Raw genomic sequence first — 41083 nt, 5'->3', positions numbered from 1 at the left:
CATCAACACCGTGCTCAATAATCGCACCGACCTGCACATCACGCGCCTTCAGGAGCGCATCACCTGGGGCAATGCGACCGCGACCGAAACGCTGACCATGCTCCAGCAAAAGTTCCAGGGGCTCGGCGATTCAGCGCTGATGGCGATGAAGCAGCTCACCCAGATCGTGCACCGTCAGGCTGTGGTGATGAGCTTTGGCGATGCGTTCTTCATGCTGACGCTGTTCTACCTGTGTCTCAGCGTGCTGGTCACGCTGTTGAAGAAGCCGGCCTCGCCATTCGGCAGCGGCGGCGACGCGCATTAGCCGGCCAAGCGATCAGTGTCGTCGCCCGGCTCGACCGGGCGACCCAGTACGCCGAGACAGTTGTGATTGAGCCGATGGGCCGAGGCGTACTGGATCCCCCGCCTTCGCGGGGGATGACAGCGGAGAGTGGGGGCGCACCGAGCCGCGCACCAAAATGCAACACTCGTGCGTGATCTCGCGGAGGCCCCGTTGCAAATCGCAAATGACACATCTATAAAGCGCACCTCATTTCAATCGAACCGGGGAGAGATTTGCATGATGTCGTCGCATTCGCAGATCGTACCCCCGCGCTCGATGTTCTTCTGGTTCGGTATGTACGCGGCCTGTTAGAGGCCTCTTCCGCCAGCTTCGATTGGGCTCCAAGTCCCGATCGTTCCGCTTTCCAAGTCAAAATCAGTCTTACGTGACGCCGTTGCGGCCTTCGGGCCGACTTGCGTCCATCGATGGAGCCGGCCCGCAGCAACAGCGGCCGGATGAAGCCATGACCGTTCTGTCAAAAAAGCCCGCGGCGATCCGCGTGGTGCTGCCCTTCGTGTTCAGGCACTGGCTGAAGCAGCCGGCGCGGGCGCTTGCGATCGCCGTCGCGCTGTTAGGTGCGACCGTCGCCGACCTGTTCATGCCGGTGTTCTCAGGGCATCTGGTCGATGCGTTGACGCGCGGGCCGTCCGATCCCGATGCGCGCCACGCTGCGCTGGTGGCGCTGGGCGGCATCGTGGTGCTGGGCGCGGCGTCGATGGTGTTGCGCCTGGGCGGCCTCCAGGTGATCGTGCCGTTCACGCTGAAGATCATGTCTGACGTCGCGCAGGATGCCTTCCTGCGCGTGCAGCGCTTCTCGACCGACTGGCACGCCAATTCCTTCGCAGGCTCCACCGTGCGCAAGATCACGCGTGGCATGTGGGCGCTCGACCTCCTGAACGACACCATCCTGCTGGCGCTGCTGCCGTCGCTTGCGGTGCTGATCGGGTCGATGATCCTGCTCGGCGTGCATTGGGGCTCGCTCGGTGCGGTGATCGCGCTCGGCGCGGCTGTCTATGTCACGATGACGGTGCTGTTCTCGACGCGCTACATCGCGCCTGCAGCGCGTGTCTCCAATTCCTGGGACACCAAGGTCGGCGGCACGCTGGCGGACGCGCTAACCTGCAACGCGGTGGTGAAATCGTTCGGCGCTGAAATGCGCGAGGATGCGCGGCTCGCCCGCGTCATCAAGCGTTGGCGCACGCGCGTGCGGCGCACCTGGTTTCGCTACAACTACACCGCCATGGCGCAGCTCTCGCTGCTGCTGTGCCTGCGTGGGTCCGTGATCGGCGGCTCTGTGCTGCTGTGGATCTCCGGGCATGCCTCGCCCGGCGACGTCACCTATGTGCTGACGAGCTACTACGTCATCCACGCTTACCTGCGGGATGTCGGCATGCACATCAACAACCTCCAGCGCTCGGTCAACGACATGGACGAACTGGTGGCGATCCATGACGAGCCGATCGGCATTGCGGATGCCGAAGGCGCGCTGCCAATCGCGATCGAAGGCGGCGAGATCGTGTTCGACGACGTCACGTTCCACTATGGTGGCCATCGCGCGCCGCTCTACGACGGATTGTCGCTCACGATCCGCGCCGGTGAACGTATCGGCCTCGTCGGCCGCTCCGGCTCCGGCAAGACGACGTTCGTCAAGCTGGTGCAGCGGCTCTACGACGTCACCGGCGGCCGCGTGCTGATCGACGGGCAGGATATCGCGCTGGCAACGCAGCAATCGCTGCGCAGCCAGATCGCGATCGTGCAGCAGGAGCCGATCCTGTTTCACCGCACGCTCGCCGAGAACATCGCCTACGGCCGGCCCGGCGCCAGCCTTGAGGCGATCGAGCAGGCGGCGCGGCTGGCCAACGCGCACGATTTCATCCTGCGCCTGCCGAAGGGCTACGGCACGCTGGTCGGCGAACGCGGGGTGAAACTGTCCGGCGGCGAACGGCAGCGCGTGGCGCTGGCGCGCGCCTTCCTGGCGGATGCGCCGGTGCTGATCCTGGACGAGGCGACCTCGAGCCTCGATTCGGAATCGGAGGCGCTGATCCAGCAGGCAATGGAGCGGCTGATGAAGGGCCGCACCTCGATCGTGATCGCGCACCGGCTGTCGACGGTGAAGAGCCTCGATCGCATCCTGGTGTTCGACCGCGGCGAGATCGTCGAGCAGGGCACCCATGCCATGCTCGCGAACAAGCCCGGTGGAATCTATCGCAGCCTGTTCGAGCGCCAGGTGGTGGAGCTCGGGCATATCGCAGCAGCTGAATGACGCGCGACGGCAGGGCGAAGCCTTGCCGTCACGTCGAAGGTGAATGACATGAAGGACCTGACGCGCGGCTCCATCGTGAGCCACATCCTGAGCATGGCGCCACCGATCGTGGCAGGCATGATCACGATCATGATCTGCCAGCTCGTCGACCTGTACTTCGTGTCCGGGCTCGGCGATGCGGCCGTTGCCGGCGTCGCCGCGGCCGGCAACGCCGGCTTCCTCGTCAACGCGCTGATGCAGATGCTCGGCGTCGGCGCGGTCGCGCTGATCGCGCATGCCGTCGGCCGCAAGGATCGCGACGACGCCAACCTCATCTTCAACCAGTCGGTCGTGCTGTCGGTGCTGTCAGGGCTGCTGACGCTGCTCGGCGGCCTGGCGCTGGCGCGCCCCTATATGCGCGCGATCTCGGTCGACGCGGCCACGATCGAGGCCGGCGCCACCTATTTCCACTGGTTCATGCCGGCCCTGGCGCTGCAATTCGTGACGCAGGTGATGGGGGCGGCGCTGCGGGCCACCGGCATCGTGCGGCCGAGCATGCTGGTGCAGGTGCTTGCCGTGCTCCTCAACATCGCGCTGGCGCCGGTCCTGATCACCGGCTGGGGCACCGGACACGCGTTCGGTGTCGCCGGAGCGGGTCTCGCAAGCTCGATCGCCGTGTTCATCGGCGTGCTGATGCTGTTCGCTTATTTCCACAGGCTGGAGCGCTACGTCGCGTTCCATCCGGCGCAGTGGCGTCCACGCTTGCGGGAATGGAAACGGATCCTCAATGTCGGCCTGCCCGCGGGCGGCGAGTTCGTGATGATCTTCATCTTCATGGCCGCGATCTACTACGTGCTGCGAGACCTCGGTCCGGCGGCCCAGGCCGGCTTTGGCATCGGCACGCGCGTCATCGGCTTGATCCAGATGCCGGCCCTCGCCGTCGCGCTTGCGGCGGGGCCGATCGCCGGCCAGAACTTCGGTGCGGGCAACAGCGAGCGGGTGCGGGAGACGTTCGTCAAGGCGGCGTTGATTGCGACGGCCGTGATGATCGTGCTCACTGTGTTCGTGCAGCTCGCGCCCGGATTGCTTCTCGCCGGCTTCTCGAATGATCCGGAGACCATGAGGGTCGCGTTGCTGTTTCTCAAGATGATCTCGCTGAACATGGTGGCGCAGGGATTGATCTTCGTCTGCTCCAGCATGTTCCAGGGCCTCGGCAACACCAAGCCGGTGCTGTGGAGCTCGGCAACGCGCGTCCTGACTTATTCGCTGCCGGCGATCTGGCTCTCGACACGGCCGGGCTTTCGGATCGAATACGTCTGGTACATCTCGAATGCGGCGACGACGCTCCAGGCCGTCCAGAGCCTGTGGTTGCTGCGCCGTGAGTTCAGGAAGCGGCTGGTGACGCCAAAAGAGACTGCTGCGGAGCCCGCGCGTCCGGAGCCCACCGCGCCTTTGGCACGCGAGCCGGCGTAGCGACGGCTTGTTCCATCCCCGCGGCTCCGGCTAACTTGTCGGGCCGCGGGAGTGGATTGTCGAAGGGACGAATGGGCGGAGTGGCGGACGAGGGGCGGCCGGCGACCTGGCTCTCGGCGATCTGGGCGGCGCGCTACCGCACGCCGGCTCGTTTCGTCGCGCTGATCGCGCTGCTGCTGCCGTGGACGACGACCGGGACGACGTTCGCGCTGATCCCCTGGCTGATTGCCTTCGCGTTCCTCGATCTGCGCGACTTTCCTCGCTCGCTGCTGCGTCCGGTCTGCCTGCTGCCGATTGCGCTCGTGGTCCTCGCGCTTGTCGGCATGCTCTGGTCGGGTGCCCCATGGCCGGAAAGAATTCATGCGATCGGGCCGGTGTTGAAGCTCCTGGTGATCCCGCTCCTGATCTTCCAGTTCGAGCGCTGGCCCTACGGCGTATGGGTGTTCGCGGCCTTTCTCGCATCTTGCGCGCTGGTCATGCTGGTCTCCTTCACTGTGGCTGTTGACCCCGATCTGTCGCTGAAGCTCTATCTGTCGCGCGGACCTTATAAGATCGAGAGTGGCGTCGCCGTGCGCAACTATATCGATCAGAGCCAGGAGTTCGCCCTCTGCGCGATTGCGTTGATCTATCCGATCGTGACGCTGTTTCGCGAGGGACGCGCCCGCATCGCGATAGTGCTCGGGACAATCGCGACCGGCTTTCTCGTCAACATGATGTTTGTCGTAGTCTCGCGCACCGCGCTGGTGACGCTGCCGATCCTGCTCGTGGTCTTTGCTCTCCTGCATCTGCGTCGGCGCGCCGCCTTGCTGGCCGCGGGCGCGATGGCCTTGTTGGCTGTGTTCCTCTGGGCGGTCTCGCCGCATCTGCGCGCAACCGTTGCGAAATTCCAGGGCGACTACGAGATGAGCGTGGAGGGCAAGCAGGTCAGCGGCATGGGCTCACGTCTGGAGTACTGGCGGAAATCCCTGGGCTTCGTTGCGGATGCTCCGCTGCTTGGCCACGGCACCGGCTCGATCCGCGCTCTGTTCGCCGGCGCGGCTGCGGATGCGGAGGTGGATCCGCTGCGCAGCGAGATCGTCAGCAATCCGCACAATCAGACGCTGAGCGTTGCGGTGCAATGGGGCGGGGTGGGCGTCCTGGTGCTCTACGCGCTGTGGTTTGCGCATTTGCGGATGTTCCGCTGGCATGGGCTCGCCTGCTGGATCGGCCTGTTGGTCGTGGTGCAGAACATGCTGTCCTCGCTGCTCAACACCCATTTGTTCGACTTCACGCCGGGCTGGATCTACGTGCTCGGTGTCGGTGTCGCAGGCGGCATGGCGCTGGCGAAGAAGAGTTAGAACGCACTGAGGCTGTTCCAGACCAGGGTCGCGCCCGACAGGAACAGCAGGCCGAGCACGACGTCGCCAAAATGCTTGTCGCTAAGGGCGTGATAGACGCGCGCCCCCAGCCACGCGCCGATCAGCGTGCCCGGGAATGCGACCATCGCGAGCCAGACCACCTTGAATGCGACCAGGCCCGAGGCCGTCTGCAACATCAGCGCGGTCGCAAGCACGGTAAAATTGAACAGCTGGAAGATGCCTCGCCGCTCGTGCTTGTTCCAACCACGGATGTTGGCCCACAGGATCGGGAGCGGGCCGGACAGGCCGGCAAGGCCGCCCAGAATGCCGCCGGCAAAGCCGATCGCGCCATCGGCGATGCGGCCGCCGAAGGTCACGGCGAACTGCTTCTTGTTGAAGTACAGCGCGCTCGAGAAGATCAGCAAGAGGACGCCGACGCTCAGCCTGAACACCTTGGGATCGGCGGAGGCGACCAGCGTGGTCCCGATCGGTACGCCGATCAATCCGCCGATCAGGAACGGCCACACCAGCGAGAGATCAAAGCTCTTCCACATCGATGGCAGCGTCGAAGTCTGCGCGATCACCGAGCAGATCAGCACCAAGGGTACCGCGAGCGAGGGCGGCAGAACATAGAGCCAGATGCCGAGCGCCATCAGCGCCGTGCCGAACCCCGCCAGCCCCGAGACGAAGCCGCCGGCCAGCGCGCCGAACAGCAGCAGCGCAATCGTGAACGTTTCCAAGCCTTAAGTTCCTGCTGGCGCGATCTCGTGATCACCGCACCGTGCATAGCACGGCCGCGGACGTGGCGGTCAAATGCTGCTTGCACGCAACCGCGGCCTGCGATCGTCGGGCATTTTCGAACGACATTGCCCAGATCGTCCGCATAGGAATTTGGATTCGCGGCTCGATCAGCCGTAGCCCCGTTGATTCCGCAGTCCAGGGTGGACAAAGGAGAACAACCATAGGTGGGGCGCGCCGGTGATGCCACCGATGTGATTAATCGTGAACCCGCTCCTTGTTGGAAAAGCGCGCCCTGATTCGTATCTAACGCGGGCGGCTTTGGATTGGAGGAAAAACGATGCGTATGATTCTGGCTTCGAGCCTCTTGATCGCCTTGGCCGGCTCTGTGAACGCGGCCACGGTGCACCACGCGCACCGGCACCCGACTGTTCGTCCCGATCAGGGCGCCTCAGACCCAGCTTCGGCTTTTGGTTACGCGCCATCCGGGGCGGCGATCTACCCCCGCGCGGCACCATACGGTGAAGACTATGGCATGTATCCGCGAGATTCCCAGGGTTACGCGCCTGGCGAACGCGAGCAATTTCTCGATAGTGTGAGACAAGGTGGCTAACGCGCCTTAGACGATCTGCCTGGTATCAGCGGGTCTTTGCAGCGCGCCGGTCAGAATCCGGAGTGCTTGCGTGAGTTCCGCACGATTGCGCGCGGCGCCGAGCGACAGCCGCGCCGCATTCGGCGGGTCGCCATCGACCACGAAAGAGTCGCTCGCCACGACGGCGAGCCCTTCGCGCAGCAGCTGCGCGGTGACATCGCGGCGGCCCAATCCCTCCGGCAGCCGCAGCCACAAATGATGCGCGGCGGGCCTGGCCTGGAACTGAAACCCCTTCAGTGCGCGCTGCGCCAGCTGCTGGCGGCCGACGGCCTCGCTGCGGATGGCCGTGATGATGCGGTCGGCGATCCCACCCTCGAGCCAGTGCGTCACCAGCGCGACCATCAGCGGTGCGGGCATCTGCACGGTCGCTTGCAGATGGCCTCGCATCTGAAGCTGCGCGCCGCTGTCGGGCGCCAGCAGATAGGCAACGCGCAATGCTGGCGCGATGCATTTTGACAGCGTGGTGGCGAGATATGTCCTGTCAGGGATGAGGTTCGCAATCGGCGAGGCCGATCGCTCGAGCAGCCCGTAGGCGTCATCTTCGATCAGGTCTGTATCGGCATCGCGGATGATTTTTGCGATGGCGTTACGACGATCGGCGGAGAGCGTCGCGGTGGTCGGATTGTGCAACGTCGGAATGAGATAGACAGCCTTCGGCTGATAGCTGCGGCATGCCTTCGCCAGCGCATCGGGCAAGATGCCGCCGTCATCCATGGCGACGCCGACAAGCCTGACGCCGAGCTGCGCCGCCGCCGCTTTGATGCCAGGGAAAGTGAGAGCCTCCGTCAGTACGACGTCACCCGGCCGCGCAAGGTGCGCGAGCAGGTTGAACAGGATCGTCTGCGCGCCGGGAAAGATCACGAGCTTGTCGGCCTGCGCATGTGGAACGCGCGAGCGCATCCAGCGCGCGGCGACCTCGCGCTCATGCGCGCTGCCGCCCGGCGGCTGGTAGTTCAGGAACGCGGTCAGACCCGATTGCGCGCGAAGGGCCTCAAGGCCGGCGAGGATGCGCTCGTCGAGCTGCGCCTCCAGCGGATGCGGCGGCACGTTCATCGACAGATCGATCGCGACCGGATGCGGCACGTCGACCGCGCGGCGCGCGCTGGTCTCGGACACGAACGAGCCCTGGCCCACCCGGGCCTCCATGATGCCGCGGCGCCGCGCCTCGGTGTAGGCGCGCGTCACCGTGGTGAGATCAATGCCCAGCGCTTTGGCCAGCGCGCGCTGTGTCGGCAGTTGCTGTCCCCGAACCAGCCGGCCGGCGGCGATGTCGGCCTCCATGGCTTCGACGATACGCTGGTAGCGCGGCCCCGACAGCTCCGAGATTGTAGGGGTCCAGTCCATGCAATTGGGGTCCATATCCTTTGAATGTATGGAAGTTAGATATTATTGTATGGATCAGCAAAACGGAAGAGGTGTCGTCATGGCGACCGGTTCAGTTTCTCTGGCAAAGGCGATGTGGCGCGGTTTTCGCGGCAAGTGCCCGAACTGCGGCGAAGGGCACATGTTCGGCCGCTTCCTCAAGGTGGCCGGCGCTTGCGATCATTGCGGCGAGGAGCTGTCCCACCAGCGCGCCGACGATTTTCCGGCCTACCTGGTGATGGTCGTGGTCGGCCATCTCGTGGTGCCGGCGATCCTCGCGGTCGAGACCGCCTATGCGCCGCCGGTCTGGCTGCAACTGGCGGTGTGGCTGCCGGTGACGCTGTTTGCCTCGCTTGCGCTGCTGCAACCGACCAAGGGCGCCATCGTCGGCCTGCAGTGGCAGATCGGCATGCACGGGTTCGAGGCGAGCAAGCTGCGGCGCGAAGCGGGCCAGCTTGCGCCCGTGCTGGTGAAGGCGTCGCGCGCGGCCTGAGGCGGCTCGCGGCGTTTACATCGCGCCGGCCATCGCTACACTCCATCGCATCAAAACAACAACGATGGAAACGCTGATGGCCGCACGCGCAAAAACCTTCCTGCTCTGTCATGGCGCGTGGTCCGGCGGCTGGTCGTGGCGGAAGATGCATCCGCTGATGGCGCAGGCGGGTCACCGGTTGGTCGCGCCGACCTACACCGGGCTCGGCGAGCGTGCGCATCTTGCCAGTCCCGCTGTTGATCTCGACACGCACATTCAGGACATCCTGGGCGTCATCAAGTTCGAGGATCTCGACGACATCGTGCTGCTCGGCCACAGCTATGGCGGCATGGTCGCGACCGGCGTTGCCGACCGCGCGCGTGAGCGCATCACGCAACTGATCTATCTTGACGCCTTCGTGCCGCGTGACGGCCAGTCGCTGTTCGATCTCAACGAAGCTGGACGCGAGCCGATGCGCAAGGCAGCCGCCGCCGGCGATGGCTACCGCATCCCGCCGAACCCGCCGCCATCAGATACGCCGCAGGCTGATCTCGATTGGCTCAACGCGCGCCGCATCAACATGCCGATCAAATGTTTCGAAACGAAGCTGAAGCTTCAGCACGGCGAACCGGCGATGCCGCGGAGCTACATCTATTGCGCCCGCATTCCGCCGGGCGACGTGTTCGGCCAATTCGCAAGGCGCGCGAAGAGCGAGGATGGTTGGCGCTATTTCGAGCTCGACGCCAGCCACGCGCCGAACGTGACGGCGCCAGAGGCGTTGATGGGTGTGTTGCAGGAGATCGTGGCTTAACCCACAGCCGTCATTCCGGGGCTCGCGAAGCGAGAACCCGGAATCCATTCATCTACCGACATTGCGGCTCGATGAATTCCGGGTTCGTGCTGCGCACGCCCCGGAATGACGGCGGTGAAATGGTGAGGGGTCCGATGCGCTAGCATCGAACCCCTCGTTGCAAGATATCAGCCGGCCTGTAAGCCGGGTTCTGTAGGGCACCGCCTGCTTGCGCAGGCGATACGTGACGGCCATTCCTCTGGGACCATGTTTGCACACGGCCTCGAGCAACCTACCCGGACGGCGGGCCTGACATCGCCCCGCGGCGTTATCGCTCAAAGCGAACAGCCCGCTACGCCGTCCCTATTCGGTTTTGCTCCCGGTGGGGTTTACCATGCCGGCTCCGTTGCCGGACCCGCGGTGCGCTCTTACCGCACCTTTTCACCCTTACTTCCTCCGAGGAGGGAGCGGTTCGTTCTCTGTGGCACTTTCCCTGGGGTCGCCCCCGCCGGACGTTATCCGGCACCGTATGTCAAGGGAGCCCGGACTTTCCTCCCCGGCGGCCTTTCGGCACCTGCCGGAGCGGCCGTCCGGCCGACTGACTGACAACGCAATGGGCATTTGTGACGGTTTCGTCAAGCCAAGATCGTGGCGCACGCGGCGGCGGAAATAATTTATCCTGAAGATGTCGTTTGGTGCCGGCCCCGTTCGACTGATGTCGGCGATCCCGCCGAACCACAGGAGTGAAGCGATGCAATATCTGCTGCTGATCTACCGGAACGAAAACTACATGACTGACATGAGCGCCGCCGACCGCCAGAAGCTGATGGGAGAATACGGCGCCTACACGCAGTCGATCATCCAGAGCGGCCATTTCAAGGCCGGCGACGGCCTGCAGCCGACCACGACGGCGACCACGGTGCGCGTGCGCGACGGCAAGACCATGACCACCGATGGTCCGTTCGCGGAAACGCGCGAGCAGCTCGGCGGCTATTATCTGGTCGAGGCCAAGGATCTCGACGAGGCCGTTGCGCTCGCCGCGCGAGTTCCCGAGGCGAAGCGGGGTTCGATCGAGGTCCGGCCGGTCATGATCTACAATTGATCACACCAAGCGACATCGACAGGATCTTCCGCGACGAGGCGGGGCGGGCGCTGGCCACCCTGATCCGCCTCGTCGGTGATTTCGATTTGGCCGAGGACGCGCTGCAAGATGCGTTCGCGGTCGCGCTGGAGCGCTGGGCGGCCGGCGAAATCCCCGACAATCCGCGCGCCTGGCTCGTCAATGTCGGCCGCAACAAGGCGATCGACCGTATCAGGCGCCAGGCCGCCTTTCGCGGCAAGCAGCAGGCGCTCCTGCATGAGCTCGAGCTCAACGCGAATACGCCGGTCGAGCCGCCGGCGATGCTCGACGACGACATGCTGCGGCTGATCTTCACCTGTTGCCATCCGGCGTTCGCAGCCGAGGTTCAGGTCGCGCTGACGCTGCGCACCGTCTGCGGCCTCTCTGCCGCGCAGGTTGCGCGGGCGTTCCTCGTCGGTGAGGATGCGATGGCGCGGCGGCTCGTCCGCGCCAAGCAGAAGATCAGGCTCGCCGGCATCCCCTATGAGGTGCCGGAGCGCGAGGCGCTGGCACCGCGGCTCGACGGCGTGCTCGCCGTGATCTATCTCGTCTTTACCGAGGGTTACGTCGCAACCTCGGGCGCCGACCTGATGCGGCCCGATCTCGCGACCGAGGCAATCAGGCTCGCGCGCCTGCTCGACCGTCTGATGCCCGATCGCGCCGCGATCAAGGGCCTGCTGGCGTTGATGCTGTTGCACGATGCGCGCCGCGCTGGCCGCCAGACCGCGGCCGGCGACATCGTCCTTTTGGAAGAGCAGGACCGCTCGCTGTGGGATCGCGCGCAGATCGAGCAAGGCTTGCGTCTCGTCGACGACGCGCTGCGTCTGCCGGGCCGGCCGCAGCCCTATGCGGTGCAAGCCGCGATCGCCGCGCTGCATGCCCGCGCGCCGAGCTTCGGGGCGACCGACTGGCCGCAGATCGCCGGGCTCTATGAAGTGCTGTTGCGCATCAGCCCGTCACCGGTGATCGAGCTCAACCACGCCGCCGCCGTGTCGATGGTCGACGGCCCTGCCCGCGCGCTCGATCTCGTCGAGGCGATCACCGCGCGCGGCGGTCTTGACGGCTACGAGTTGCTGCCGGCCGTGCGCGCGGATTTGCTGCGGCGCCTCGAGCGGAAGCAGGAAGCGCGCGAGGCCTATGCGGCAGCGACGGCGGCAACGCAGCTCGAGCCGTTGCGGCGGCTGTATGCGCGGCGGGTAAGGGAGATGGGGTAGGTGCCACAAACTCCGTCATTGCGAGCGCAGCGAAGCAATCCAGAATCGTTCCGCGGAGACACTCTGGATTGCTTCGTCGCAAGAGCTCCTCGCAATGACGGCTTCGCCGTCACGTCGACGCCACCGTCGTCCCATCCGCCGGCAGGCTCGCCAGCAGCGCCTGCAGCGTCGACAGCGTCGAGTGATCGGCAATACCATCCAGGCGCGCGGGGCGGAAGTGGCGCTGGAAGGCGGTAACGACTTCCATGGTCGCGGCATCGTACTTGCCTGACAGCGGCACGCCATAACCATAGCGTGCGAGCGCCTGCTGCAGGTTCAGCACCGCGTCGCTGATGGTGCCGAGCATCAGGGTCTCGCCGCGCACGATTGGCGCCGGCGTCACCCAGTGACCGACGCCGGAATTGGCCAGGGAATGCCAGGGAAATTTCTCGCCGGGATCCTTCTTGCGTGCGGGCGCGACATCGGAATGGCCGAGCACGCGCTGCGGCGCTACCTTGCGGCGGAGCATGATGCCGCGGCACAGCGCGATCACGGCCGCGATCTGGCGCAGCGGATATTCCGGATAGCCCCAATCATGGCCGCGATTGATGATCTCGATTCCGATCGAGCAGGAGTTGATGTCGTCCTCGCCGGCCCAGGACGAGACGCCGGCGTGCCAGGCGCGGCGCGATTCCGGCACGCATTGCACGATGCGGCCGTCCTCCAGCACGACGTAATGAGCCGACACTTCGGTGCCGGCCGTGCACAGCCGCGCCAGCGCGCCCTCGACGTCGGGCATGCCGGTGTAGTGCAGCAAGATCATGTCGATCTGCCGTCCCTTATTGCGCTCGCCGTGATTGGGCGACGGGATGATGTCCGAGACGATCGACGAATCCGGCTCGAACGTCCGCATGTTCGCCGCGGCCTTTGGAACCGGGAGAACGCGCTGACGCTTCGAATCAGTACCCGACGGTGTTGACGGACCGGACGACATAAATAGCTCAGAATCGGAGGACGGCTGGGCCAAGCCCTTCTCTTTACTATTTCTTTACTGTCCGGTCCGCGCAATCGCGCTTGTCGGTTAACGCGTGCATTTTGCGCCTGGTGTGTGGATGACGCATCACCACCCAGGCACCTTTTCGAGATGTCGTGAGCCGATCAACGCTTTCTTAACGCTAAGCGCCGTTACTGAGAGGTGAAGAGCCGACCCGCGTCCGGAGGCGGCCAAAAGCGTTTTTGGCTCGAATCCCATGGCTGCCCGACATATTCCACTGGGAACACCGGGATTGATGCCTGGGACGACCGGGCGCGGCGCGCATGCTGGCAAGCATGCTGAAGAGGGGCTTTGTCGTGGAACCGCCGCGACGCGGAGTTATTCGAGGCGTGATGGGCTGCTTCGCCGCCGATTTCACCTGTCTGCCCGACCGGCGCGACGCATGAGCGACGCGCCGCACATTCCCGTGCTCGGCGTTGAGGCGGTGGCGCATCTCGCGCCGCGCGAGGGCGGCATCTATGTCGATGCCACTTTCGGGGCCGGCGGCTACAGCCGCGCCATCCTCGATGTGCCGGGAACCCAGGTCATCGCGATCGATCGCGATCGCACCGCGATTGCCGGCGGCGCCAAGCTGGTTGCGGGCGCTTCGGGCCGGCTGACACTGGTCGAAGACCGTTTCTCGAATCTTGCCGAAGTCTGCGCCGCGCAAGGCGTCGAGACGGTCGACGGCGTCGTGATGGATGTCGGGGTGTCCTCGATGCAGCTCGACCAGGCGGGTCGGGGCTTCTCGTTCCGTCTCGACGGTCCGCTCGATATGCGGATGGGCCAGACCGGGCCGACGGCCGCCGACGTCGTCGCGCGTGCCTCGGAAGGCGATCTCGCCGACATCATCTACCTCTTCGGAGAAGAACGGCATTCGCGCCGAATCGCCCGCGCCATCGTCGCCGACCGGCAGGACACGCCGTTCACCACCACGCGCGCGCTCGCCGATCTCGTCGGCCGCGTGGTGCGCTCGAAGCCCGGTGAGATTCACCCGGCGACGCGGACGTTCCAGGCGCTGCGCATCTTCGTCAACGAAGAGCTCGAAGAGCTCCAGCACGCGCTCGCCGCGGCCGAGCGCGTGCTCAAGCCCGGCGGCCGTCTCGTCGTGGTTTCCTTCCATTCGCTGGAAGACCGCATCGTCAAGAATTTCCTCGCAGAGCGTTCCAAGACCGGCGGCGGCTCGCGGCATCTGCCGGAGGTGGCGCAAACAGCACCGAGCTTCCAGCTGCTGACGCGGCGGCCCGTGATCGCCGGCGAAGCAGAAGTCGCGCACAATCCGCGGGCGCGTTCCGCAAAGCTGCGCGCCGCCGAGCGCACCACGGCACCTGCGCATCATGACGACGAGCCATCGTCCTGGCCAAAACTCTCCGACGTGATGAGGGGCGGCTAGCAGATGCGCTTCATCCACCTTCTCGTCATCGGCGCGCTCATCTTCGCGGCGGCCTATGTCTACCGGATCAAGATGGATTCCACCGCGCGCACCGAGAAAGTGCTGCGGCTGCATGCGGAGATCCGCGAGCAGCGCGATGCGATCGCGCAGCTGCGCTCCGAATGGGCCAAGCTCGATGCGCCCTTGCGCCTACAAGGCCTGGTCGAGCGGCATCTGCCGCTCAAGCCCGTCAACGGCACGCAATATGATTCACTGAAGAACCTGCCGGATCGTCCGCCGCGGATGTTCCGGCCGGGCGAGCCTGATCCGATCGGGTCCATGATCAACACCATCGAAGCCGCGAGCGATCCCGATAGCGTGACCGGCTCGGTGCCCCAGCCCGAGGACAAGCAATGAGCGCTGTTCCGGCCAAACCCGCCGCGCGGCCAGCCGAGCCTTGGCGCCGGCGTCTGATCCGCAGCCTGCTCTACGGGCGCAATGTCGATCGCGCAGCGAAGGCGCGTGCGCGCGTCGGCCTTGCGATACTCGCCTTTGCCACCGTCTACACCCTGATCGCCGGCCGCCTCGTGATGTTCGCGATCGGCGCCGACGCCCACAGCGCGCGTCGTGCCGCCTCGCAGGAAGTGGTTGCGACCGCGCGGCCCGACATCGTCGATCGCAACGGCGCGATCCTCGCGACCGACGTCAAAGCCGCCAGCATGTTCGGCGAGCCGCGCCGCATCATCGACAAGGACGAGGCGATCGAACTGTTGACCGCGACCGTGCCCGATCTCGACGAGGCCGAGGTGCGTGACCGCCTGAAAACGCGCAAGGGCTTCGTCTGGCTGAAGCGCGAGATCACGGCGAAGCAGCAGCAGGACATCCACAAGCTCGGCATTCCCGGCATCGGCTTCCTGCGCGAGAACAAGCGCGTCTATCCGACCGGCAACGAGGTCGCCCACCTCATCGGTCTGGTCAATATCGACAACCAGGGCATCGCCGGCATGGAGAAGTGGCTCGACAACCAGGGCCTCGCCGATCTCCATCGCGCCGGTTTTGCGACCGATCGCCTGCAAAAGCCGGTCGAACTGTCGGTCGATCTGCGCGTCGAGCACGCCTTGCGCGACGAACTGCTGAAGGCCAAGGAAAAGTTCCACACCAAGGCGGCCTCCGGCCTCGTCACCAATGTCAACACCGGCGAAATCATCGCCATGGTGTCGGTGCCGGATTTCGACCCGAACAATCCCAAGGAAGCCCACGACCCTGACCGTATCAACCGCCTGACCACTGGCGTCTACGAGATGGGCTCGACGTTCAAGGCCTTCACGCTCGCGATGGCGCTCGATACCGGCAAATACGGCCTCGATTCGCTGTGGGATGCGCGCGGGCCGCTGCACTACGGCAAGTTCGCGATCCATGACGACGAGCCGAAGGGCCGCTTCCTGAGCATGAAAGAGGTGTTCACCTTCTCCTCCAACGTCGGCGCCGCGCGCATCGCGCTGTCGCAGGGCGTGGAGGCCCACAAGGCCTTCCTGCGCAAGATGGGCCAGCTCGAACGGCTGCGGACCGAATTGCCGGAAAGCGCCTCGCCGATCGTGCCGAAACGCTGGGGCGATCTGAACACCATCACCATCTCGTTCGGCCACGGCATGGCCGTGGCGCCGTTGCAGGCCGTGATGGGCGTCAGCGCGCTGGCCAATGGCGGCCTGCTGATTCCGCCGACCTTCCTCAAGCGGTCGGAAGAGGAGGCGCGGGCGGTCGCAAAGCGCGTGATCAAGCCCGAGACGTCGGACAAGATGCGGTTCCTGATGCGGCTCAATGCTGAGATCGGCACCGCCAAGAGGGCCAACGTTCCCGGTTACTATATCGGCGGCAAGACCGGCACCGCCGAAAAGGTGATCAATGGCCGCTATGCCAAGAAGAAAGTGCTGACCGCGTTCACCGCGATCCTGCCGGCGGACAAGCCAAAGTACCAGCTCCTGATCATGCTCGACGAGCCGCAGCCGCTGAAGGAGACCTACGGCTTCATCACCTCGGGCTGGAACGCTGTTCCCACCGCCGGCAACGTCATCACCCGGATCGGGCCGCTGCTCGGCATCGAGCCCCGCTACGACTTGCCGCCCGCGGACCGCCTTATTCTTGCAGCATCCAGGACAACCCAGTAATCAACTGGGGTGGCCGCCGCCGCCGCTGATTCGGCTTTTCCTGACGATTCGGCGTTCCAGCGCGGCATGTCGACTGGAAGACCATGAAGCTGCGTGACCTCCTAGGCCAAGATGCTTTGGGCCATGAAGCCGCGATCGAGCCTATAGCGGGGGCGCTCGAGGTGACGGGCGTTGCGCTCGACAGCCGCGCGGTCAAGCCGGGCGATCTCTTCTTTGCGCTCGCAGGCAGCAAGATTGACGGTGCGCGTTTCATCGACGCGGCCATCGCGGCCGGCGCGCTGGCCGTGGTCGGGGATCACGCACCCGACGGATGCAAGGTCCCGTTCATCACGGTCGCCAATCCGCGTCGCGCGCTGGCGCTGGCGGCGGCCAGATTTTTCCCGGCCCAGCCTGCGACGATCGCGGCGGTAACCGGCACCAGCGGCAAGACCTCGGTCGCCGCGTTCACGCGCCAGATCTGGGAACGGCTCGGCCACGCTTCGGCCAGCATCGGCACCATCGGTCTCGTCTCGCCCAAGCGCACCGTCTACGGTTCGCTGACGACGCCCGATCCGATCGCGCTGCACCGGCAGCTCGATGAGATCGCGCGGGAAGGCGTGACGCATCTTGCGTTCGAGGCGTCCTCGCACGGCCTCGATCAATATCGCCTCGACGGCGTGCGCATCGCCGCCGGCGGCTTCACCAACCTGTCGCGCGACCATATGGATTACCATCCGACCGTCGCGCACTATCTTGCAGCAAAGCTCAGGCTGTTCCGCGAACTCATTCCATCGGGTGGCGCCGCGGTGATCTCGGCCGATCATGATTGCTCGGCGGAGGTGATCGACGCGGCGAAGACGCGTGGTCTGCGAGTGATGGCGGTGGGACGCAACGGCGATGGGGCAGGCGAGGGTATCCGCCTCCTCGAGGCCGTGGTCGAAGGCTTTTCGCAACGGCTCAGCCTCGAACATCGCGGCAAGCATCATGCAGTCCGGCTGCCGCTGGTCGGTGAATTCCAGATCGAGAACGCGCTGGTATCGGCCGGCCTTGCCATCGGCACCGGCAGCAATGCAGCCCATGTGTTTGCGAGCCTCGAACATCTCGTGGGCGCCAAGGGACGGCTCGAGCGGGTCGGGGAGCGTAACGGCGCGCCTGTTTTCGTCGACTACGCGCACAAGCCCGATGCGCTGGCGAAGGCGCTGCAGGCACTGCGGCCTTACGCCAGGCGGAGACTGATCGTCGTGTTCGGCGCCGGCGGCGATCGCGATGCCGGCAAGCGGCCGATCATGGGCGAGATCGCGGCCGAGAATGCCGATCGCGTCATCATCACCGACGACAATCCGCGCAGCGAGAAGCCGGAAGCCATTCGCGCCGCGATCCTCGCCACCGCCAAGGGCGCGCGCGAAATCGGCGATCGTGCGGCTGCGATCCGTGCTGCTATCGAGGAGCTGGAAGATGGCGATGCGCTGCTCATCGCCGGCAAGGGCCACGAGACCGGGCAGATTGTCGGCAGCGAGGTCCTGCCGTTCAGTGATCACGAGGCGGTCGCCGCCGCATTAGCAACGAGGGTCGCATGAGCGGGCCATTATGGACGGTTGCCGAGGTGGCGCGTGCGCTGGGTGCAACAGGATCGTTCCCTGATACCCCGATCGACTTCGTCACCCAGGACAGCCGCCTGGTGAAGCCGGGCAGTCTGTTCGTGGCGCTATCAGGCACGCCGAGCGGCGGCTTCGTCTCGGCCTTCGCCAGTGCGCGCGACGGCTGGGAGTTCGCGGACAAGGCGGAAGCATCGGGCGCGGTCGCGATGATCGTGCCGCACGAGATCGCGGGCATCAGTGTCCCGCAGATCGTCGTCAAGGACACGCTGATCGACGGCCTCTGGCGACTCGCGCGCGCCGCGCGCGCACGCTTCAACGGCCCCGTGATCGGATTGACCGGCAGCGCCGGCAAGACCAGCACCAAGGAATTTTTGGCGGCCTATCCCAATGCCTATGCGAGCCCGTCGAGCTTCAACAATTTCTGGGGAGTGCCGCTGACGCTGTGCAATGCGAAGGCAGACGCCAGCCTCTGGGTCGTCGAGATGGGCATGAACCAGCCAGGCGAGATCGCCCGGCTCAGCGAATTGACGCGGCCGACGGTCGCGCTCGTCGTCAACGTCCAGCCGGTGCATCTGGAAAAGCTCGGCTCGCTCGATGCGATCAGGCGCGAGAAAGTGTCGATCGCGCTCGGCCTGCCCGAGGACGGCGTGCTGGTCCTCCCCGCCGGGCTCAAGGCGTCGGAATGGAAGGGCAAGGTGGTGCGCTTCGGCGAGCATGCCGAAGTGCACGAGGTCAAGCACGCGCCGCACGGCGAGAGCTGGCAGGTCGTGGCCGCGATCGGCAAGAAGGAGATCGCCTTCAGCCTGACGCCGGGCGCGCCGCACCGCGTGCAGAATGCGCTCGCCGCGCTCGCCTCTGTTCATGCCGCCCATCTCGATGTCGCGACGCTCGCGATCAAGCTCGATCGCGTCGGCATCATGACCGGCCGCGGCGTCGAGCAGGCGGTCGGCGGCGTCACCGTGATCGACGACAGCTTCAACGGCAATCCGGCGAGCGTCGCCGCCGCGCTGCAAAGCCTGCAGGCGCGCAACGTGACCGGCGGTCGCCGCATTGCGGTGCTCGGCGACATGCTGGAGCTGGGCGACGATGCCCCGCACTACCACACCGCGCTGGCTTCGCATCTCCAAGGCATCGACGGCATCTATTGCGTCGGTCCCCTGATGCGGCACCTCTATGACACGCTGCCATCAGGCAAGGGGCTTGGCTGGCACGACGATCCTGCCACACTTAAACCCAGCGAGGTCGCTAGCCTGCTGAAGGCAGGCGATGTCGTGGTTGTCAAGGGCAGCAAGAAGATGTTCTGGGTCAACAAGTTTGTGCCGGGCCTAGTGGCCGCCTTGCAGGCAAAGGCGTAAACTGCTTGGAAGGCGCAGTTTCCGAATCCCACCCTCTGCGCCGTCCGGTTTCTTTGGGGTCGCCCGACCCCATGATGAAGACCAGAGAATGCGCGTCAGAGGTTGGGGCCTGAGCGAAGGCCGCGCGAAAGGCGCCATAGGACCGACTGAATGTTTTACTGGCTGATAGAGCTCTCCAACACATTTCCGGGCTTCGGTGCCGTGCGCACCGTTCTGAACGTCTTCCGCTACATCACCTTCCGAACCGGCGGTGCAATTGCCACCGGCGCGCTGTTCGTGTTCCTGTTCGGACCCTGGATCATCGATCATTTGCGCATCCGTCAGGGCAAGGGCCAGCCGATCCGCACCGATGGTCCGCAATCGCATCTGGCCAAGAAGGGCACGCCCACCATGGGCGGGCTGATGATCCTGTCCGGGCTGACGGTCGCCACGGTGCTCTGGGCCAATCCGCTCAATCCTTACGTCTGGATCGTGCTGGCGGTGACGCTCGGCTTTGGCTTCGTCGGCTTCTATGACGATTACCTCAAGGTAACCAAGCAGACCACGAGCGGCTTCGGCGGCAAGCTGCGCCTCCTGATCGAAGCGATCATCGCGCTGGTCGCCTGCTACGCGCTGGTGCGGCTGAACCGCGATCCCGCCTCGACCGCGCTGACGGTCCCCTTCCTGAAGGACACCGTGCTGCATTTCGGCTGGTTCTTCGTCGTGTTCGGCGCCTTCGTCATCGTCGGTGCCGGCAATGCCGTGAACCTCACCGACGGTCTCGATGGCCTCGCGATCGTGCCTGTCATGATCGCGACCGCGAGCTTTGGGCTGATCGCCTATCTCGCCGGCAACGCGGTGTTCGCCGACTATCTCCAGATCAAATATGTCGCCGGCACCGGCGAACTGGCGGTGCTTTGCGGCGCGCTGCTGGGTGCCGGGCTCGGCTTCCTCTGGTTCAATGCGCCGCCGGCCTCGATCTTCATGGGCGACACCGGCTCGCTCGCGCTCGGCGGCATGCTGGGCTCGATCGCGGTCGCGGTGAAGCACGAGATCGTGCTTGCGGTGATCGGCGGCCTGTTCGTGCTGGAGGCGGTCTCGGTGATCGTGCAGGTGGTATCGTTCAAGCTGACGGGCAAGCGCTTCTTCCGCATGGCGCCGATCCACCACCATTTCGAGCAGCTCGGCTGGACCGAGCCGCAGATCGTGATCCGCTTCTGGATCATCTCGGTGATGCTGGCGCTCGCCGGCCTTTCCACGCTGAAGCTGCGGTGATGGCTAAGCGATGATCCCGGTCACATCCTTTGCCGGCAAGACGGTCGCGGTGTTTGGCCTCGGCGGCTCGGGGCTGGCCTCGTGCCATGCGCTGAGCGCCGGTGGCGCCGAAGTGATCGCCGCCGACGACAATGCCGAGAATGTCACCAAAGCGGCGCAGGCGGGTTTCATCACCGCGGATTTGCGCAACGCCTCCTGGGACAATTTCGCAGCGCTGGTGCTCGCGCCCGGCGTGCCGCTGACCCATCCGGTGCCGCACTGGAGCGTGCTGAAGGCGCGCGAGGCAGGCGTCGAGGTGATCGGCGACATCGAGCTGTTCTGCCGCGAGCGGCGTCGTCACGCGCCGAACGCGCCGTTCGTCGCCATCACCGGCACCAACGGCAAGTCGACGACGACCGCCTTGATCGCGCATCTGACACGGGTTGCCGGCTACGACACCCAGATGGGCGGAAATATCGGCACCGCGATCCTGTCGCTGGAGCCGCCGCGCACGGGCCGCGTCCACGTCATCGAGATGTCGTCCTACCAGATCGACCTCACGCCCTCGCTCGATCCCTCCGTCGGCATCCTGCTCAATGTCAGCGAAGACCATATCGATCGTCATGGCACGATCGAGCATTACGCTGAAGTGAAGGAGCGCCTGGTTGCGAACGTGCAGGCAGGCGGCACGTCCATCGTCGGTGTCGATGACGGCTGGTGCCGCGACATCGCCGACCGGCTCGATCGCGCCGGCAGGAACGTGGTGCGCATCTCCGTCAAGAATCCGCTCGCTTCAGGTATTCATGTCGAGCACGGCAGCATCGTGCGGACCGCGGGCGGCGCCCGCAGCGAGATCGCCAAGCTCGGCGGCATCGGCTCGCTGCGCGGCCTGCACAATGCGCAGAACGCAGCCTGTGCCGCTGCTGCCGCGCTCGCGATGGGTATCGGCCAGGACGTGCTTCAGAACGGCCTGCGCAGCTTTCCAGGCCTGGCACACCGCATGGAGCAGGTCGGTCGCCGCGGCAATGTGCTGTTCGTCAATGACTCCAAGGGCACCAACGCGGACGCCACAGCCCATGCGCTGTCGTCCTTCGCCGACATTTTCTGGATCGCGGGCGGCAAGCCGAAGGCGGGCGGCATCACCAGCCTGACGGGATTCTTCCCGCGCATCCGCAAGGCCTATCTGATTGGCGAGGCCGCGCAGGAATTTTCGGGAACGCTGGGCGCGGTCGCGCACGAGATCAGCCAGACCCTGGAAGTCGCCGTCGCGCACGCCGCGCGCGATGCGGAAGCGTCAGGGCTTGCCGACGCCGTCGTGCTGCTGTCGCCGGCCTGCGCCTCGTTCGACCAGTACCGCAACTTTGAAATCCGCGGCACCAGGTTCCGCGAACTGGTACAGGCGCTGCCGGGCGTGAAGCCGGTGGTGTGAGAACGTCACTTCTTCCTGCTCCGCTGTCATCGCCCGCGAAGGCGGGCGATCCAGTACTCCGAGGCGATTATGTTTGAGCCGAGGGGCCACGGCGTACTGGATGCCCCGCCTTCGCGGAGCATGACGGTGAGTTGTGTGGCAGCAGCGGGGGATCATCTCCAATCTTCCGCATTTCCTTAACCCCCCGGTAACCAACCTCGGCGACCAATGGACGGACCTCTGTCCGAAAGCGGCCGCCCATGCTCTCCCGTGAAGAACGCACCCCCTTTTCCGAGTGGTGGTGGACCGTCGACAAGCCGCTGTTCGGCGCGATCCTGCTCTTGATGCTGACCGGCGTCATCCTGTCGCTGGCGGCGAGCCCGTCGGTTGCGACCCGCATCGGGCTCGATCCCTTCCACTTCTTCAGCCGCCACGTGATGTTCCTGGCGCCGTCCTTTATGGTCCTGCTCGGCGTCTCCTTCCTGTCGCCGCGCGCGATCCGACGTTCGGCGCTGATCATCTTCGCGCTCAGCATCATCCTGATCGTGGTGACGCTCGCTATTGGCCCCGAGGTGAAGGGCTCGCGGCGCTGGATCACGCTCATCGGCGTCAATATCCAGGCCTCCGAAATCGCAAAGCCGTCCTTCGTCGTCATCGCCGCCTGGCTGTTCGCGGAATCGACCAGGCGACCGGAGATGCCGGCGACCTCGATGGCGCTGGTGCTGCTCTTGATGCTGGTCTCGCTGCTGGTGATGGAGCCGGACTTCGGCCAGACCATGCTGATCCTGATGGTGTGGGGCTCGCTGTTCTTCATCGCGGGCATGCGCATGATCTGGGTGTTCGGGCTTGCCGGCCTCGGCGCCGCCGGCCTGTTCAGCGCCTATCTGTTCGTCCCGCACGTCGCCGGCCGCATCAAGCGGTTCATGAATCCGGCTTCCGGCGACACTTTTCAGGTCGATACCGCAATGGAGGCGTTCTACAACGGCGGCTGGTTTGGCCTGGGACCAGGCGAGGGCATCGCAAAACGGAGCCTCCCGGACAGCCACACCGATTTCGTGTTCGCGGTCGCCGCCGAGGAGTTCGGCATCATCCTGTGCCTTGCGATGCTGGCGCTGTTCGCCTTCGTCGTGATCCGCACGCTGTCCCGCGCCTATGCCAACGAGGACATGTTCTCGCGCTTTGCGGCCTCTGGGCTAGCGATCCTGTTCGGCGTGCAGGCGGCGATCAACATGTCGGTCAACCTCCAGCTCATCCCCGCCAAGGGCATGACGCTGCCGTTCATTTCGTACGGTGGTTCCTCGATTGTCTCGCTGGCCTATGGCGTCGGCATGATGCTGGCGCTGACGCGGCTGCGCCCGCGCACCGAGGTCGAGGCGAGTGGCCACGCCGAGGCGATGCGGAGCTACGCGTAGTTCTTCGTCATTGCGAGCGCCGCGAAGCAATCCAGACTGTCCCCGCGGAGGGATTCTGGATTGCTTCGCTGCGCTCGCAATGACGGGGGAGACACTGTAAAACGTGAATTATGGATCAATCCCCCCTGATTCTTCTCGCCGCGGGCGGCACCGGCGGCCATCTGTTTCCGGCCGAGGCGCTCGGCGTCGAGTTGATCCGGCGCGGCTTTCGCGTGCGTCTCGTCACCGATGACCGCGCGCTGCGCTATAGCGGGCTGTTCAGCAAGGACATGATCGACGTCGTCGCGAGTGAGACCGCGCGCGGCCGCAATCCGATCCAGCTCGCTTATGCCGGCCTTACGCTCGCCACCGGCACGCTGTCCGCTTACCGCCTGATCAAGCGATTGAAGCCCGCTGCCGTCGTCGGCTTCGGCGGCTATCCGACATTGCCGCCGCTGGTTGCGGCAAAATTCGCCGGCGTGCCCGGGATCATCCACGACGCCAATGCGGTGCTCGGCCGCGCCAACCGTTTCCTGTCGAGCCGCGTCGAGGCCATCGCGACGTCGCTGCCGGGCGTGCTCGACCGCGATCCGGCGCTTGCGGCTAAGACCACGACGGTCGGCACGCCGATGCGGCCCGCGGTGCTCGCCGCGGCGGCCGTGCCCTATGTCGCACCTGAAGGGAACGGACCGTTGCGCCTGCTCGTCGTCGGCGGCAGCCAAGGGGCGCGCATCATGGCCGACATCGTGCCCGCCGCGATCGAGCGGCTCGAGCCCGCTTTGTGGGGCCGTCTCGTGCTGACCCAGCAGGTGCGCGACGAGGACATGACCCGCGTGCGCGCGGTCTACGACAAGCTCAAGATCAAGGTGGAGCTCGCGCCTTTCTTCACCGATCTGCCGGCGCGGCTCGCCTCCAATCATTTGATCGTGTCGCGTTCCGGCGCCGGCACGGTGGCCGAGCTCGCCGCGATCGGGCGGCCCTCGATCCTGGTGCCGCTGCCGGGCTCGATCGACCAGGACCAGTTCGCCAATGCCGGCGTGCTGGCCAGGGTTGACGGCGCGATCCGCATCCCGCAGACCGAGTTCACCTCCGATCGGCTCGCCTCGGAGATCTCCACCTTTGCCGCCGAGCCGGGACGCCTCGCCGCCATGGCGGCCGCAGCCAAAGGGGCAGGCCGGCTCGATGCCGCCGAGCGGCTGGCCGATCTTGTGGTCAAGGTTGCGGGACTCTGACGCCTGTTCCGCCCCGGAATGGCCAAAAAAGCCCCTTGTCATGCCCCGCGAAAGCGGGGCATCCAGTACACGACGCAGCTGATTTGAATCTCAGGCGTCGCGGAATACTGGATCGTCCGCCTTCGCGGACGATGACCCCAAGGAAACCACATGAGACTGCCGCGCGAGATCGGACCCATCCACTTCGTCGGGATCGGCGGAATCGGCATGAGCGGCATCGCCGAGGTGCTGGTCAATCTCGGCTATGCCGTGCAGGGCTCGGACGCCTCCGACAATTACAATCTCGACCGGCTGCGCAAGAAGGGCGCGAGGGTCTCCGTCGGCCACAAGGCCGAGAATGTCGACGGCGCCGAGGTCGTGGTGGTCTCTACCGCGATCAAGCGCGACAATCCGGAATTGATGGCGGCGCGCGAGCGGCGCATTCCCGTGGTGCGCCGCGCCGAGATGCTGGCCGAATTGATGCGGCTGAAGAGCTGCGTCGCGATTGCCGGCACGCATGGCAAGACCACGACCACCACGATGGTCGCGACCCTGCTCGACGCCGGCGGGCTCGATCCCACCGTGATCAACGGCGGTATCATCAACGCCTATGGCTCCAACGCGCGTCTGGGCGCCGGCGACTGGATGGTGGTGGAAGCCGACGAGAGCGACGGCACGTTTCTGAAGCTGCCGACCGATGTCGCGATCGTCACCAACGTCGATCCTGAACATCTCGACCACTTCAAGACGTTCGACGCCGTGCAGGACGCGTTCCGCCATTTCGTCGAGAACCTGCCGTTCTACGGCTTTGCCGTGCTGTGCATCGATCATCCCGTGGTGCAGACCCTCGTCGGCAAGATCGAGGATCGCCGCATCATCACCTACGGCCATAACCCGCAGGCCGACGTGCGGCTGCTCGACCTGACGCCGATGGGTGGCGGGTCGAAATTCAAGGTCGCCTTCCGCGATCGCAAGACCGGCGCCGTCCACGAGATTCCTGATTTGATGCTGCCGATGCCGGGCCGGCACAACGCCTCCAACGCGACCGCCGCGATCGCTGTGGCGCACGAGCTCGGCGTCTCCGACGATGCGATCCGCAAGGCGATCGCCGGTTTCGGCGGCGTCAAGCGCCGCTTCACCAAGACAGGCGAGTGGAACGGCGTCACCGTGATCGACGATTACGGCCATCATCCCGTCGAGATCGCAGCCGTTCTCAAGGCCGCGCGGGAATCCACCAACGGCAAGATCATCGCCGTGGTGCAGCCGCATCGCTACACCCGCCTGCAATCGCTGTTCGAGGAATTCTGCACCTGCTTCAACGATGCCGACGCCGTTGTCGTCGCCGATGTCTATGCCGCGGGCGAGACGCCGATCGATGGCATCGACCGCGATCATTTCGTCGCAGGTCTGCGTGCCCACGGCCATCGCGAGGTGATCCCGCTGCCCGCGGCGACGGAGCTTCCTGATATCGTCAAGGGATTGGCGAAGCCGGGCGACCTCGTTGTGTGCCTCGGCGCCGGCAACATCACGCAATGGGCGTATGCGTTGCCGGACCAGTTGAAGGCGCTGGGGTAGAATAGGTGAGCTTCCCCGACATCACCCCCTCACTCAAAGCCGCGATGCCGGATCTTCGCGGCCGGTTGCTGGCGAACCAGTCGCTGGCCGAGCTCACCTGGTTTCGCGTCGGCGGTCCGGCGCAGGTGCTGTTCACGCCGTCGGATGAGGATGACCTCGCTTACTTCCTCGCGCATCTGGCCAGCGACATTCCGGTCTATGTCGTTGGTGTCGGCTCCAACCTGATCGTGCGCGACGGCGGCATCGCGGGTGTGGTGATCCGCCTCGCGCCACGCGCCTTTGGCGAGGCCACCGCGAGCGGCGATACCGTCACCGCCGGTGCGGCTGCGCTCGACAAGCGCGTCGCGGAGGTCGCGGCCGGTGCCAATATCGGCGGGCTCGAATTCTTCTTTGGCATTCCCGGCACGATCGGCGGCGCGCTGCGGATGAATGCCGGCGCAAATGGCGGCGAGACCAAGGACGTGCTGATCGAGGCCACCGGCATCGCTCGCGACGGCACCAGGCACGTCTTCTCCAACGCCGACATGAAATTCATCTATCGCAGCAGCGGCGTCGATCCTTCCATCATCTTCACCTCGGCGCGTTTCCGCGGCGAGATCAGGGATGCAGAGGCGATCCGCGCGCGGATGGCGGAGGTGCAGAGCCACCGCGAGAGCGCGCAGCCGATCCGCGAAAAGACCGGCGGCTCGACCTTCAAGAATCCGCCCGGCCATTCAGCCTGGAAGCTGGTCGATGCGGCCGGCTGCCGCGGCCTGCGGGTCGGCGGCGCCCAGGTCTCCGAGATGCACTGCAATTTTCTGATCAACACCGGCGATGCCACCGCGCACGACATCGAGACGCTCGGAGAAACCGTGCGCGAACGGGTCAAGGCGAGCTCCGGAATTGAGCTGCAGTGGGAAATCAAGCGGATCGGTATCCCTATTTAACGGTCATTCCGGGGCGCGCGGAGCGCGAACCCGGAATCTCGAGATTCCGGGTCTGGTGCTTGCGCACCATCCCGGAATGACGAAATGCGAGGAAACATGCGCATCACCATCCTCTTCGGCGGCTCCAACCGCGAACGTCTGGTTTCCGTGGCATCAGCCCAGGCGCTGCATCAGGCATTGCCTGAGGCCGATCTCTGGTTCTGGGACGTCGAGGACAAGGTGCATGTCGTGCAGTCGAAGCAGCTGCTCGAGCATGCCCGTCCGTTCGAGGACGAGTTCAAGCCCGGCACGCGTGGCATTCCGCTTCTGCAGGCGCTCGACCAGGCCAGGGTGGAGGACCGTGTTCTCGTGCTGAGCCTGCATGGCGGAAGCGCCGAGAACGGCGAATTGCAGGTGATGTGCGAGACGCGCGGCGTGCCCTTCACCGGCTCCGGCTCGGCCTCCTCGCATCTCGCCTTCGACAAGATCGCGGCCAAGCGCTTTGCCGCGATCGGCGGCGTGACGCCGCCTGCGGGCATCGCGCTCGAGAACATCGACGACGCCTTCGCCGAATACGGCAAGCTGATCGCAAAGCCGGCGCGCGACGGCTCGAGCTATGGCCTGATCTTCGTCAACGCCGAGCAGGATCTCGTCGCCGTCCGCAACGCCGCCAAGCACGAAGAATATGTGATCGAGCCCTACATCGCAGGCATCGAGGCGACCTGCGGCGTGCTGGAGCGGCTGGATGGATCGATCATCTCGCTGCCGCCGATCGAGATCATTCCGGGCGAGGGCAGTTTCGACTACGCCGCAAAGTATCTGCTGTCGACGACCCAGGAGATCTGCCCCGGCCGCTTTACGCCCGAAATCACCGCCGCGCTCAAAGAGCAGGCGATGCTGGCGCATCGGGCGATGTCCTGCACCGGCTATTCCCGCTCCGACTTCATCGTCTCGGAGAAGGGGCTGGTCTATCTCGAAACCAACACGCTGCCCGGGCTGACCAAGTCCTCGCTCTACCCCAAGGCGCTGAAAGCCGAGGGCATAGCATTCGTCGACTTCCTCCGCGGCCTGATCGAGCTCGCCGAGCGGCGGGTGCGGAAATAATTAGGATTGGTTAATGGCCGGACCGGCCAAAACGCCCGGTTTGGTGTCCAAAGCCGGTAAAATGCCGGACATCGTGGCGCAACTGCCTCACTTGCCTGGGCAAAAAGCATCCCGCGTTAACGAATTTTACCTTTTGTTTACCAGGACGTCCGAAGGTTAACGCTGGCGGCGCATATGGCGTTTTGGCTGCCGGCGCGTGAGCCGTTTCGGATTGTTCCCGATCGGTAAACGCTTTGAAGGGGAGCGGTTTCTTCTGCCTGAGACCATCACCCGGCCCGGCACGTCCGAGACGTCATGTTCGCCAGGACCCGCGCAATGTCGTGGGCAAACTGTTGACGAGCTCGTGCAATGGATGGAGCAGGAAGCCTCACCCGATCGTTTATGAGATCGCTGAGGCCCCAAGCTGACCTGAAGGCGGCCGCTATCGGAGCGGTCGTGCTTTTGCGCGAGTGGGTGCAAGATAAACGCGCCGAGAAGCGCATCGCCCTCAAGCAGAAAACCAGGCCCAAGGTCGTCGTCGAGCGTGAGCCGCCGCCGCGCCTGGTGGCGCTGGTCGAGCGCTACCTGCCGCGGCGGGTCGGGATCACCATGACCGTGCTGCTGCTGATCGGCAGCTGCGGTCTCGGCATCGTCAAGGGCGGCCATCTCCAGGATTTCATCACCGCGGTCAGCGATGCGCGCAACGCCATGGCCAATTCGGCCGGCTTCCGCATCACCTCGGTCGTGATCAACGGCCGCAAGCAGCTCAGCCAGGACGAGATCCTCGCGATCGGCGGCGTCAGCGGCCGGTCCTCGCTGCTGTTCCTCGATGCCGACGAGGTCCGCGACAAGCTCAAGGCCAATCCCTGGATCGCGGATGCGACCGTGCTGAAGCTCTATCCGGGCCAGCTCATGATCGAGATCACCGAGCGCAAGGCGTTCGCGCTGTGGCAGGAGGCCGGCCGGCTCTCCGTCATCGCCGACGACGGCGCGCTGCTCGAGCCCTATGTCTCGCGCCGGTTCCTGTCGCTGCCGCTCGTGGTCGGCAAGGGCGCCGACACCCAGGCACGCGACTTCCTGGCGCTGCTGGCGCGCTATCCGCAGGTGAATTCGGTGACCAAGGCCGCGATCTATGTCGGTGAGCGGCGCTGGAACCTGAGGCTGAAGGACGGCCTCGACGTCCGCCTGCCGGAGCAGGACGTCGGCAACGCACTTGCCGCGCTCTCCAAGCTCGACAAGGACGAGCGCCTGTTCTCGAAGGACATCGTCGCGATCGACATGCGCCTGCCTGACCGTCTGGTGGTGCAGCTGTCCGACGACGCCGCCAAGGCGCGCGAGGATCTGTTCAAGGACAAGAAGAAAAAGAAGGCCGGGGACGCCGCATGACCGGTCTTGATCGCACCCAGACGCCGAAGACGCGCCCGATGCCGCACAAGCGCGGCGGCCTCGTTGCCTGCCTCGACATCGGCACCAGCAAGATCGCCTGCATGATCGCGCGGCTGAAGCCGTCGGCGCCGAGCGAAGCCCTGCAAGGCCGCACCCATGCGGTGGAACTGATCGGCTACAGCCAGATCCAGTCGCGCGGCATGAAGGCCGGCGCGGTGATCGATCTCGCCGAATGCGAGCAGTCGGTGCGCCAGGCCGTCGGGCTTGCCGAGAAAATGGCCAAGGTGCGGGTCGAGTCCGTGCTGCTGTCCGTCTCCGGCGGGAGGCTTTCCGGCCAGCTCGTCGAAGCTGCAGCCGATATCCGCGGCGGCGCGGTGACGCCGGCCGATGTCAGCCGCGTCACCTCCACCGGCATGCGTCACGCCACCGGCGAGGGCCGCACCGTGCTGCATGCGCTGCCGGTCGGCTACACGCTCGACGGCGTCAAGGGCATCCGCGATCCCCGCGGCATGGTCGCGCATCAATTCGGCGTCGACATGAATGTCGTCACCTGCGATGCCACCGTGGCGCGGAATCTGATGCTGGCGGTGGAACGCTGCCACATCAATGTCGAAGCCATGGCAGCGAGCCCCTATGTGGCCGGCCTGTCGGTGCTGACCGACGACGAGGCCGATCTCGGCGCCGCCGTGATCGAGATGGGCGCGGGCACCACCACGATCGCGGTCTATTCCGGCGGCCGCTTCGTGCACGCGGCCGGATTTGCGGTCGGCGGGCAACACATCACGATGGATCTTGCGCGCGGACTCTCGGCGACCATTGCCGATGCCGAGCGAATCAAGACGTTATACGGCACCGTCATCACCGGCGGATCGGACTCGCGTGAGCTGATGTCTGTACCGACGGCCGGTGAGGACCAGGATCTGCCGCAGATCGTTTCGCGCGCCACTATCGCCAACATCGTCAAGCATCGTGCCGAGGAAGTCTTCGAAATGGTTCGGGACAAGCTGAAGGATTCGCCCTTCGCGGCAGAGCCCAAGGGCCGTGTCGTGCTCTCGGGCGGCGCCTCGCAGCTGACCGGCCTCGTCGAGCTTGGAACGCAAATTCTCGGCCGGCCCGTGCGGGTCGGACGTCCGCTCGGTTTTGGCCGGCTGCCCAACGAGGCGAAGAACCCCGCGTTTGCGGTGCCGGCCGGACTTCTCGTCTACCCGCAATATGTTCACCTCGAACATGTCGAACCGCGGCATACGCGGCAGCAGGTCAAGACAGGGACCGGCGGCTATTTTGGAAAGGTCGGACGATGGCTACGCGAGGGCTTTTGATGACCGCTTTCCGCAAATGTCTGATTTCACCAACTCCCGCGGCCGCAGGCCGGGGCGAACCCACGCGCGCGTGATCGAGAGGCAAACATGACCATCAGCATCAACGTTCCTGATATTCACGAGTTGAAGCCCCGCATCACCGTGTTCGGCGTCGGCGGCGCCGGTGGCAACGCCGTCAACAACATGATCACGGCGGGCCTGCAGGGCGTCGATTTCGTGGTCGCCAACACCGACGCGCAGGCGCTGACGATGTCGAAGGCGCAGCGCATCGTGCAGATGGGCACGGCGGTAACGCAAGGGCTGGGCGCAGGTTCGCAGCCGAACGTCGGCGCTGCGGCTGCTGAAGAAGTGATCGACGAGCTGCGCGATCATCTCTCTGGCGCCAACATGGTGTTCGTCACCGCCGGCATGGGCGGCGGCACCGGCACCGGCGCTGCCCCCGTCATTGCCAAGACCGCCCGCGACATGGGCATCCTCACCGTCGGCGTCGTCACCAAGCCGTTCCACTTCGAGGGCGGCCGCCGCATGCGCACCGCCGAGGCCGGCATTGCCGAGCTGCACAAGGTGGTCGACACGCTTCTGATCATTCCGAACCAGAACCTGTTCCGGGTTGCCAACGAGAAGACCACCTTCGCCGACGCCTTTGCCATGGCCGATCAGGTGCTCTACTCGGGCGTCGCCTGCATCACCGACCTGATGGTCAAGGAAGGCCTGATCAACCTCGACTTCGCCGACGTGAGAGCGGTGATGAGGGAAATGGGCAAGGCGATGATGGGCACGGGCGAGGCCAGCGGCGACAAGCGCGCGCTGACCGCTGCTGAAGCTGCGATCGCCAACCCGCTAATCGACGATTCCTCGATGAAGGGTGCCAAGGGTCTGCTGATCTCGATCACCGGCGGCAAGGACCTGACCCTGTTCGAGGTCGACGAAGCCGCGACCCGCATCCGCGAGGAGGTCGACCAGGACGCCAACATCATCGTCGGCGCCACTTTCGACGAAGCGCTCGACGGCCTGATCCGCGTCTCGGTCGTTGCCACCGGCATCGAGCAGGCCGCGATCGCCCGCAACAGCCAGGCGACCTCCGCCCCGGTCGCGAACGCCGCGCCGCAGCAGCTGCAGCAGGCCCCCGCGGCTCCCGCCGCTGCTGCCGAGAGCCGTCTTGCCGATCTCACCGCGCGGCTTCGCGCCGACAATCAGCGCCTGGCCGAGCGTGCCCAGAAGATGGAAGCGCAGATCCCGGCCGCCGCACCGGTTGCGGCCGCGCCCGCCGCCGCCCGTCCCAATGTCGAGCGTGCGGCGCTCGCCGCCATCGCAGCGGCCGTTTCCGAAGTCCCGCCCGCGCCGCAGACCTATGGCGACGTCACCGTGCGTCCGATCGCGCAGAAGCCCACGCTGTTTCCGGAAGCCGAGCAGGCCCCGCTTGCCATCCAGGAGCCAATGACGCCGGAAACCTTCATCCCGCCGCAGGCCGAGCGTGCGCCGCCTCGCGCGCCCCGGATGCCGCGCCTCGACGAACTGCCGATGCCGGCCCAGGCCGAGCTGCGTCAGGCCCGTGGCGAGGTGGAAGAAGAGGCGCCCCAGAAGACCCGCCTGTCGCTGCTCCAGCGCCTCGCCAATGTCGGCCTCGGCCGTCGCGACGAGGAAACCGAGGCTCCGATCGCCGCCCGCACGGCTGGTCCCGCGATACCGGCGCTGCCCGAGCGCAAGCCGCAGCGGTCGGTGGCGCAGCAAATCGCCGCCAACGAGCCGGTCTCGGAGTACGCCCGCCGGCCCGCGCCGCAGGGTCTCGACGCCCATGGCCGCCCGGCACCTGTTGCGCCGGCGCCACAGGGAGACGACCATCTTGATATCCCGGCCTTCCTGCGGCGGCAGGCAACCTGAGAATTGTTACAGTAAGGCAGACGCAAAAAGGCCCCGGCGGGAAGCTTGCCGGGGCCTTTCCTTTTTCCCCCTGCATGTCCGGATTTCATCTTCAAGCAACTGATTTTAAATCATTAATTACCTGTTGGGTGGTTCAGTAAAGCTGCTCATAACGACCCCAAAGCGAGGTGCAATTTGGTTAAGCCTTGGCGCGAATACGGCGGGTTTGGGGTAACAATCGGTAAAAAAGCGTGAGTTGGCGCTGTTTAGGGCAGTGACTATGGTTTGGCGTGACTTGGGGATACGGAGATTCGAACGGTCGATCTCGGTCGATCAATCGGCTCTCGTATAAGTCGCAATGGGTCGTAGTGGGGCGGTTCCTGATGAAGTTTAGCCGGCAAACAACGCTTCGTGCGCAAGCCACCGTGGCCGGCGTCGGCGTTCATTCCGGTCTTCCGGTTACCCTCACGCTTGGACCTGCACCTGTGGACGCAGGTCTTATTTTTGTCCGTACCGGCCTTGAGGGAAGTGACCGCGAGATTCAGGCGACCGCCGATCAGGTGGTGGCAACGGATTTCGCGACGGTGCTCGGTGATCGCACTGGTCCACTGATCTCCACGGCCGAGCATGTGCTTGCTGCGCTGCGGGGTATGGGTGTCGACAACGCCATCATCGAAGTCGATGGTCCCGAAGTACCGATCATGGACGGCAGCGCTGCGGCCTTCATCGCAGCGATTGATCAGGCTGGCATCGTGACCCAGCCGGCCCAGCGCCGCTTCATCCAGGTTTTGAAGCCTGTCGCGGTCAAGATGGGCGACTCCTTCGGTGAGCTCCGGCCCTACGCCAATGGCTTCCGTGCCGAGGTCGAAATCGACTTCACCAATCCCGTCATCGGCCAGCAGAGCTATGGCTTCGACCTGAGCCCTGAGCGCTTCCGCCGCGAAGTCGGCCGCGCCCGGACCTTCGGTCTGATGGGCGATGTTGCCAAGCTCTGGGGCGCTGGCTACGCGCTCGGTGCCTCCTTCGAGAATACCGTCGTGTTTGACGAGGAGCGGCTGCTCAACACCGAGGGCCTGCGCTACGCCGACGAATGCGCCCGCCACAAGGTGCTGGATGCGATCGGCGATCTTGCGCTGGCTGGCCTGCCGCTGCTCGGCGCCTATCGCTCGGTGCGTGGCGGCCACAAGCTGAACCACGCCGTCCTGACCGCGCTGCTCGCCGACCGTACCGCATGGCGGGTGGTCGAGGGTGAGGCAGCTCGCCGCACCAGCCGGCCCGTGGTCGAGGTCGGTAGCGGTATCGTCGGCGGCCGGATCGCCGCGGCCTACGGGCCGGACGTGTCCTGAAGGGCAGTTGCGGCAGGCGGCCAAGCCTGCGGCAGGCAACTAGGCGGCGATTTCTCCGGGAAACTCCTGGTAACCATGATCGACTAGGATTGCGGCGTTTTCGCCTTAATCCGGGCGGAATGCCTGCCTATCCGATGGGTTAACGATCGTTTTTCGGTCACACCGACGTGGTCGCATGGCAGGCACCACGACACATTTCGCGCCCATGACGGGGATCATGGGCTGGCGGGCACCGCACCAAAGGGCGTCAGGTCTTAAATTCATGTCGGCACAGCGTATGACGCGCGGATTTCTGTTGGTCTCACCGCGAGCCCGTGGGCTGCTTCAAGCCGCTGCTCTCTTCCTGTTCGCATTGCCGCTGGCGGGTTGCGGCACCGGCGCGCTCTGGGACAAGTTCCTCAACAAGGACGACACCTTCGTCGAGGAGCCTGCCGACAAGATCTACAATGAGGGCTTGTACCTCATGAACGAAAAGAAGGACATGAAGGCGGCGAACAAGAAGTTCGAGGAGGTCGACCGCCAACATCCTTATTCCGACTGGGCGCGCAAATCGCTGCTGATGTCGGCCTATGCGTCCTACCAGGGCGGCGACTATGACAGCTGCATCGGCGCTGCGACCCGCTACATTACCCTGCATCCCGGCAGCCCGGACGCCGCCTACGCGCAATATCTGATCGCCGCCTCGCACTACGACCAGATCCCGGACATCAACCGCGATCAGGGCCGCACCGAGAAGGCGATCGCCTCGCTGGAAGAGGTGGTGCGCAAATATCCGAACTCCGAATATGCGACTTCCGCCAAGGCCAAGATCGAGGGCGCGCGCGACCAGCTCGCCGGCAAGGAGATGTCGGTCGGCCGCTACTATATGCAGAAGCGCGACTACACGGCCGCGATCAACCGCTACAAGGCCGTGGTGACGCAATATCAGACCACCCGGCATGTCGAGGAGGCGCTCTACCGCCTCACCGAGGCCTATATGTCGATCGGAATCGTCGGCGAGGCCCAGACGGCTGCCGCCGTGCTCGGCCACAATTTTCCTGACAGCCGCTGGTACAAGGACGCCTATAATCTTGTAAAATCCGGCGGTCTCGAGCCGAGCGAGAATCAGGGGTCCTGGATCAGCCAGACCTTCAAGAAGATTGGCCTTTAAGTCTCGGCTAGGAAATCTGGTTCCATGCTGGCGCGTCTGTCGATCCGTGACATCGTCCTGATCGAACGGCTCGATATCGAATTCGCCACCGGACTTGCGGTTTTGACCGGCGAGACCGGGGCGGGCAAATCCATCCTGCTCGATGCCTTCGCGTTGGCCCTCGGCGGCCGCGGTGACGCGGGTCTTGTGCGCCATGGCGCGGAGCAGGGGCAGGTGACCGCCGTGTTCGATATCCCGAAGAATCATCCCGCAACGAAGATCCTGGCCGAAAACGGGCTCGAAGATACCGGCGAAATGATCTTGCGTCGGGTCCAGCTCGCCGACGGCCGCACCCGCGCCTTCATCAACGACCAGGCGATCAGCGTGCAGACGCTGAAGGCGGTCGGCGCCGCCCTGGTCGAGATCCACGGCCAGCATGATGAACGGGCGCTGGTCGATGCCGCCACCCATCGCAGCCTGCTCGATGCCTTTGCCGGCCTCGAAAAGGACGTAGCTACCGTCGAAGCGCTCTGGGACGCGCGCCGGGCTGCCAACACCGAGCTGGAAGAGCATCGCGCCAGCATGGAGCGCGCCGCGCGCGAAGCCGACTATCTGCGCCATGCCTCGGACGAGCTGAGGCAGCTCGCGCCCAAGGACGGCGAGGAGACCTCGCTCGCTCATCGCCGCACCACCATGATGCAGGGCGAGAAGATCGCCTCCGATCTGCGCGAGGCGCAGGAGGTCGTCGGCGGCCACAACTCGCCGGTCGCGGCGCTGTCGGCTGCGGTGCGCCGGCTGGAGCGTCGTGGCGTCAATTCGCCGGCGCTGGTCGAGCCTGCTGTGAAGGCGATCGACATCGCGATCAATGCACTGGAGGAGGCCGACCAGCATCTCCTGGCCGCGCTCGCCGCGACCGATTTCGACCCGGCCGAGCTCGAACGCATCGAGGAGCGGTTGTTCGCTCTGCGCGCCGCCTCGCGCAAATATTCGACGCCGGTCGATGGCCTCGCCGCGCTCGCCGCCAAATACGCTGCCGATGTCGTGCTGATCGATGCCGGTGCCTCGCGCCTGAAGAAGCTGGAGCAGGCCGCGATCGAGGCCGACGCACGCTATGCTGCCGCTGCGAAAAACCTCTCCGCCGGCAGGCAGAAATCGGCCGAGAAGCTCAACAAGGCGGTCAACGCCGAGCTCGCGCCGCTCAAGCTCGAGCGCGCCAAATTCATCACCCAGGTCACGACGGACGAGGCCGCGCCGGGGCCGCAAGGCTTCGACCGCGTCGAGTTCTGGGTGCAGACCAATCCGGGCACCAAGCCGGGGCCTATGATGAAGGTCGCCTCCGGCGGCGAGCTCTCGCGCTTCCTGCTGGCGCTCAAGGTCGTGCTGTCCGACCGCGGCTCGGCACCGACCCTCGTGTTCGACGAGATCGACACCGGCGTCGGCGGCGCGGTCGCGGATGCGATCGGCGCGCGGCTGGCACGGCTCGCCGGCAAGGTTCAGGTGATGGCCGTGACCCACGCCCCGCAGGTCGCAGCCCGCGCCGACCAGCACCTGCTGATCTCCAAGGACGCCCTCGACAAGGGCAAGCGCGTCGCCACCCGCGTCAATGCGCTCGCCGCCGACCACCGCCGCGAGGAAATCGCCCGCATGCTCGCCGGCGCCGAGATCACGGCCGAAGCGCGGGCCGCCGCGGAGAGGTTGCTCAAGGCGGCGACGGCTTAGACCTCCACCGTCATTCCGGGGCGATGCGCAGCATCGAACCCGGAATCTCGAGATTCCGGGTTCGGCTCTTCGAGCCGCCCCGGAACGACGTCTCATTTGCAGATCGATTCGTAGAGATCATTCCAGTTCGGATTGTCCTTCTCGATAAGTTGGGTTTTCCAAACTCTCCTCCACTTCTTGAGTTCTTTCTCGCGCGATATTGCGGAGATTGGATCATCATAGGTCTCGAACCAAACTAGCTGCGTGATGTTGTATTTCTTCGTGAAGCCTGGCACGGCCTTGATTCGATGCTCGTAGACGCGGCGTACAAGGTCATTGGTAACGCCGACATAGATTGCTCCGTCCCGCCGGCTTGCTAGGATATAGACGTAGTACGCCATGATTTCCGAGCCCCTCCCAACAGTCATCCCGGGGCGCACGAAGTGCGAACCCGGAATCTCGAGGTTCCGGGTCTGGTCCTTCGGACCATCCCGGAACGACGAGCCACAACCTTAAGTAATAATGGCCAGAGCAGCAAAATCGAAACCGCTTCGCGACGTCACCGAGCTCACCAAGGCACAGGCCAAGGTCGAGCATATGCGGCTGTCGCTCGAGATCGAGGGGCACAACGAGCGCTATTATCAAGAGGACGCGCCCACCGTTACGGACGCCGAGTACGATGCCCTGCGTCAGCGCCTCAATGCGATCGAAAAGCGCTTTCCGGAATTCGTCAGTGCGGAGTCACCGTCGCAAAAGGTCGGCGCGGCGCCGTCAGGGCGCTTCAGGAAGGTGCAGCATTCCGTTCCGATGCTTTCGCTCGACAACGCGTTTGCCGAGGAGGACGTCCGCGACTTCGTTGGCCGCATCGTGCGCTTCCTCAAGCTCGACGACGACAAGATCAATTTTTCGGCCGAGCCCAAGATTGACGGCCTCTCGATGTCGCTGCGCTACGAGGGCGGCGAGCTTGTCACGGCGGCGACGCGCGGCGACGGCGCGGTCGGCGAGGACGTCACCGCCAATATCCGCACGCTCGAAGACGTGCCGCAGAAGCTGAAGGGCCGCAGCATCCCTGATATCTGCGAGGTCCGCGGCGAGGTCTACATGACCAAGAAGGCCTTCCTCGCGCTGAATGAGCGGCAGAAGGCGGCGGGCGACACCATCTTCGCCAACCCGCGCAATTCGGCCGCAGGCTCCCTGCGGCAGAAGGATCCGAGCATCACCGCCTCGCGTCCCCTCGGCTTCTTCGCCTACGCCTGGGGCGAGATGAGCGCGATGCCGGAGCAGACGCAGACCGGCATGATCCACTGGTTCGAGCGCTGCGGCTTCAAGACCAATCCGCTGACAAAACTCTGTCACTCCGTCGAGGAACTGATCGCGTTCCACCAGAGCATCGAGGAGCACCGCGCCGAGCTCGACTACGACATCGACGGCGTCGTCTACAAGGTCGATCGCATCGACTGGCAGGAGCGGCTGGGTTTCGTCTCGCGCACGCCGCGCTGGGGCATCGCACATAAATTCCCGGCGGAGCGAGCCATGACCGTGCTGCGCGACATCGAGATCCAGGTCGGCCGCACCGGCTCGTTCACGCCGGTCGGCAAGCTCGAGCCGGTCGGTGTCGGCGGCGTGATCGTGCAGAACGTCACCCTGCACAACGAGGACTACATCAAGGGCATCGGCAACAAGGGCGAGGTGCTGCGCGAGGGGCGCGACATCAGGATCGGCGATACCGTCGTGATCCAGCGCGCCGGCGACGTGATCCCGCAGGTCGTCGACGTCGTGCTCGACAAGCGGCCGAAGGGTGCGAAGGAATTCGCTTTCCCGAAGAAGTGCCCGTGCCCGCTGCATACCGACGTCGTGCGCGAGGAGACCGCGACGGGCGAAGAGGGTTCGCGCGCGCGCTGCACCGGCGAGTTTGCCTGCCCCTATCAGAAGATCGAGCACCTCAAGCTGTTCGTGTCGCGGCGCGCCTTCGATATCGACGGCCTCGGCGAGAAGCAGCTCCAGTATTTCTTCGATGAGGGCTGGGTGAAGGAGCCCGCCGACATCTTCACGCTGGAGAAGCGCAATTCCAAGCTCAAGCTCGAGGAGGTCGAGGGCTACGGCGCGACCTCGGTGCGCAATCTGTTCAGTGCCATCGAGAGCCGGCGCAGAATTGCGCTGGAGCGCTTCATCTATGCGCTCGGCATGCGCCATGTCGGCGAAACCACCGCGCTCGCGCTTGCGCGTGGCTACGGCTCCTGGGATGCCTTCCACGACGCCTGCCTCAAGGTCGCCAAGGGCGACGAGGAGGCAATGGCGGAGATGGACGCGCTCGACCAGATCGGCGATACCGTGATCAGGAGCATCGCCGATTATTTCGGCGAGAGCCACAACCGCGGCATCGTCGAGCGGCTGACCAAGGAAGTCGAGATCGTCGACGCCGAAAAGCCGAAGAGCAACTCGGCGGTCGCCGGCAAGACGGTGGTGTTCACGGGCTCGCTGGAGAAGATGACGCGGGATGAGGCCAAGGCCACCGCGGAGCGGCTTGGCGCCAAGGTCTCGGGCTCGGTGTCGAAGAAGACGGATCTCGTCGTCGCCGGCCCCGGCGCGGGCTCGAAGCTCGCGGACGCCAACAAGCATGGCATCAAGGTGCTGAGCGAAGATGAGTGGCTGGCGCTGATCGGGGAGTGAGTTGGGCGCGCTCCTGCCTCTCACTCCGCCGTCATCGCCCGGCTTGACCGGGCGATCCAGTACTCCGAGGCGGCTGTGGTAGAGTCGAGAAGCCGCGGCGTACTAGATCCCCCGCCTTCGCGGGGGATGACATCGCGATTATGGTCGCGCCGCTCCTCACATCATCCCGCTCTCTTCCTCCTCGGCCTGTTCGATCAATTCCTCGCTCACCATGACGTCCCGGCGCGGCACGACGAAGATCATCATGCAGGCGCAGAGCAGCGAGATCGCGAGCACGGCTGAGGTCAGCGGCAGGGTCGTTGCGGAATGGCCGCCGAGATAAGCGCCGAATTGCGACATCAGCGCACCGATGCCCTGCTGGAGAAAGCCCATCGCACCCGACGCGGTGCCGGCGGCCTCGGGGCGGACGCTGATGGCGCCCGCAGCAGAGTTCGCCATCACGAAGGCGTTGCCGACCATCACGATCATCTGCGTGCCGAACAGCCAGCTTGGAGCTTCGTTCCAGCCGGTGAAACTCCAGAGCAGATTCAGCAGGCTGCCGCAGAGTTGCAGGGCCAGCCCAAACCAGATCAGCTTCTCCAGCGAATGCCGCGGCGCAAAGCGCACGCAGAGCAGATTGCCGACGAGATACGCAAAGCCTGTTGTGGCGAACCACGCGCCGTATTCGGCACTGGTCCGGCCCATCTGCGTCACGACGATGTAGGGTCCGCCGCCGGCGAAGGTGAAGATGATCTGCGAGGCCAGCACCTGGCACATCACATAGCCGATGAAGGCGCGGCTCTTGATCAGGCTGCCGACGTCGCTGCGAAAGCCGCCGCTGCCGACCGCGCGGTCGCGGCGCGTTTCGGGCAGTGCGATTGCGATGCCGATTGCGACGGCAACCGCGCCGAAGGTGACGGCGTAGAAGATCGCGCGCCAGCCGAATGCGGTCTCGATCAGGCCGCCGGTCAGCGGCGAAACCATTTGTCCGATCATCAGGGCGGCAACCACGAGGCTGATCATCGAGGCGACACGGTCGCGTTCGTAGATGTCGCGGATGATGGCGCGGCTGATCACCATGCCGGAGGCGCCCCCGAGCGCCTGGAAGAAGCGCGCCGCGATCAGTTGCGGCAGGTCTTGCGCGAAGATGCAGGCGATGCTCGCCGCCACCATCAGCGCGAGGCCGCCAAGCAGAACCGGACGCCGGCCGAATCTGTCCGACAGCGGCCCCATGGTGAGCTGCGATAGCGCGATGCCGACCATGTAGAGCGATACCGTCATCTGCGCGATCGAGATGTCCCGCCCGAAATTCGTCGCCAGCACGGGCAGCGCCGGGACCAGGATGTAGAGCGAGATCGGCGCGATGCCGGTCATGACGACCAGCAGCAGCAACACCACGCGCGAGGTCGCGATGCTCTTCGTCGCCGTGTCCGGCGCCCTGCTGATCATGCCGTGCATGCGTGTCCATCTTTCGAAATCGAACCGGACTGTAGCGCGCTCGCGCAAGACGGATATCGGTGTTTCGGAATGCGGCTATACGGATTTTGGGACGGTTGGGATGAGGTACGATGGCGACCGATTGGGTGCGCTGCTTCTCCCAGACCACGGGTGTCATTCCCCGCGCAGGCGGGGAATCCAGTATTCCAGAGGCAGTCGTTTTATGCGGAGGGGCCGCGGCGTACTGGAT

The 41083-nt window shown here is 65.1% G+C and carries 31 protein-coding genes, 1 other RNA gene and 1 pseudogene; 27 read left to right on the top strand and 6 right to left on the bottom strand.

Going from position 1 to position 41083, the window contains the following annotated elements; translation table 11 throughout:
- The 4 genes and pseudogenes from HYH07_RS34825 to HYH07_RS34810 all read left to right on the top strand — a co-directional run.
- Positions 1-304, top strand: a pseudogene (locus tag HYH07_RS34825) (MFS transporter); the annotation flags it as partial.
- Positions 305-785: 481 nt separating this feature from the next.
- Positions 786-2585 carry an ABC transporter ATP-binding protein gene (locus HYH07_RS34820; protein WP_220006694.1) on the top strand — a complete coding sequence of 600 codons (1800 nt, stop codon included), beginning with the start codon at positions 786-788 and terminating at the stop codon, positions 2583-2585.
- A 48-nt stretch (positions 2586-2633) separates the two neighbouring features.
- Positions 2634-4037, top strand: a complete 1404-nt coding sequence (locus HYH07_RS34815; RefSeq protein ID WP_220006693.1) for an MATE family efflux transporter — start codon at positions 2634-2636, stop codon at positions 4035-4037.
- A gap of 71 nt (positions 4038-4108) precedes the next feature.
- On the top strand, positions 4109-5374 hold the full coding sequence (locus tag HYH07_RS34810; RefSeq protein ID WP_220006692.1) for an O-antigen ligase: 1266 nt from the start codon (positions 4109-4111) through the stop codon (positions 5372-5374).
- Here the strand turns inward: HYH07_RS34810 and HYH07_RS34805 are convergent.
- Positions 5371-6114, bottom strand: a complete 744-nt coding sequence (locus tag HYH07_RS34805) for a sulfite exporter TauE/SafE family protein (RefSeq protein WP_220006691.1) — start codon at positions 6112-6114, stop codon at positions 5371-5373. The two genes, HYH07_RS34810 and HYH07_RS34805, sit on opposite strands and share 4 nt — an antisense overlap.
- 617 nt (positions 6115-6731) lie before the next feature.
- On the bottom strand, positions 6732-8108 hold the full coding sequence (locus tag HYH07_RS34800; RefSeq protein ID WP_220006690.1) for a PLP-dependent aminotransferase family protein: 1377 nt from the start codon (positions 8106-8108) through the stop codon (positions 6732-6734).
- Between the two features lie 49 nt (positions 8109-8157).
- Here HYH07_RS34800 and HYH07_RS34795 point away from each other — a divergent pair, with 49 nt between their 5' ends.
- A complete protein-coding gene (locus HYH07_RS34795) occupies positions 8158-8619 on the top strand; it encodes a DUF983 domain-containing protein (protein WP_220006689.1) in 462 nt (153 codons plus the stop codon).
- Positions 8620-8695: 76 nt separating this feature from the next.
- A complete protein-coding gene (locus HYH07_RS34790) occupies positions 8696-9409 on the top strand; it encodes an alpha/beta fold hydrolase (protein WP_220006688.1) in 714 nt (237 codons plus the stop codon).
- A gap of 163 nt (positions 9410-9572) precedes the next feature.
- Here HYH07_RS34790 and rnpB read toward each other — a convergent pair.
- An RNA gene (rnpB, locus tag HYH07_RS34785) (RNase P RNA component class A) lies at positions 9573-9990 on the bottom strand.
- A 149-nt stretch (positions 9991-10139) separates the two neighbouring features.
- Here rnpB and HYH07_RS34780 point away from each other — a divergent pair.
- Entirely contained in the window at positions 10140-10490 is a 351-nt protein-coding gene (locus tag HYH07_RS34780; protein WP_057754450.1) for a YciI family protein, read from the top strand.
- On the top strand, positions 10490-11722 hold the full coding sequence (locus HYH07_RS34775; RefSeq protein ID WP_220006696.1) for an RNA polymerase sigma factor: 1233 nt from the start codon (positions 10490-10492) through the stop codon (positions 11720-11722). The genes HYH07_RS34780 and HYH07_RS34775 overlap by 1 nt, the downstream gene beginning before the upstream one ends.
- Positions 11723-11831: 109 nt before the next feature.
- On the opposite strand, the gene HYH07_RS34770 is transcribed toward HYH07_RS34775, so the two are convergent.
- Positions 11832-12614, bottom strand: coding sequence for an N-acetylmuramoyl-L-alanine amidase (locus tag HYH07_RS34770; RefSeq protein ID WP_220006687.1), 783 nt, complete (start codon positions 12612-12614; stop codon positions 11832-11834).
- 523 nt (positions 12615-13137) lie between these two features.
- Between HYH07_RS34770 and rsmH the strand changes: the two genes are divergently transcribed.
- The 18 genes from rsmH (at position 13138) to recN (ending at position 36768) form a co-directional block, all read left to right on the top strand.
- Entirely contained in the window at positions 13138-14127 is a 990-nt protein-coding gene (gene rsmH, locus HYH07_RS34765) for a 16S rRNA (cytosine(1402)-N(4))-methyltransferase RsmH (protein WP_220006686.1), read from the top strand.
- Between the two features lie 3 nt (positions 14128-14130).
- A complete protein-coding gene (locus tag HYH07_RS34760; protein ID WP_057754387.1) occupies positions 14131-14523 on the top strand; it encodes a hypothetical protein in 393 nt (130 codons plus the stop codon).
- Entirely contained in the window at positions 14520-16271 is a 1752-nt protein-coding gene (locus HYH07_RS34755) for a penicillin-binding protein 2 (RefSeq protein WP_220006685.1), read from the top strand. The genes HYH07_RS34760 and HYH07_RS34755 overlap by 4 nt, the downstream gene beginning before the upstream one ends.
- Before the next feature lie 83 nt (positions 16272-16354).
- Complete coding sequence (locus HYH07_RS34750; protein WP_220006684.1) at positions 16355-17827, top strand: UDP-N-acetylmuramoyl-L-alanyl-D-glutamate--2,6-diaminopimelate ligase; 1473 nt, start codon at positions 16355-16357, stop codon at positions 17825-17827.
- On the top strand, positions 17824-19203 hold the full coding sequence (gene murF / locus HYH07_RS34745) for a UDP-N-acetylmuramoyl-tripeptide--D-alanyl-D-alanine ligase (protein ID WP_220006683.1): 1380 nt from the start codon (positions 17824-17826) through the stop codon (positions 19201-19203). The genes HYH07_RS34750 and murF overlap by 4 nt, the downstream gene beginning before the upstream one ends.
- Before the next feature lie 150 nt (positions 19204-19353).
- The gene (gene mraY, locus HYH07_RS34740; RefSeq protein WP_057754400.1) at positions 19354-20457 is read left to right on the top strand and encodes a phospho-N-acetylmuramoyl-pentapeptide-transferase; all 1104 of its coding nucleotides are present in this window, start codon (positions 19354-19356) and stop codon (positions 20455-20457) included.
- 10 nt (positions 20458-20467) lie between these two features.
- Positions 20468-21865, top strand: coding sequence for a UDP-N-acetylmuramoyl-L-alanine--D-glutamate ligase (gene murD, locus HYH07_RS34735; RefSeq protein WP_220006682.1), 1398 nt, complete (start codon positions 20468-20470; stop codon positions 21863-21865).
- A 239-nt stretch (positions 21866-22104) separates the two neighbouring features.
- A complete protein-coding gene (gene ftsW, locus HYH07_RS34730) occupies positions 22105-23256 on the top strand; it encodes a putative lipid II flippase FtsW (protein ID WP_220006681.1) in 1152 nt (383 codons plus the stop codon).
- A gap of 110 nt (positions 23257-23366) precedes the next feature.
- A complete protein-coding gene (gene murG / locus HYH07_RS34725) occupies positions 23367-24467 on the top strand; it encodes an undecaprenyldiphospho-muramoylpentapeptide beta-N-acetylglucosaminyltransferase (protein WP_228749974.1) in 1101 nt (366 codons plus the stop codon).
- Positions 24468-24617: 150 nt separating this feature from the next.
- Entirely contained in the window at positions 24618-26021 is a 1404-nt protein-coding gene (gene murC / locus HYH07_RS34720) for a UDP-N-acetylmuramate--L-alanine ligase (RefSeq protein WP_220006680.1), read from the top strand.
- A 5-nt stretch (positions 26022-26026) separates the two neighbouring features.
- Positions 26027-26947 carry a UDP-N-acetylmuramate dehydrogenase gene (gene murB, locus HYH07_RS34715; protein ID WP_220006679.1) on the top strand — a complete coding sequence of 307 codons (921 nt, stop codon included), beginning with the start codon at positions 26027-26029 and terminating at the stop codon, positions 26945-26947.
- Between the two features lie 96 nt (positions 26948-27043).
- Positions 27044-28030: a D-alanine--D-alanine ligase gene (locus tag HYH07_RS34710; protein WP_220006678.1), complete on the top strand. Its 987-nt coding sequence runs from the start codon at positions 27044-27046 to the stop codon at positions 28028-28030.
- A 348-nt stretch (positions 28031-28378) separates the two neighbouring features.
- Positions 28379-29395, top strand: coding sequence for a cell division protein FtsQ/DivIB (locus tag HYH07_RS34705; protein ID WP_220006677.1), 1017 nt, complete (start codon positions 28379-28381; stop codon positions 29393-29395).
- Entirely contained in the window at positions 29392-30714 is a 1323-nt protein-coding gene (ftsA, locus tag HYH07_RS34700) for a cell division protein FtsA (protein ID WP_220006676.1), read from the top strand. The genes HYH07_RS34705 and ftsA overlap by 4 nt, the downstream gene beginning before the upstream one ends.
- An 87-nt stretch (positions 30715-30801) precedes the next feature.
- Entirely contained in the window at positions 30802-32595 is a 1794-nt protein-coding gene (gene ftsZ / locus HYH07_RS34695; RefSeq protein WP_220006675.1) for a cell division protein FtsZ, read from the top strand.
- A 362-nt stretch (positions 32596-32957) separates the two neighbouring features.
- Complete coding sequence (lpxC, locus tag HYH07_RS34690) at positions 32958-33920, top strand: UDP-3-O-acyl-N-acetylglucosamine deacetylase (RefSeq protein WP_220006674.1); 963 nt, start codon at positions 32958-32960, stop codon at positions 33918-33920.
- Between the two features lie 262 nt (positions 33921-34182).
- Positions 34183-35070 (top strand): outer membrane protein assembly factor BamD, encoded by an 888-nt coding sequence (locus HYH07_RS34685; protein ID WP_220006673.1) that lies wholly within the window; start codon positions 34183-34185, stop codon positions 35068-35070.
- Between the two features lie 24 nt (positions 35071-35094).
- Positions 35095-36768, top strand: a complete 1674-nt coding sequence (recN, locus tag HYH07_RS34680) for a DNA repair protein RecN (RefSeq protein WP_220006672.1) — start codon at positions 35095-35097, stop codon at positions 36766-36768.
- A gap of 92 nt (positions 36769-36860) precedes the next feature.
- On the opposite strand, the gene HYH07_RS34675 is transcribed toward recN, so the two are convergent.
- Positions 36861-37148: a GIY-YIG nuclease family protein gene (locus tag HYH07_RS34675; RefSeq protein WP_220006671.1), complete on the bottom strand. Its 288-nt coding sequence runs from the start codon at positions 37146-37148 to the stop codon at positions 36861-36863.
- Positions 37149-37269: 121 nt separating this feature from the next.
- Between HYH07_RS34675 and ligA the strand changes: the two genes are divergently transcribed.
- On the top strand, positions 37270-39417 hold the full coding sequence (ligA, locus tag HYH07_RS34670) for an NAD-dependent DNA ligase LigA (RefSeq protein WP_220006670.1): 2148 nt from the start codon (positions 37270-37272) through the stop codon (positions 39415-39417).
- A 156-nt stretch (positions 39418-39573) separates the two neighbouring features.
- Here the strand turns inward: ligA and HYH07_RS34665 are convergent, their stop codons facing one another.
- On the bottom strand, positions 39574-40854 hold the full coding sequence (locus tag HYH07_RS34665; RefSeq protein ID WP_220006669.1) for a multidrug effflux MFS transporter: 1281 nt from the start codon (positions 40852-40854) through the stop codon (positions 39574-39576).
- Positions 40855-41083: the final 229 nt, after the last annotated feature.

It is taken from the genome of Bradyrhizobium sp. BR 10261 (assembly GCF_019455395.1).
Classification (GTDB): domain Bacteria; phylum Pseudomonadota; class Alphaproteobacteria; order Rhizobiales; family Xanthobacteraceae; genus Bradyrhizobium; species Bradyrhizobium manausense.
The sequence above is the reverse complement of the archived record's forward strand: the minus strand, read 5'-3'. Positions and strand labels throughout refer to the sequence as shown.

Coding starts and splice junctions, on each gene's coding strand:
- HYH07_RS34800 (WP_220006690.1), bottom strand. CDS start 8,108: ATGGACTGGACCCCTACAATCTCGGAGCTGTCGGGGCCGCGCTACCAG.
- rsmH (WP_220006686.1), top strand. CDS start 13,138: ATGAGCGACGCGCCGCACATTCCCGTGCTCGGCGTTGAGGCGGTGGCG.
- HYH07_RS34795 (WP_220006689.1), top strand. CDS start 8,158: ATGGATCAGCAAAACGGAAGAGGTGTCGTCATGGCGACCGGTTCAGTT.
- HYH07_RS34820 (WP_220006694.1), top strand. CDS start 786: ATGACCGTTCTGTCAAAAAAGCCCGCGGCGATCCGCGTGGTGCTGCCC.
- murF (WP_220006683.1), top strand. CDS start 17,824: ATGAGCGGGCCATTATGGACGGTTGCCGAGGTGGCGCGTGCGCTGGGT.
- HYH07_RS34770 (WP_220006687.1), bottom strand. CDS start 12,614: ATGCGGACGTTCGAGCCGGATTCGTCGATCGTCTCGGACATCATCCCG.
- ftsA (WP_220006676.1), top strand. CDS start 29,392: ATGACCGGTCTTGATCGCACCCAGACGCCGAAGACGCGCCCGATGCCG.
- murD (WP_220006682.1), top strand. CDS start 20,468: ATGATCCCGGTCACATCCTTTGCCGGCAAGACGGTCGCGGTGTTTGGC.
- ftsZ (WP_220006675.1), top strand. CDS start 30,802: ATGACCATCAGCATCAACGTTCCTGATATTCACGAGTTGAAGCCCCGC.
- ligA (WP_220006670.1), top strand. CDS start 37,270: ATGGCCAGAGCAGCAAAATCGAAACCGCTTCGCGACGTCACCGAGCTC.
- murG (WP_228749974.1), top strand. CDS start 23,367: ATGGATCAATCCCCCCTGATTCTTCTCGCCGCGGGCGGCACCGGCGGC.
- HYH07_RS34810 (WP_220006692.1), top strand. CDS start 4,109: ATGGGCGGAGTGGCGGACGAGGGGCGGCCGGCGACCTGGCTCTCGGCG.
- HYH07_RS34675 (WP_220006671.1), bottom strand. CDS start 37,148: ATGGCGTACTACGTCTATATCCTAGCAAGCCGGCGGGACGGAGCAATC.
- HYH07_RS34750 (WP_220006684.1), top strand. CDS start 16,355: ATGAAGCTGCGTGACCTCCTAGGCCAAGATGCTTTGGGCCATGAAGCC.
- recN (WP_220006672.1), top strand. CDS start 35,095: ATGCTGGCGCGTCTGTCGATCCGTGACATCGTCCTGATCGAACGGCTC.
- HYH07_RS34815 (WP_220006693.1), top strand. CDS start 2,634: ATGAAGGACCTGACGCGCGGCTCCATCGTGAGCCACATCCTGAGCATG.
- HYH07_RS34760 (WP_057754387.1), top strand. CDS start 14,131: ATGCGCTTCATCCACCTTCTCGTCATCGGCGCGCTCATCTTCGCGGCG.
- HYH07_RS34685 (WP_220006673.1), top strand. CDS start 34,183: ATGTCGGCACAGCGTATGACGCGCGGATTTCTGTTGGTCTCACCGCGA.
- murC (WP_220006680.1), top strand. CDS start 24,618: ATGAGACTGCCGCGCGAGATCGGACCCATCCACTTCGTCGGGATCGGC.
- HYH07_RS34755 (WP_220006685.1), top strand. CDS start 14,520: ATGAGCGCTGTTCCGGCCAAACCCGCCGCGCGGCCAGCCGAGCCTTGG.
- HYH07_RS34790 (WP_220006688.1), top strand. CDS start 8,696: ATGGCCGCACGCGCAAAAACCTTCCTGCTCTGTCATGGCGCGTGGTCC.
- ftsW (WP_220006681.1), top strand. CDS start 22,105: ATGCTCTCCCGTGAAGAACGCACCCCCTTTTCCGAGTGGTGGTGGACC.
- HYH07_RS34710 (WP_220006678.1), top strand. CDS start 27,044: ATGCGCATCACCATCCTCTTCGGCGGCTCCAACCGCGAACGTCTGGTT.
- HYH07_RS34705 (WP_220006677.1), top strand. CDS start 28,379: ATGGATGGAGCAGGAAGCCTCACCCGATCGTTTATGAGATCGCTGAGG.
- lpxC (WP_220006674.1), top strand. CDS start 32,958: ATGAAGTTTAGCCGGCAAACAACGCTTCGTGCGCAAGCCACCGTGGCC.
- HYH07_RS34780 (WP_057754450.1), top strand. CDS start 10,140: ATGCAATATCTGCTGCTGATCTACCGGAACGAAAACTACATGACTGAC.
- HYH07_RS34665 (WP_220006669.1), bottom strand. CDS start 40,854: ATGCACGGCATGATCAGCAGGGCGCCGGACACGGCGACGAAGAGCATC.
- mraY (WP_057754400.1), top strand. CDS start 19,354: ATGTTTTACTGGCTGATAGAGCTCTCCAACACATTTCCGGGCTTCGGT.